The organism is Streptomyces sp. NPDC001502 (assembly GCF_042894785.1).
GTDB lineage: Bacteria > Actinomycetota > Actinomycetes > Streptomycetales > Streptomycetaceae > Streptomyces > Streptomyces kutzneri.
On the sequence record NZ_JBIAVW010000009.1, the window covers coordinates 1 to 55,094 of the forward strand.

A 55,094-nucleotide genomic window follows, 5' to 3' on the forward strand; every position below is an offset into this window, starting at 1 on the left:
CCGGCCCGACACGGAGGGACGATGGGACTGACGGGAAACCCCCATACCCATCCCTGATACCGATCGAGCAGCTCCCGACTACCCGAGCCCCCGCCCCGCCTCCCCGACCCCGCCCAGTCGGCCCCCGCCCCACCCCACCCCCCCGTCCCTTGACATAGTTAGTGATTGAGCAATAACTTTGTCTCATGGTCAGGATGAGCGCAGACGAGCGGCGTGAGAGCGTCATTCGCGCGGCGGTGCACGAGTTCGCGCGTGGGGGTTACTACGGGACCTCCACCGAGGCGATCGCCAAGCGGGTGGGTGTCTCGCAGCCGTACCTCTTCCGGCTCTTCCCCAGTAAGCAGGCCATCTTCCTGGCCGCCGCCGAGCGCTGCCTGAGGGAGACGCGCGACCTCTTCGCCACCGCCGCCGAAGGGCTGCAGGCGGAGGAGGCCACGCAGGCGATGGCGAACGCCTACACCCGGCTGATCGCCGAGGATCCCGACAAGCTGCAGATGCAGCTCCAGATGTACGTCACCGTCGCCGCCGCCGAGGCGGCCGGGGACCACGAGCTCGGCGAGCTCGTGCGCAAGGGCTGGATGGAGCTCTGGGACACGGTCCATGTGCCCTTCGGCGGGGACATCGGCGAGACCACGACCTTCATGGCGTACGGAATGCTGATCAACACTCTCGCCGCCATGGGCTTCCCGCCGGAGCACCGGGTCTGGGAGGGGCTCTATCCGACGGCGCGCGCCACGCGTCGTCTGGAGAAGTGAGGGCGCGCGAGATCTGCTCGCGCGCATTTTCATGATCATGAAAGTTAGTCAGCAATAACTAACAACTCGCAGGGGGAAATCGTGCAGACGCAAGACACCAAGCTCCGGGGGCCCGCCGTCTGGGCCCTCGTCCTCACCGGCGTGGCCAGCTTCATGGCCGCACTCGACAACCTGGTCGTCACCACCGCCCTCCCCGCCATCCGTGAGGATCTCGGCGGCAAGCTGGAGGACCTGGAGTGGACGGTGAACGCGTACACGCTCACCTTCGCCGTCCTCCTCATGTTCGGTGCCGCCCTCGGGGACCGCTTCGGCCGCCGCCGGCTGTTCATCGCGGGTCTCGCGGTCTTCACGGGCGCCTCCGCCGCGGCCGCTCTCTCGCCCGGCATCGACGCGCTCATCGCCGCCCGCGCCGTGCAGGGCGTCGGCGCGGCGATCATGATGCCGCTCACGCTCACCCTGCTCACCGCCGCCGTCCCGGCCGCCCGCCGCGGCATGGCCCTCGGGATCTACGGCGCCGTCACCGGCCTCGCCGTCGCCAGCGGCCCCCTCATCGGCGGCAGCCTCACCGAGCACATCTCCTGGCAGTGGATCTTTTGGCTCAACGTGCCGATAGGCCTCGCCCTGATCCCGCTCGCCCGCCTGCGCCTCGCCGAGTCCACCGCCCCCGGCGCTCGCCTCGACATCCCGGGCACCCTGCTCATCAGCGGCGGCCTCTTCGGCATCGTCTACGCCCTGGTCAACGCCAACTCCGAGGGCTGGACCAGCGCCCCCGTCCTGACCGGCCTGATCGTCGGCAGCGCGCTCGTCGGCGGCTTCATCCACCACGGCTTCAACAACGCCAACCCCATGCTCCCCATGCGGCTCTTCCGTGACCGCGGCTTCCTCGGGATCAACCTGGCCAGCCTGCTCATGTTCCTCGGCATGTTCGGCTCGATCTTCCTGCTCAGCCAGTTCCTCCAGGGCGTCGCCGGCTACTCGCCCACCGAGGCCGGTCTGCGCATGCTCCCCTGGACCGGAATGCCGATGATCGTCGCCCCGCTGGCCGGGATCCTCTCCGACCGCATCGGCGGCCGTCCCGTCGTCGCCGCCGGGCTCGCCTTCCAGGCCCTCGGTCTCGGCTGGTTCGCGGCGATCCTGAGCGCGGACGTCTCGTACGCCGCCCAGCTCCCGCCGCTGATCCTCAGCGGCATCGGTATGGCCCTCTACTTCGCCCCCGCGGCCAACGTCCTGATGTCCACCGTCACCCCGGCCGACCAGGGCAAGGCCTCCGGCACCAACAACGCGCTGCGCGAGGTCGGCGGAGCCCTCGGCGTCGCGGTCCTGGCCTCCGTCTTCTCCTCCCAGGGCGGCTACGAATCCCCGCAGGCCTTCACCGACGGCACCATCCCCGCCCTGTGGATCGGCGCCGGCGCGGTCGCCCTCGCCGCCGCCCTGGCCCTGCTGGTGCCCCGCAAGGCCAAGGCCGCCCCGGTGCCCGCGGGCCGGACCACCGCCGTCCCGGACAAGGTCCCCGCCGCCGGCTGACCCCGCCCACACCCGACCCAGACCGACAAGGAGCGCCCGCCATGCCCGACATCCCCTGGTCCACGCCCACCCAGGCAGCCCCCGACGCCGAGGTCTACGTCATGGCCTCCCGCTTCGAGACCGCCACGCTCGCCGGCGCCGTCAAGTTCTTCTTCAAGGCGCCCGGCATCATCCTCCAGATCCGCAAGGCCCCCGGTGCCCACGGCGTCGCCCTGCGCGCCCGCGTCTTCAGCCGGACCTTCCTCACCCTCTCCGCCTGGGAGGACCGGGACGCGCTCCACCGCTTCGCCCGCAGCGAGCCCCACCGCACCAGCTCCCGCGCCGCCAGCGCGTACATGAAGGAATCGGCCTTCACCTACTGGACCGTGCGGGCCGGTGAGCTCCCCCTCACCTGGGCCGACGCCGAACGCCGCCTCGCAGAGCAGAAGACGGGCTACTGACCCGGCCGGTACGGGGGACGAGCGAGTACGGTCCGTGGCCCCGCAGGGATGCGAGGGGCACGGACCGTACTCTTGTCCACGTGCAGGAACTCCACGATGCCCCCCTCGCCCCGCTGACCACCTTCCGTCTCGGTGGTCCCGCCGCCCGCCTGGTCACCGCGACCACCGACGCCGAGGTCGTCGCCACCGTGCGCGCCGCGGACGAGAGCGGCACCCCGCTCCTGGTCATCGGCGGCGGCAGCAACCTGGTCATCGGCGACCGGGGCTTCGACGGCACCGCCCTGCGCATCGCGACCACCGGATTCGACCTGGACGGGACGGGGCTGGAGCTCGCCGCGGGCGAGAACTGGAGCGACGCCGTCGCCCGCACCGTCGAGGCCGGCCTCGCCGGCGTCGAGTGCCTCGCGGGCATCCCCGGCTCGGCCGGCGCCACCCCGATCCAGAACGTCGGTGCGTACGGCCAGGAGGTCTGCGACACCATCACCGAGGTCGTCGCCTACGACCGCACCAGCGGCGAAACGGTCACCCTGAGCGCCGCCGAGTGCGCCTTCCGGTACCGCAACAGCACCTTCAAGGACCAGCCCGGCCGCTACATCGTCCTGCGCGTGCGCTTCGCCCTGGAGGACGCCGGCGGCCTGTCCGCGCCGATCAAGTACCCCGAGACCGCCCGCGCCCTCGGCGTCGAGGCAGGCGACCGGGTCCCCGCCGCCACCGCCCGCGAGACGGTGCTGCGGCTGCGCGCCGGCAAGGGCATGGTCCTCGACCCCGCCGACCACGACACCTGGTCGGCCGGCTCCTTCTTCCACAACCCGATCCTGACCGACGAGGCCTACGCCGCCTTCCTCGCCCGCGCCCAGGACCGCCTCGGCCCCGACACCGCCCCGCCCGCGTACCCCGCCGGCGACGGCCGTACGAAGACCAGCGCGGCCTGGCTGATCGACAAGGCCGGTTTCACCAAGGGCTACGGCACCGGCCCGGCGCGCATCTCCACCAAACACACCCTCGCCCTCACCAACCGCGGCGAGGCCACCACCGAGGACCTCCTCACCCTGGCCCGCGAGGTCGTCGCGGGCGTCCACGCGGCCTTCGGCGTCACCCTGGTCAACGAGCCGGTGACGGTCGGCGTCAGCATCTGAGGAGCCCCGGCCGCCCATGCTCTGTCCCCTGCACGGGGCCGGTACGGACCCCACCCGTCTCGTGGGGCGCACGCTCAGCCGAGTCGTCGCGTCCTGGCACATCAGCGACGGAGAACGCTCCGAGGCGCCCCTCGACGTCTGGCTGATCGACAGCATCGGCGACACCATCCGGATCACCACCGGATCCGACCAGTGCCTCATCGTCGAGTCCGCCACCCCGCACGCGGCGTACGACATGGGGGAGTGGGGCCGCATCGAGGTCGGTGAGGACCTCGGCGACCACCCCTTCCTGCGGCACCTCGGCGAGACCGTCGCCTCGGTCGCCGAGTTCGCCCTGCCCGAGCAGGGCCGCACCCACCTGGAGATCGGCTTCCTGGACGGCGGGCGGGTACGCGCCGACTGCTACGAGGGGGACCTGCGGCTCACCCGGTGAGCCAGTGGTCGATCCCCGCCAGCAGCTTGGCCTGCACCTCTTCGGGAGCCGCGCTGGCGCGCACCGACTGGCGGGCCAGCTCGGCGAGCTCCGCGTCCGTGAAGGCGTGGTGGCGGCGGGCGATCTCGTACTGGGCCGCGAGCCGGGACCCGAAGAGCAGCGGGTCGTCGGCGCCCAGCGCCATGGGGACCCCGGCCTCGAAGAGGGTGCGCAGCGGGACGTCCTCGGGCCGCTCGTAGACCCCGAGGGCGACGTTGGAGGCCGGGCAGACCTCGCAGGTGATCTGCCGGTCGGCGAGCCGCTTGAGCAGCCGGGGGTCCTCGGCGGCCCGCACCCCGTGCCCGATGCGGGAGGCGTGCAGATCGTCGAGGCAGTCGCGGACGGAGGACGGGCCGGTGAGCTCACCGCCGTGCGGTGCGGCGAGGAGGCCGCCCTCGCGGGCGATGGCGAAGGCCCGGTCGAAGTCGCGGGCCATGCCGCGGCGCTCGTCGTTGGAGAGACCGAAGCCGACGATGCCGCGGTCGGCGTAACGGACGGCGAGGCGGGCGAGGGTGCGGGCGTCGAGGGGGTGCTTCATGCGGTTGGCGGCGATGAGGACCCGCATGCCGAGGCCGGTCTCGCGGGAGGCCGCGTCGACGGCGTCGAGGATGATCTCGACGGCCGGGATCATCCCGCCGAGCAGGGGGGCGTAGGAGGTGGGATCCACCTGGATCTCCAGCCAGCCGCTGCCGTCCCGTACGTCCTCCTCCGCGGCCTCGCGGACCAGGCGCCGGATGTCGTCGGGCTCGCGCAGGCAGGAGCGGGCGGCGTCGTAGAGCCGCTGGAAGCGGAACCAGCCGCGCTCGTCGGTGGCGCGGAGCTTGGGCGGCTCCCCGGCCGTGAGGGCGTCGGGGAGGCGCACGCCGTACTTGTCGGCGAGCTCCAGCAGGGTCGATGGCCGCATCGACCCGGTGAAGTGCAGGTGGAGGTGGGCCTTGGGCAGAAGCGTGAGATCGCGTGCGTGCTCCATCTGGTGATCCTGCCGTACCGCTGCGCTCGGCGGGAGGGGGTTTTACCGATCGGGGGCTTGCGCGAACGCGTGAACGGGTGCGTCGCCGTTGCCGGGGGCGCTGCCCCCGGACCCCCGCGCCTCAAACTCCCCCAGCTACCGCTGGGAGGTGCCCCCTGGCGGGGCCGGGGGAGCCGGCGGGGCCGGAAACACCTGGGCGGCGGCACCCCAGGGGTGCCGCCGCCCAGGTCGCGCTGCGGGCCGCGTCAGGCCTTGGCCTCCGCCAGGAGCTTCTGGATGCGGGATACGCCCTCCACCAGGTCCTCGTCGCCCAGGGCGTAGGACAGGCGCAGGTAGCCGGGGGTGCCGAAGGCCTCGCCCGGGACGACCGCGACCTCGACCTCGTCCAGGATCAGGGCGGCGAGCTCGACGGAGCTCTGCGGGCGCTTGCCGCGGATCTCCTTGCCGATGAGCTCCTTGACCGACGGGTACGCGTAGAACGCGCCCTCGGGGGTCGGGCAGAAGACGCCGTCGATCTCGTTGAGCATCTTCACCATCGTCTGGCGGCGGCGGTCGAAGGCCTTGCGCATCTCCGCGACCGCGTCGAGGTTGCCCGAGACGGCGGCCAGCGCGGCGACCTGCGCCACGTTGGAGACGTTGGAGGTGGCGTGCGACTGCAGGTTGGTCGCCGCCTTGATGACGTCCTGCGGGGCGATGACCCAGCCCACGCGCCAGCCCGTCATCGCGTACGTCTTGGCGACGCCGTTGACGATGATGCACTTGTCGCGCAGGGCCGGGACCAGGACCGGCAGCGAGGTGAACTTCGCCTCGCCGTAGACGAGGTGCTCGTAGATCTCGTCCGTCAGCACCCACAGGCCGTGCTCGGCGGCCCACTCGCCGATCGCGCGGGCGTCGGCCTCGCTGTAGACCGAGCCGGTCGGGTTGGACGGGGAGACGAACAGGACGACCTTGGTGCGCTCGGTGCGCGCGGCCTCCAGCTGCTCGACGGAGACGCGGTAGCCGGTGGTCTCGTCGGCGACGACCTCGACCGGGACACCGCCGGCGAGACGGATGGACTCCGGGTAGGTGGTCCAGTACGGGGCCGGGACGATGACCTCGTCACCCGGGTCCAGGACGGCCGCGAAGGCCTCGTAGATCGCCTGCTTGCCGCCGTTGGTCACCAGGACCTGCGAGGCGTCCACCTCGTAGCCGGAGTCGCGCAGCGTCTTGGCGGCGATCGCGGCCTTCAGCTCGGGCAGACCGCCGGCCGGCGTGTAGCGGTGGTACTTGGGGTTGCGGCAGGCCTCGACCGCCGCCTCGACGATGTAGTCCGGGGTCGGGAAGTCGGGCTCGCCGGCACCGAAGCCGATCACCGGGCGCCCGGCGGCCTTGAGGGCCTTGGCCTTGGCGTCCACGGCGAGGGTGGCGGACTCGGAAATGGCGCCGATACGGGCGGACACCCGGCGCTCGGAGGAAGGCGTTGCAGAGGTCATGCGGGCAATCGTCCCAGACGGCAAAGAACCGCCGCACACCGTTTCAGTCAACGGACCGACGCATGTCAGCTCAGGCGCTGTTCGACGTCACGGCCCGGTTCACGTACACTCACCTGTCGTTGGACCTCGCCAGCCGCTGCAAAGCGTGAGCACTCCGTGCACTCGCTCGGATGCGGTAGGTTGGGGGACGCAAAGGGTCGTAGCTCAATTGGTAGAGCACTGGTCTCCAAAACCAGCGGTTGGGGGTTCGAGTCCCTCCGGCCCTGCTCCACACTCCATCTCGGACGTGTGTGCGCAGGTACGTACTTTGATGCAACGCCGTGCGGCGCAACCGGGCGCGGTACGGCCACGACCCGGATTCAGGTGAGAGACGTGACGGACGCCCTGGGCTCCATCGACATGCCTGACGCCGAGGACGAGACGCGCGAGAAGAAGGCCCGCAAGGGCGGCAAGCGCGGCAAGAAGGGCCCTCTGGGCCGGCTCGCGCTTTTCTACCGCCAGATTGTCGCGGAACTCCGCAAGGTTGTTTGGCCGACTCGCAACCAGCTCACGACGTACACCACCGTGGTGATTGTCTTCGTGGTCATCATGATCGGTCTGGTGACCGTGATTGACTTTGGGTTTGAAAAAGCCATCAAGTTCGTCTTCGGCTGATCCCCGCGGAGGGCGGCGCCTTGATGGTGTCGCCCGTTTTCGCATGTTCCACCACCTTTTGTATCCAGGAAGAAGCAGCCACCGTGTCTGACCCGAACCTGAACGCGAGCCACGACTCCGTCGAGTCCGTCGAGGACGAGCTCGACATCGTCGAGGCGGCGGACGCTGTGGAGCCCGACGAGGCCGAGCTCGCCGACGTCGAGGCGGGTGTCGCCGCCGAAGAGGCCGCGATGCACGTCGAGTCCGACGAGGACGACGAGGACGAGGACGACGCCGAGGTTGACGTCGAGATCGAGGTCGACGCCGAGCTCGAAGAGGCTGCTGACGACGCCGAGGCCGACGAGGAAGAGGCCGAAGAAGCCGCTCCGGTCGAGCCCGCCGAGCCCGTCGACCCCATCCAGGCCCTGCGCGAGGAGCTGCGCCTGCTCCCCGGCGAGTGGTACGTGATCCACACCTACGCCGGCTACGAGAAGCGCGTGAAGGCCAACCTGGAGCAGCGCGCCGTCTCGCTGAACGTCGAGGAGTTCATCTACCAGGCCGAGGTGCCCGAGGAAGAGATCGTCCAGATCAAGAACGGCGAGCGCAAGAACGTCCGGCAGAACAAGCTGCCCGGCTACGTTCTCGTCCGCATGGATCTGACGAACGAGTCCTGGGGTGTCGTCCGCAACACGCCTGGCGTCACCGGCTTCGTCGGCAACGCGTACGACCCGTACCCGCTGACCCTGGACGAGATCGTCAAGATGCTCGCCCCGGAGGCGCAGGAGAAGGCCGCCAAGGCCGCCGCGGAAGAGGCCGGTCTGCCCGCGCCCGCCGTCAAGCGCACCATCGAGGTCCTGGACTTCGAGGTCGGCGACTCGGTCACCGTCACCGACGGCCCGTTCGCGACGCTGCAGGCGACCATCAACGAGATCAACCCCGACTCGAAGAAGGTCAAGGGCCTCGTCGAGATCTTCGGCCGCGAGACCCCGGTCGAGCTCAGCTTCGACCAGATCCAGAAGAACTGATCTTCTGAGCGACAGCTTCCGGACAGGTCAGATCGCCCCGTGAAGGGCGGTCTGACCTGCTCGGTTTTTAGCCCCGCACCGATACCCGTTATCGTGGTGCGGTATGCCTCCATCCGGATGACCGGATCGGCGGCTGAAAACTCTCACTAGGACCCGGAGAGAGCAATGCCTCCCAAGAAGAAGAAGGTCACGGGGCTTATCAAGCTCCAGATCAAGGCCGGTGCGGCCAACCCGGCTCCGCCGGTCGGCCCCGCGCTCGGTCAGCACGGCGTCAACATCATGGAGTTCTGCAAGGCCTACAACGCCGCGACCGAGTCGCAGCGTGGCATGGTCGTGCCGGTGGAGATCACGGTCTACGACGACCGCTCCTTCACCTTCATCACCAAGACTCCGCCGGCCGCGCGCCTCATCCTGAAGCACGCGGGCATCGAGAAGGGCTCCGGCGAGCCCCACAAGACCAAGGTCGCCAAGCTCACGGCTGCCCAGGTCAAGGAGATCGCCGAGCTGAAGATGCCCGACCTGAACGCCAACGACATCGACGCCGCCGTCAAGATCATTGCCGGCACCGCGCGTTCGATGGGCGTCACCGTCGAAGGCTGATCCAGCCACCCCCAGCACCATCAGTGGTAGGGCCAAGCGCTGGTCCGCACCACGACTCCATGCCTGAAGCCAAAACACAGGAGCAGAAGTGAAGCGCAGCAAGACTCTCCGCGCTGCGGACGCCAAGGTCGACCGGGAGAAGCTGTACGCCCCGCTCGAGGCCGTCCGTCTCGCCAAGGAGACCTCCGCGACCAAGTTCGACAGCACCGTCGAGGTCGCCTTCCGCCTGGGTGTCGACCCGCGCAAGGCCGACCAGATGGTCCGTGGCACCGTGAACCTCCCGCACGGCACCGGCAAGACCGCCCGGGTCCTGGTCTTCGCGACCGGTGACCGTGCTGCGGCCGCGGAAGCCGCCGGCGCCGACATTGTCGGCGACGACGAGCTGATCAACGAGATCGCCAAGGGCAACCGCCTGAACGAGTTCGACGCCGTTGTGGCCACCCCGGACCTCATGGGCAAGGTCGGCCGCCTCGGCCGCGTGCTCGGTCCCCGTGGCCTGATGCCGAACCCGAAGACCGGCACCGTCACGATGGACGTCGCGAAGGCTGTCACCGAGATCAAGGGTGGCAAGATCGAGTTCCGCGTCGACAAGCACTCGAACCTGCACTTCATCATCGGCAAGGTCTCCTTCTCCGATGACAAGCTGGTCGAGAACTACGGCGCGGCCCTGGACGAGATCCTTCGTCTGAAGCCGTCCGCCGCGAAGGGCCGCTACATCAAGAAGGCCGCCCTCAGCACCACCATGGGCCCCGGCATCCAGCTGGACCCGAACCGCACCCGGAACCTCCTCGTCGAGGAAGACCCGGCTGCTGTCTGAGCCTGACGGCTCACCGAGTGGCTCAGCGGGCCCCTCGCCCCCTTCACAGGGTGGCGGGGGGCCCGCTTCCGTGTTCGGGGCCACATACCCCTTGATGGGGGCTTAAGGGGGCGCGACCCGACAGAGCGGGAACGTAGGGTCGGATCGAACAAGCGATTGATCGCAGGGCGCGGGGGCCTGACCGTCCCGCGTGCCGCCAGTCGTACGAATTCTCAGAACAAAGATCCACGCACGGATCCACGCATGGGGGAGAACCAGATGAAGAAGGCTGTCCGGACCCGGGCCGGTATCGCGGTGGCGGGCACCGCACTGCTCGTGGGCGGCCTCACGGCCTGCGGTGGCGACAAGGCCGACGCCGGCACCGGCAAGGCCGACGGGGGCAAGGGAGCCGAGGCGAAGGCGCATTCCTCCGTGGAGGCGGTGAAGGCGTCCTACCTGAAGACGGTGGCCGCCAAGTTCGCCAAGGCGGAGCTGTCCATGGTCGGGGCCGACGGCAAGACCCGCGGTCAGTCCGGGACCAAGGGCTGGTACCCGTCCAGCCACGACGTGATCCTCAAGAGCGAGAAGCCCGACACCCGCTCGATCATGATCGGCGACATGACGTACACCGGCCTGGCCCAGCCCCGGGACGGCAAGACCTGGATGAGCATGAACCTGGCCAAGGACGGCAAGCCAGGGGTCCGGCTCAACGACGACCCGGCCGAGTACCTCGCGATGCTGCTGGGCCAGGAGAAGCTCACGCACGTCGGCGCCGAGAAGACGGCCGACGGCATCGACGCCGAGCACTACAAGGGCAGCTTCACCACCGCGGACCTGCTCAAGGCGGACGAGTCCACCAAGGTCATGGAGGAGGCGAACCGCCAGTACCTCCACGAGGCCGTGCAGCACATCACCACCTTCGAGGTGGACCTGTGGATCGGAAAGGACGGCTACCCGGTCCGCGCGGACACCGTGAGCACGGACGGTGAGGGCACGAGGAAGACCACGGCGAAGTTCTCCGACTTCGCCGCCGCAGCCCCGGTCCAGGCCCCGCCGGCCGAGCAGGTCGTCTCCCTCGACGACCTGAACAAGGAGACCGACCGCAAGCTGAAGGAGGCCGACCAGAAGCTCCGGGACGCCGGACTGGGCGGCCTGGACCTCGACTCCTGAGGCGATTTGCCTCGGCTGCACCCCTTCACGTAGTCTTCTCCAGAAGCCAAAGACCGCTGGTCGTTGCCGTGCCCGCAAGGGTTCGGTGGCCGAAGGATCCGTTGAATGCGGACGACCCGCGTAGGTGACTGTGGAAGGTTCCCGGAATTCGTTCCGGTTGAGCCACGCCCTGGCGCCTATGCCGGGGCGTTTCTTATTTCAGCCCCTTCTGAGCGGTCCTCATCACCCGGAAGGAGGCGAACGCACCATGCCGACGCCCAACAAGGCTGCATCGGTAGCCGAGCTCAAGGACGCGTTCCAGAGCTCGAACGCCGCCGTGCTGACCGAGTACCGGGGTCTCACCGTCGCGCAGCTCAAGACGCTGCGTCGCTCCCTTGGTGAGAACGCCCAGTACGCCGTGGTGAAGAACACGCTGACCAAGATTGCGGCCAACCAGGCCGGGATCACCGCGCTGGACGAGCACTTCGCTGGTCCGACCGCGGTCGCCTTCATCACCGGTGACCCGGTGGAGTCGGCGAAGAGCCTGCGTGACTTCGCCAAGGACAACCCGAACCTCATCATCAAGGCGGGTGTCCTTGATGGTAAGGCGCTCACCGCCGATGAGATCAAGAAGCTTGCGGACCTTGAGTCCCGCGAGGTTCTGCTCAGCAAGCTGGCCGGCGCGTTCAAGGGCAAGCAGTCTCAGGCTGCCTCGCTCTTCCAGGCGCTGCCGTCGAAGTTCGTCCGCACCGCGGAAGCGCTTCGCGTCAAGCTCGCCGAGCAGGGCGGTGCCGAGTAATTCGGCTCGCGCACTGATCCACGCCGCCTAGTGCGTGGGTCGTAGCGGGCCGTTACGCCCGCCTCTATATACATCCGGCACCTGCCGATTTAGTGGAAGGATCGCCCATCATGGCGAAGCTCTCTCAGGACGACCTCCTCGCCCAGTTCGAGGAGATGACCCTCATCGAGCTCTCCGAGTTCGTCAAGGCCTTCGAGGAGAAGTTCGACGTCACCGCCGCCGCGGCCGTCGCCGCTGCCCCGGCCGCCGGTGGCCCGGTTGCCGACGCCCCCGAGGAGCAGGACGAGTTCGACGTCATCCTCACCGGTGCCGGCGACAAGAAGATCCAGGTCATCAAGGTCGTGCGTGAGCTGACCTCCCTGGGTCTGAAGGAGGCCAAGGACCTCGTGGACGGCGCTCCGAAGCCGGTCCTCGAGAAGGTCGCCAAGGAGGCCGCTGACAAGGCCGCCGAGTCCCTCAAGGCTGCCGGCGCGGCTGTCGAGGTCAAGTAACACCTCTGAGGCCCTCCAGGGCCTCAACCAAGGGCGATCACCCGTAAGGGTGGTCGCCCTTTGGCGTACCCGTAGTGCCTGACTTGCCCTGGTCTCGTTGGGGAGTAGGGTGATCATCGTTGCTCCGATGCAGGGTCCGAAGATGATCCGCTCGGAGCAGGGGGCCTTGACGAACGGGACGCGGCGCGCAATTCTCAGTCCCGTCGAGAGGTCGACCACCTGGATCCGAGATCCGAGGCATGGATCGACTACGAAGAGGGCAGTACTGATACGCGCTCTGTGCACGAGTACGGGCGCCGCAGCGTTGGACACAGTGTTGGTTGAACGACATGGGGAAGGCCTGTTGCCGGTTTCCGGAAACCTGGTCTGGACATCAGTGAGCCGAGTGGCTACACTGACCCTTTGCGCTGCCTGTTAGCTGTCCCCTGCCCGTCGCCAGGGACATGCCCACGCTTGAGCACACTTGATTGATCCACCCTGACCTGGCCTTTTCGGTTGGATTTGGGGGGCTTGTCTTCTGTGTCTGCTGGGACCGGTACGCGCGTAGTGAGTCCGAGCCCTCGGAAGGACCCCCTCTTGGCCGCCTCGCGCAACGCCTCGACCAATACGAACAACGGTGCCAGCACCGCCCCGCTGCGCATCTCCTTTGCAAAGATCAAGGAGCCCCTCGAGGTTCCGAACCTCCTGGCGCTGCAGACCGAGAGCTTTGACTGGCTTCTCGGCAATGCCGCCTGGAAGTCTCGCGTCGAGTCGGCGCTTGAGAGTGGACAGGACGTCCCCACCAAGTCCGGTCTGGAAGAGATCTTCGAGGAGATCTCGCCGATCGAGGACTTCTCCGGGTCGATGTCGCTGACCTTCCGCGACCACCGTTTCGAGCCGGCGAAGAACTCTGTCGACGAGTGCAAGGAGCGCGACTTCACGTACGCGGCTCCGCTGTTCGTTACTGCCGAGTTCACGAACAACGAGACCGGAGAGATCAAGTCTCAGACGGTCTTCATGGGCGATTTCCCGCTCATGACCAACAAGGGCACCTTCGTCATCAACGGCACCGAGCGTGTCGTCGTGTCGCAGCTTGTCCGCTCCCCCGGTGTCTACTTCGACTCCTCCATCGACAAGACGTCCGACAAGGACATCTTCTCCGCCAAGATCATCCCGTCCCGGGGTGCCTGGCTGGAGATGGAGATCGACAAGCGCGACATGGTCGGTGTCCGCATCGACCGCAAGCGCAAGCAGTCCGTCACCGTTCTCCTGAAGGCTCTCGGCTGGACCACCGAGCAGATCCTTGAGGAGTTCGGCGAGTACGAGTCCATGCGCGCCACCCTGGAGAAGGACCACACCCAGGGTCAGGACGACGCGCTGCTCGACATCTACCGCAAGCTGCGTCCGGGCGAACCGCCGACCCGCGAGGCTGCTCAGACGCTGCTCGAGAACCTCTACTTCAACCCGAAGCGCTACGACCTCGCCAAGGTCGGCCGCTACAAGGTGAACAAGAAGCTCGGCGCCGACGAGCCGCTCGACGCCGGTGTGCTCACCACCGACGACGTCATCGCGACGATCAAGTACCTGGTCAAGCTGCACGCCGGCGAGACCGAGACGACCGGCGAGTCCGGCCGTTCGATCGTGGTCGAGACCGATGACATCGACCACTTCGGCAACCGTCGTCTGCGTAACGTCGGCGAGCTCATCCAGAACCAGGTCCGCACGGGTCTGGCTCGTATGGAGCGCGTCGTCCGCGAGCGCATGACGACCCAGGACGTCGAGGCCATCACGCCGCAGACCCTGATCAACATCCGGCCGGTCGTCGCCTCCATCAAGGAGTTCTTCGGCACCAGCCAGCTGTCGCAGTTCATGGACCAGAACAACCCGCTCTCGGGCCTGACCCACAAGCGCCGTCTGTCGGCGCTGGGCCCCGGCGGTCTGTCCCGTGAGCGGGCCGGCTTCGAGGTCCGTGACGTTCACCCGTCGCACTACGGCCGCATGTGCCCGATCGAGACCCCTGAAGGCCCGAACATCGGTCTGATCGGCTCGCTCGCGTCCTACGGTCGCGTCAACGCGTTCGGTTTCGTCGAGACCCCGTACCGCAAGGTCATCGACGGTGTCGTCACCGACGAGGTCGACTACCTGACGGCCGACGAGGAAGACCGCTTCGTCATCGCCCAGGCCAACGCCGGCCTGTCCGAGGACATGCGCTTCACCGAGAACCGCGTGCTGGTGCGCCGTCGTGGTGGCGAGATCGACTACATCGCCGGCGACGACGTCGACTACATGGACGTCTCCCCGCGCCAGATGGTGTCCGTCGCGACCGCGATGATCCCCTTCCTGGAGCACGACGACGCCAACCGTGCCCTCATGGGCGCGAACATGATGCGCCAGGCCGTTCCGCTCATCAAGGCGGAGGCCCCGCTGGTGGGCACCGGCATGGAGTACCGCTGTGCGGTCGACGCCGGTGACTCGATCCGTGCGGAGAAGGACGGTGTCGTCCAGGAGGTCTCGGCCGACTACATCACCGTCGCCAACGACGACGGCACGTACACCACGTACCGCGTCGCCAAGTTCTCCCGCTCGAACCAGGGCACCTCGGTCAACCAGAAGGTCATCGTCAACGAGGGTGACCGGATCATCGAGTCCCAGGTCCTCGCCGACGGTCCCGCGACCGAAGAGGGCGAAATGGCCCTCGGCAAGAACCTGCTCGTCGCGTTCATGCCGTGGGAAGGTCACAACTACGAGGACGCGATCATCCTGTCGCAGCGCCTCGTGCAGGACGACGTCCTCTCCTCGATCCACATCGAGGAGCACGAGGTCGACGCCCGTGACACCAAGCTGGGCCCCGAGGAGATCACCCGGGACATCCCGAACGTCTCCGAGGAGGTCCTCGCCGACCTCGACGAGCGCGGCATCATCCGCATCGGTGCGGACGTCGTCGCCGGCGACATCCTGGTCGGCAAGGTCACGCCCAAGGGTGAGACCGAGCTGACCCCGGAGGAGCGCCTGCTCCGCGCGATCTTCGGTGAGAAGGCCCGCGAGGTGCGTGACACCTCGCTCAAGGTCCCTCACGGTGAGATCGGCAAGGTCATCGGTGTCCGCGTCTTCGACCGCGAGGAGGGCGACGAGCTTCCTCCGGGCGTGAACCAGCTGGTCCGCGTCTACGTCGCCCAGAAGCGCAAGATCACCGACGGTGACAAGCTCGCCGGCCGCCACGGCAACAAGGGTGTCATCTCCAAGATCCTTCCGATCGAGGACATGCCCTTCCTTGAGGACGGCACGCCGGTCGACATCATCCTGAACCCGCTGGGTGTCCCGTCCCGAATGAACCCGGGACAGGTCCTGGAGATCCACCTCGGCTGGCTCGCCAGCCGCGGCTGGGACGTCTCCGGGCTCGGCGAGGAGTGGGCCGAGCGTCTGAAGGTCATCGGGGCCGACCGTGTCGAGCCCGGTACCAACGTCGCCACCCCCGTGTTCGACGGTGCCCGCGAGGATGAGCTCGCCGGCCTCTTCGAGCACACCATCCCGAACCGCGACGGTGACCGCCTGGTCCTCCCGTCCGGTAAGGCGCGCCTGTTCGACGGCCGCTCCGGCGAGCCGTTCCCGGACCCGATCTCGATCGGGTACATGTACATCCTCAAGCTCCACCACCTGGTCGACGACAAGCTCCACGCTCGGTCGACCGGTCCGTACTCGATGATCACGCAGCAGCCGCTGGGTGGTAAGGCGCAGTTCGGTGGCCAGCGCTTCGGTGAGATGGAGGTGTGGGCGCTTGAGGCTTATGGCGCCGCTTACGCCCTCCAGGAGCTGCTGACCATCAAGTCCGACGACGTCACCGGCCGCGTGAAGGTCTACGAGGCCATCGTCAAGGGCGAGAACATCCCCGAGCCGGGCATTCCCGAGTCCTTCAAGGTGCTCATCAAGGAAATGCAGTCGCTCTGCCTCAACGTGGAGGTGCTGTCCTCGGACGGCATGTCCATCGAGATGCGCGACACCGACGAGGACGTCTTCCGCGCGGCGGAGGAGCTCGGTATCGACCTGTCCCGGCGCGAGCCGAGCAGCGTCGAAGAGGTCTGACGGGCCTGACGGGGGGCTCGCTCAAGAGCCCCCCGTCATCCCCGGGACCGTTCAGACCATGATTGAGACTCGACCCCGAAAGAGGGATTGACGCACAGTGCTCGACGTCAACTTCTTCGACGAGCTGCGGATCGGCCTTGCCACCGCGGACGACATCCGAACCTGGTCGCACGGCGAGGTCAAGAAGCCGGAGACCATCAACTACCGCACCCTCAAGCCCGAGAAGGACGGACTCTTCTGCGAGAAGATCTTCGGTCCTACCCGGGACTGGGAGTGCTACTGCGGTAAGTACAAGCGTGTCCGCTTCAAGGGCATCATCTGTGAGCGTTGTGGCGTCGAGGTCACGCGCGCCAAGGTGCGCCGTGAGCGGATGGGCCACATCGAGCTTGCCGCTCCCGTCACCCACATCTGGTACTTCAAGGGCGTCCCGTCGCGCCTCGGATACCTGCTGGACCTCGCGCCGAAGGACCTTGAGAAGGTCATCTACTTCGCCGCGTACATGATCACGTTCGTCGACGACGAGCGTCGCACCCGCGACCTCCCGTCGCTGGAGGCGCACGTCTCCGTCGAGCGCCAGCAGATCGAGAACCGCCGTGACGCGGACCTCGAAGGCCGGGCCAAGAAGCTCGAGACCGACCTGGGCGAGCTTGAGGCCGAGGGCGCGAAGGCCGACGTACGCCGCAAGGTGCGCGAAGGTGCCGAGCGCGAGATGAAGCAGCTCCGTGACCGCGCCCAGCGCGAGATCGACCGCCTCGACGAGGTGTGGGCCCGCTTCAAGAACCTCAAGGTCCAGGACCTGGAGGGCGACGAGCTCCTCTACCGCGAGCTGCGTGACCGCTTCGGCACGTACTTCGACGGCTGCATGGGCGCCGCCGCGCTGCAGAAGCGCCTGGAGTCCTTCGACCTCGAGGAGGAGGCCGAGCGCCTCCGCGAGATCATCCGTACCGGCAAGGGCCAGAAGAAGACCCGTGCGCTCAAGCGCCTCAAGGTCGTCTCCGCGTTCCTGCAGACCAGCAACAAGCCCAAGGGCATGGTTCTGGACTGCGTGCCGGTGATCCCGCCGGACCTGCGTCCGATGGTGCAGCTGGACGGTGGCCGCTTCGCGACCTCCGACCTGAACGACCTGTACCGCCGCGTGATCAACCGCAACAACCGTCTGAAGCGTCTCCTCGACCTCGGTGCCCCCGAGATCATCGTGAACAACGAGAAGCGCATGCTTCAGGAGGCCGTGGACGCCCTCTTCGACAACGGTCGTCGTGGTCGTCCGGTGACCGGTCCCGGTAACCGTCCCCTGAAGTCCCTCAGCGACATGCTGAAGGGCAAGCAGGGTCGATTCCGTCAGAACCTTCTCGGCAAGCGTGTGGACTACTCCGCGCGTTCCGTGATCGTCGTCGGTCCGCAGCTGAAGCTGCACCAGTGTGGTCTGCCCAAGGCCATGGCGCTGGAGCTCTTCAAGCCGTTCGTGATGAAGCGCCTGGTGGACCTGAACCACGCGCAGAACATCAAGAGCGCCAAGCGGATGGTCGAGCGCGGCCGCACGGTCGTCTACGACGTCCTCGAAGAGGTCATCGCCGAGCACCCGGTCCTGCTGAACCGTGCGCCCACGCTGCACCGCCTCGGCATCCAGGCCTTCGAGCCCCAGCTGGTCGAAGGCAAGGCCATCCAGATCCACCCGCTCGTCTGCACCGCGTTCAACGCGGACTTCGACGGTGACCAGATGGCCGTGCACCTGCCGCTCTCCGCGGAGGCGCAGGCCGAGGCCCGCATCCTGATGCTGTCCTCGAACAACATCCTCAAGCCGGCCGACGGCCGTCCGGTCACGATGCCGACCCAGGACATGGTCCTCGGTCTGTTCTTCCTGACCACCGACGGTGAGCTCCGTGACACCAAGGGCGAGGGCCGCGCGTTCGGCTCCACGGCCGAGGCGACCATGGCGTTCGACAACGGCGAGCTCGCGCTGCAGTCGTCCGTCGACATCCGCTTCCCGGTGGGCACCATCCCGCCGCGTGGCTGGGTGCCGCCGGTCGCCGAAGAGGGCGAGCAGGAGTTCCAGCCGGGCGACAGCTTCCGTCTGAAGACGACCCTGGGTCGCGCGCTCTTCAACGAGCTGCTGCCCGAGGACTACCCGTTCGTCGACTACTCGGTGGGCAAGAAGCAGCTCTCCGAGATCGTCAACGACCTGGCGGAGCGCTACCCCAAGGTCATCGTGGCGGCGACGCTCGACAACCTGAAGGCGGCCGGCTTCCACTGGGCGACCCGTTCGGGCGTCACCGTGGCCATCTCCGACGTCGTCGTGCCCGAGGCCAAGAAGGCCATCGTCGCGGGCTACGAGGCGATGGACGAGAAGGTCCAGAAGCAGTACGAGCGCGGTCTCATCACCAAGGACGAGCGCACGCAGGAGCTCATCGCGATCTGGACCAAGGCGACCAACGAGGTTGCCGAGGCGATGAACGCGAACTTCCCCAAGACGAACCCCATCTTCATGATGGTTGACTCGGGTGCCCGAGGAAACATGATGCAGATGCGACAGATCGCCGGTATGCGTGGTCTGGTGTCGAACGCGAAGAACGAGACCATCCCGCGTCCGATCAAGGCGTCCTTCCGTGAGGGCCTCACCGTTCTGGAGTACTTCATCTCCACGCACGGTGCCCGTAAGGGTCTGGCGGACACCGCCCTGCGTACCGCCGACTCGGGTTACCTGACCCGTCGTCTGGTGGACGTCTCGCAGGACGTGATCATCCGCGAGGAGGACTGTGGCACCGAGCGCGGTCTGAAGCTGAAGATCGCCGTCCGCGGCGAGGACGGCGTGCTGCGCAAGGCCGACGACGTCGAGACCTCGATCTACGCCCGCATGCTGGCCGAGGACGTCGTCATCGACGGCAAGGTCATCGCGCCGGCCAACGTCGACCTCGGTGACGTGCTCATCGACGCCCTGGTCGCCAACGGCGTCGAGGAGGTCAAGACCCGCTCGGTCCTGACCTGTGAGTCCGCGGTCGGCACCTGTGCCTTCTGCTACGGACGCTCGCTCGCCACCGGCAAGCTGGTCGACATCGGTGAGGCGGTCGGCATCATCGCCGCCCAGTCCATCGGTGAGCCCGGTACCCAGCTGACGATGCGTACCTTCCACACCGGTGGTGTGGCCGGTGACGACATCACGCAGGGTCTGCCGCGTGTCGTCGAGCTCTTCGAGGCCCGTACCCCGAAGGGTGTCGCCCCGATCTCCGAGGCCGCCGGCCGCGTGCGGATCGAGGAGACCGAGAAGACGAAGAAGATCGTCATCACGCCCGACGACGGCAGCGACGAGACGGCGTTCCCGATCTCGAAGCGCGCCAAGGTCATCGTGCACGAGGGCGACCACGTCGAGGTGGGCCAGAAGCTCACCATGGGTGCCACCAACCCGCACGACGTGCTGCGCATCCTCGGTCAGCGTGCCGTCCAGGTCCACCTGGTCGGCGAAGTCCAGAAGGTCTACAACTCGCAGGGCGTGTCGATCCACGACAAGCACATCGAGATCATCATCCGGCAGATGCTGCGCCGCGTGACGATCATCGAGTCCGGCGACGCGGAGCTCCTGCCGGGCGAGCTGGTCGAGCGGTCGAAGTTCGAGACCGAGAACCGTCGTGTGGTCACCGAGGGCGGTCACCCCGCCTCCGGCCGTCCGCAGCTGATGGGTATCACCAAGGCCTCGCTCGCGACCGAGTCGTGGCTGTCGGCGGCGTCCTTCCAGGAGACGACCAGGGTTCTGACGGACGCGGCGATCAACGCCAAGTCCGACTCCCTGATCGGCCTCAAGGAGAACGTCATCATCGGTAAGCTCATCCCGGCCGGTACGGGCCTCGCCCGCTACCGCAACATCCGGGTGGAGCCCACCGAAGAGGCCAAGGCCGCGATGTACTCGGCCGTCGGTTACGACGACATCGACTACTCGCCCTTCGGCTCCGGCTCCGGCCAGGCTGTCCCGCTGGAGGACTACGACTACGGCCCGTACAACGGCTAAGAGCTCGTAAGAAGAAGCCCCCCGCTGCTCCGAGAGGAGCGGCGGGGGGCTTCTTCGTTGCCCGTGGGGGCCGCGGGGACACCCGGGCCGCCCCCGGGTGGGGGCGGTCAGCGGCGCCGGCGGCGCAGGGTGGTGACCTGGACTGCCGTGAGGGCCAGCAGGGCCAGGGCGGCGCCTGCGAGGCCCGGGGCGAGGCCCTTCGGGGTGAAGGTGCAGGAGACCTCGGTCGTGCCGGGCGGGAGGTCCACGGCCAGCAGGCCGTGGAAGGGCTTCAGGGGGGCCGAGCACTGCCAGCCCGGGACGGCCGTCGTGGCGATGACGGCCGTGCCGCCGGCGGCGGTGGGGAGGGTGGCCCCGATGGTGTGGCCGCCCGGGCGGACCGTGGTGGCGCCGGTGGCGGTGAGGTGGCGGACGGCCGCGTCGAGCGCCGCGCGGTCCAGGCAGCCGAGCGGGTACGCGCCCGCGTCCGCGTCCTTCGTACGGGTCTGCAGGGTGACGTCGACCAGGCCCGAGGCGGGGACGGTGCCCAGCGGGGTCACGCCGGTCATCCGGTCCTCCAGGAGCCGCAGGGGGCCGCCGCCGGCGCGGACCGTGCCGTAGGGGGCGGGGGAGTGCCAGTAGGCCTCGGAGCCGGGGGTGCACCGGGCGGTGTACGTCTGCTCGGTGGCGCTCCCGCCGCGGGTGACCGGCGGGACCTGGTAGACGGTGGCGCCCAGGACGTTCTCCTGGCGGGCGTAGACGCTGTCCGCCGGGTTGGGGGAGGCGTACGGCGCGGTGCGGACGGTGACCAGTGGGGGCGCGGGGAACTTCGAGGCCGTCCAGCTGTCGGGGGCGGTCCCCGGGCGGACCCGCGCGCCGACCGAGAAGATCGCGTCGAGGACCGGGTTGTCGGCGCCGAAGAAGGTCCGGCCGTCGTTCTTGAAGCCGTATCCCAGGGGCTCCAGGGCCTTGTAGGTGGCCTCGGGGAGGTAGCTGCTGTAGTACTGCGGACCCTCCGCCCGCAGCGCCAGGGCGTCGTTGTACGCGCTCTGGGGCGCGCCCGAGTCGGTCCGGTAGGCGGGCCAGCCCGCCACACCGCGGACGGCTTCGAAGTGGTTGCCGATCGACCGGTTCGAAGTGACGACCGGCTTGGCCCAGCGTTCGCGGGCCCGGCGGGCGTCCGCGTTGGCGGCGGCCACCGTGGACTCGGCGAACACGACGCCGATCATCAGGGCGGCGGCCACCGGGATCAGGAACCGGCGCTTCTCGCCGAGCCGCAGCAGGACCAGGGCCAGCAGGGAGACCGCACCGCCGCCGAGGACGGCCGGCCAGGTCCAGCCGCCGAAGTCGTCGGTGCGCCGCAGTACGCAGGTGGCCGCCACCAGGAGGGCAGCCACCAGGGCCAGGTGCAGCGGGCGCGGCCGGTTGGCCAGCGCCAGCCAGGCCACGACCACGACCATCCCGCTGAAGACGAAGGCCTCGCGGTACGGGTTGCCGTTCGGCACCGCCAGCCCGTGCCACAGGTACTGCGTGGGCGGGAACTGGAAGGAGGCGACCACCAGCAGGGTCGCCGCCGCCCACACCAGGCGGGTCCGCCGGGCGACGGCGCTGTTGAGGACGAAGGCGCCGGCCAGGATCAGTCCGAGCGAGGCGACGTAGAGGCGCGGGCGGCCGCCCCACAGGTGCGTGGCCGGGAGCATGCCCGAGAGGAAGAGCTCGATCCGTACGGGGGTGAAGGCGGCCGCCCCGGTGGGCTGCGCGGCCCCGCTGGACAGGAAGGACGGCAGGAGCAGCGGCAGGGTCAGCAGGATGCCGGTACCGGTGGCCGTCGCGGCCCGCCACAGCGCGCGCAGCCGCTGCCGGCCCGTCATGTCGCGGGTGGCCATGCGGATGGCGAGCAGGACGCAGGCGGCCATCGTGGCCATCATCGCGGTGTAGAAGTTCCCGAACCAGGCGAGCGCGACCAGCAGGGCCACGCCCGGCCAGCGGCGCTCCTCCAGGCACCACTCGACGGCGATGCCGAGCATCGGGAGCGCGACCAGGCCCCAGAGCCACATGGGGATGTACGAGGCGTCGCTCAGCGCCCAGCCGCACAGTCCGTACGTGGCTCCGAGCACGCCCCGCTGCCACCACGGGCCGGGGTGCAGCTTGCCGAGGTACACCGTCATCACGGCGGCGGCGGTGCCCATCGTGATCGGGGTGATCGCGAAGACGGCGAGGTCGACGTGGGCGCGGGGGACGAGGACGGCCAGCCAGGAGAACGGGTTGCCGAGATAGGTGTGGAAGTCGGCGAGGAACTGCTGTCCGAAGCCGCCGCGCCAGGTGAAGAGGACGTCGCCGGCGGCCTGCCCGTGGACCAGGTCCCACAGCGCCCGGTGGAAGGGCACGTACTGGTTGGCCTGGTCGTTCAGGGCCCGGCCGGTGTTCCCGAAGGGGTAGGTGCCGCGCGCCACCCAGGCGGCGCAGAAGGCGCCGGAGGTGATCAGGAAGGCCAGCAGGGGGCCGCGGAAACGGGTGATCCGGCGGATGGCCGGTCTGCGCGGGGCGGGTCTGCGGGGGGTCGTGGGACGGGCGTCGACTGTGGTCGGCTCGGGTGCCACGGTCCCCAATGTCCTGCTCCCTGCTGATCGACTCGCTGGCGTTCCGCGCCCGGTCAAGCTGTCAGTTTAGGGCGCCGGGGCGGGCACAGGGCCGATCGGGCCGCTCCCCGCTTGCGCGCGGCGGGTTTTCGTGCTGGGCATTTGTTTTGACCTACCTCTGTGAGGTAGGTACGCTCTGACCTTGTGCCTGGGGTGTGCCCTGGCCCCCGCGTGTGCGTAAGACCCCGCGGAGAGCCGAGAAGAACACACCGCAATCTGCGCCCGACTCACTTCGGTGAAAGCGTGCAGTGTTCGACACACCCGACCGCGTGGGTCGGGGAGGTTCCAGGTTAGTTTCACTACACGGCACACAGAAACCGGAGAAGTAGTGCCTACGATCCAGCAGCTGGTCCGTAAGGGCCGGCAGGACAAGGTCGAGAAGACAAAGACCCCCGCGCTTGAGGCTTCGCCCCAGCGTCGCGGCGTCTGCACGCGTGTGTTCACGACCACCCCGAAGAAGCCGAACTCGGCGCTCCGTAAGGTCGCGCGTGTGCGTCTGACCTCCGGCATCGAGGTCACCGCTTACATTCCGGGTGAGGGACACAACCTGCAGGAGCACTCGATCGTGCTCGTGCGTGGTGGCCGTGTGAAGGACCTGCCGGGTGTTCGTTACAAGATCATCCGCGGTGCGCTTGACACCCAGGCTGTCAAGAACCGCAAGCAGGCCCGCAGCCGCTACGGCGCCAAGAAGGAGAAGTAAGAATGCCTCGTAAGGGCCCCGCCCCGAAGCGCCCGGTCATCATCGACCCGGTCTACGCATCTCCTCTGGTGACGTCGCTCATCAACAAGATCCTCCTGAACGGCAAGCGCTCCACCGCCGAGCGCATCGTTTACGGCGCCATGGAAGGCCTCCGCGAGAAGACCGGCAACGACCCGGTCATCACGCTGAAGCGCGCGCTGGAGAACGTCAAGCCGTCCCTTGAGGTCAAGTCCCGCCGTGTCGGTGGCGCGACCTACCAGGTCCCCGTCGAGGTCAAGCCGGGTCGCCAGTCGACCCTGGCCCTCCGCTGGCTCGTGGGTTACTCCCGCGCCCGTCGTGAGAAGACCATGACCGAGCGCCTCATGAACGAGCTGCTCGACGCCTCCAACGGTCTTGGCGCTGCCGTCAAGAAGCGCGAGGACACGCACAAGATGGCCGAGTCCAACAAGGCCTTCGCGCACTACCGCTGGTAGTCCCACCCCACATCGAGACCGAGAGAAGACCGAAGCCTTATGGCTACCACTTCGCTTGACCTGGCCAAGGTCCGCAACATCGGGATCATGGCCCACATCGACGCGGGCAAGACGACCACCACCGAGCGCATCCTGTTCTACACCGGTGTGTCGTACAAGATCGGTGAGGTCCACGACGGCGCCGCCACGATGGACTGGATGGAGCAGGAGCAGGAGCGTGGTATCACCATCACGTCTGCCGCGACGACCTGCCACTGGCCCCTCGAAGACGTTGACCACACGATCAACATCATCGACACCCCGGGTCACGTCGACTTCACGGTCGAGGTGGAGCGTTCGCTCCGCGTCCTCGACGGCGCCGTCACCGTCTTCGACGGTGTGGCCGGCGTCGAGCCGCAGTCCGAGACCGTTTGGCGTCAGGCGGACCGCTACGGCGTGCCGCGTATCTGCTTCGTCAACAAGCTCGACCGCACCGGCGCCGAGTTCCACCGCTGTGTCGACATGATCAAGGACCGCCTCGGTGCGGTTCCGATCGTCATGCAGCTCCCCATCGGTGCCGAGATGGACTTCCAGGGCGTTGTCGACCTGGTCACCATGAAGGCGTTCGTCTGGTCCGCCGAGGCGACCAAGGGCGAGATGTACGACATCGTCGACATCCCGGCCACGCACACCGAGGCTGCTGAAGAGTGGCGCGGCAAGCTGGTCGAGACCGTCGCCGAGAACGACGACGAGATCATGGAGCTGTTCCTGGAGGGCAACGAGCCCTCCGTCGAGCAGCTGCACGCCGCCGTCCGCCGGATCATCCTGAACTCCGGCAAGGGCAAGGGCGAGCCCACGATCACCGCGGTGTTCTGTGGCACGGCGTTCAAGAACAAGGGCGTTCAGCCCCTGCTCGACGCCGTCGTCCGCTACCTGCCGTCGCCGCTGGACATCGAGGCCATCGAGGGCCACGACGTCCGCGACGCCGAGGTCGTCGTGAAGCGCAAGCCGTCCGACGAGGAGCCCCTCGCCGCGCTCGCGTTCAAGATCATGAGCGACCCGCACCTCGGCAAGCTCACCTTCGTCCGGGTTTACTCGGGCCGCCTGGAGGCCGGCACTGCGGTGCTGAACTCCGTCAAGGGCAAGAAGGAGCGCATCGGCAAGATCTACCGCATGCACGCCAACAAGCGTGAAGAGATCGCCGCGGTGGGCGCCGGTGACATCGTCGCCGTCATGGGCCTGAAGCAGACCACCACCGGTGAGACGCTGTGTGACGACAAGGCACCCGTGATCCTGGAGTCCATGGACTTCCCGGCTCCGGTCATCCAGGTCGCCATCGAGCCCAAGTCCAAGGGTGACCAGGAGAAGCTGGGTGTCGCCATCCAGCGTCTCGCGGAGGAGGACCCCTCCTTCCACGTTCACTCGGACGAGGAGACGGGCCAGACCATCCTCGGCGGTATGGGCGAGCTGCACCTTGAGGTGCTGGTCGACCGTATGAAGCGCGAGTTCAAGGTCGAGGCCAACGTCGGCAAGCCGCAGGTCGCGTACCGCGAGACGATCCGCAAGGCCGTCGAGCGTCACGACTACACGCACAAGAAGCAGACCGGTGGTACCGGTCAGTTCGCCAAGGTGCAGATCGCGATCGAGCCCATCACCGAGACCGACGGTCCGGCGTACGAGTTCGTGAACAAGGTCACCGGCGGACGCGTCCCGAAGGAGTACATCCCTTCGGTCGACGCCGGTGCGCAGGAGGCCATGCAGTTCGGCATCCTGGCCGGCTACGAGATGACTGGCGTTCGCGTCACGCTTCTCGACGGTGGCTACCACGAGGTCGACTCCTCGGAGCTCGCCTTCAAGATCGCCGGTTCGCAGGCCTTCAAGGAGGCCGCGCGCAAGGCTTCTCCCGTGCTCCTTGAGCCGATGATGGCCGTAGAGGTCACCACGCCCGAGGACTACATGGGTGACGTCATCGGTGACATCAACTCCCGCCGTGGCCAGATCCAGGCCATGGAGGAGCGTCACGGTGCTCGCGTCGTGAAGGGCCTCGTGCCCCTTTCGGAGATGTTCGGCTACGTCGGAGACCTCCGCAGCAAGACCTCGGGTCGCGCCAGCTACTCGATGCAGTTCGACTCCTACGCCGAGGTTCCCCGGAACGTCGCTGAGGAGATCATCGCGAAGGCCAAGGGCGAGTAACTCTTCCGAGTACACGCTTTAGGCTTGTCACCGGAGCCTCTGGGGCAACAGGAGTAACCCTCCGTTGCCCCGAGGTACCGGCTTTCCAGCAAAGATCACCTGGCGCCGATGAGTAAGGCGTACAGAACCACTCTCCAGGAGGACCCCGTGGCGAAGGCGAAGTTCGAGCGGACTAAGCCGCACGTCAACATCGGCACCATCGGTCACATTGACCACGGTAAGACGACCCTCACGGCCGCCATTACCAAGGTGCTGCACGACGCGTACCCGGACCTGAACGAGGCCTCGGCCTTCGACCAGATCGACAAGGCTCCTGAGGAGCGCCAGCGCGGTATCACCATCTCGATCGCGCACGTCGAGTACCAGACCGAGGCGCGTCACTACGCCCACGTCGACTGCCCGGGTCACGCCGACTACATCAAGAACATGATCACCGGTGCCGCGCAGATGGACGGCGCGATCCTCGTGGTCGCCGCCACCGACGGCCCGATGCCGCAGACCAAGGAGCACGTGCTCCTGGCCCGCCAGGTCGGCGTCCCCTACATCGTCGTCGCCCTGAACAAGGCCGACATGGTGGACGACGAGGAGATCCTGGAGCTCGTCGAGCTCGAGGTCCGTGAGCTCCTCTCCGAGTACGAGTTCCCGGGCGACGACCTGCCGGTCGTCCGCGTCTCCGCGCTGAAGGCGCTTGAGGGCGACAAGGAGTGGGGCGAGAAGCTCCTCGGCCTCATGTCCGCCGTCGACGAGGCCATCCCGACCCCGCCGCGTGACACCGAGAAGCCGTTCCTCATGCCCGTCGAGGACGTCTTCACGATCACCGGTCGCGGTACCGTCGTCACCGGCCGTATCGAGCGTGGTGTCCTGAAGGTCAACGAGACCGTCGACATCATCGGTATCAAGGAGACCAAGACCACCACCACGGTCACCGGTATCGAGATGTTCCGCAAGCTCCTCGACGAGGGCCAGGCCGGTGAGAACGTCGGTCTGCTCCTCCGTGGCATCAAGCGCGAGGACGTCGAGCGCGGCCAGGTCATCATCAAGCCCGGTTCGGTCACCCCGCACACCGAGTTCGAGGCCCAGGCCTACATCCTGTCGAAGGACGAGGGTGGCCGTCACACCCCGTTCTTCAACAACTACCGTCCGCAGTTCTACTTCCGTACCACGGACGTCACGGGTGTCGTCACCCTGCCGGCCGGCACGGAGATGGTCATGCCGGGCGACAACACCGAAATGACGGTCTCGCTGATTCAGCCGGTCGCCATGGAGGAGGGCCTGAAGTTCGCCATCCGTGAGGGTGGTCGTACCGTGGGCGCCGGCCAGGTCATCAAGATCACGAAGTAATTTCGTGCTCTGACCTGGTAGCCCGCTCGTCGGGCACCAAGTTGCACTGAAGGGCCCCGGCCCATCGCCTCGGCGGTGGGACGGGGCCCTTCGGCATGTCCGGTCCTGCCCGCGTGGGCAGGGCGGCGGGTACGGACGAGGGCCGCACCCCGGACGGGGTACGGCCCTCGACTGCGTACGGCGGCGGGTCAGTTCACGCGCAGGGACTCGGTGAACTCGACGCAGGCGGCGTGGTCGGGCAGCAGACCGGTCGCGAGGGCGTCGGCCAGCGAGGGGGCGGCCTCGTCGCGGGCGGACAGCAGCGGGACGTCGGCCGGCCACTCGATGCCCAGGTCGGGGTCGAGCGGGTGCACCGAGTGCTCGCCGGTCGGGTTGTACGTCTCCGAGCAGAGGTACGACAGCGTCGCGTCGTCGCTCAGCGCGCAGAAGCCGTGGCCGAGGCCCTCGGGGATGTAGACCGCGCGGCGGTCCACGTCGTCGAGGCGGACACCTTCCCACTGGCCGAAGGTGGGGGAGCCGACCCGCAGGTCGACGATGACGTCGAGCACGGCGCCGCGTACGCAGGTCACGTACTTGGCCTGGCCGCGCGGTACGTCGGCGAAGTGGATGCCGCGGACCACGCCCGCGGAGGAGACCGAGAGATTCGCCTGCGCCAGGTTCAGCGGGTGCCCGACGACCTCGGCCAGCCGGTCGAAGCGGTACCACTCGGTGAACAGGCCGCGCGGGTCGCCGTGCAGCTGCGGGGTGACCTCGAAGGCGCCGGATATGGAGAGTTCGCGGAACTTCATCGGGCGTCCTCCTCGGCGAGCAGCATCAGCAGGTAGTCGCCGTAGCCGCTCTTGGTCAGCGGCTCGGCGAGCGCGCGCAGCTGCGCGGAGTCGATCAGGCCGGCCCGCCAGGCCGCCTCCTCGATGCATCCGATCTTGAAGCCCTGGCGCTCCTCTATCACGCGGACGAACTCGGAGGCCTGCACCATCGAGACGAAGGTGCCGGTGTCCAGCCACGCCGTACCGCGGTCGAGGATGGTGACATTGAGCTCGCCGGCCTGGAGGTACGCGTCGTTGACGGCGGTGATCTCCAGCTCGCCGCGGGCGCTGGGCTTCAGGCCGCGGGCTATCTCGACGACCTGGTTGTCGTAGAAGTACAGACCCGGCACCGCGTAGCGGGACTTCGGCTTCTCCGGCTTCTCCTCGATGGAGATGGCCTGGCCGTTCTCGTCGAACTCGACCACGCCGTAGGCGGTGGGGTCGGCGACCGGGTACGCGAACACGCGGCCGCCCTTGGCGTCCGTGTGCTGGGCGAGGCGGGTGCCGAGGCCACTGCCGTGGAAGATGTTGTCGCCGAGGATCAGGGCGACGGACTCGTCACCGATGAAGTCGGCGCCGAGGACGAACGCCTGGGCGATGCCCTCCGGGCGCTCCTGGACGGCGTACTCCAGCCGCAGGCCGAACTGCGAGCCGTCGCCGAGCAGCCGCTCGAACTGCTCGCGGTCGTCCGGGGTGGTGATGATCAGGATCTCGCTGATACCCGCCATCACGAGGGTGGAGAGGGGGTAGTAGATCATCGGCTTGTCGAAGACGGGCAGCAGCTGCTTCGAGACTGCCCGGGTCAGCGGCCAGAGTCGAGATCCGGTGCCACCGGCCAAGAGGATTCCACGCATGGGGAGAACCCTATGCGAGAGGGCGTGGGGGAGCAGAGTTCCGCACATGTGACGTTGGGCGGACCGCTAGACTCTTCGTATTATGCGCATCCTCGTGACCGGCGGCGCCGGCTTCATCGGTTCAGAATTCGTCCGCCAGCAGCTCGCTGCAGATGCCACGGCGCAGATCACTGTCTTCGACAAGCTGACGTACTCGGGCGTCGAGGCCAACCTTGCCCCGGTCGCCGACCACCCCGGATACACCTTCGTCAAGGGCGACATCTGCGACGCGGACGCCGTCGACCGGGTCATGCCCGGCCACGATGTCGTCGTGCACTTCGCGGCCGAGTCCCACGTGGACCGCTCGATCGCCGGCGCGGGCCCGTTCGTGATGACCAACGTCGTCGGCACCCAGGTGCTGCTCGACTCCGCGCGCAAGCACGGCGTCGGCCGCTTCGTCCACATCTCCACCGACGAGGTCTACGGCTCGATCACCGAGGGCTCCTGGACGGAGGAGTGGCCGCTGGTGCCCAACTCCCCGTACTCCGCCTCGAAGGCCTCCTCCGACCTGCTCGCGCTGGCCTACGCCCGCACGCACGGCATGGACGTCGTGGTCACGCGCTGCTCCAACAACTACGGGCACTACCAGTTCCCGGAGAAGGTCATCCCGCTGTTCGTCTCGAACCTGATGGACGGCAAGAAGGTCCCGCTGTACGGCAACGGCGGCAACGTCCGCGACTGGCTGCACGTCTCCGACCACTGCCGCGGCATCGACCTGGCCATGCGCAAGGGCCGGGCCGGCGAGGTCTACAACATCGGCGGCGGCACCGAGCTCACCAACAAGGAGCTCACCGGTGTCCTGCTGGAGGCCGCCGGCCTCGGCTGGGACATGGTCGAGCACGTCGAGGACCGCAAGGGCCACGATCTGCGCTACTCCATCGACATCAGCAAGATCGGCGCCGAGCTGGGCTACGCCCCGCAGGTCACCTTCGAGGACGGCATCAAGGCCACCATCGAGTGGTACCGCGAGAACCGTGCCTGGTGGGAGCCGCTGAAGGCGAAGGCGGCGCTGCAGAAGTGACCGCGACCCCGGGAGCCGGCCGCTGGCTCGTCACCGGCGCCGCCGGAATGCTCGGCCAGGACGTCCTGGCCGTCCTGAAGGACGCCGGCATCGAAGCCACGGGCGCGGGCCGCGCCGACCTCGACATCACCGACCCGGCAGCCGTCCGGGCCGCCGTCGAGGGTGCCGCGGTCGTCGTGAACTGCGCGGCCTGGACCGATGTGGACGGCGCCGAGACCGCCGAGGAAGCCGCCACCGCCGTCAACGGCACCGGCGTACGCGTCCTCGCGGCGGCGTGCGCCGACGCCGGTGCGCGCCTGCTGCACGTCTCCACCGACTACGTACTGCCCGGCAATGCCGCGCAGCCGTACCGCGAGGACGCCGAGACCGGTCCGGTCAACGCCTACGGGCGCTCCAAGCTGGTCGGGGAACAGGCCGTCGCCGAGCTGCTTCCGCAGGACGGCTACATCGTGCGGACCGCGTGGCTGTACGGCGAGCACGGGGCGAACTTCGTCGCCACCATGCTGAAGCTGGCCGCCCAGCGGGACACCCTCGACGTGGTCGACGACCAGCACGGCCAGCCCACTTGGTCCTACGCGCTGGCCCGTCGCCTGGTCGACCTCGGCCTTGCCGCGCTGGCGGGCAAGGCCCCGGGCGGGGTCTACCACGGCACCGCGAGCGGCCGTACGACCTGGATGGGGCTGGCGCGCGAGGCGTACCGGCTGAGCGGGCTCGACCCCGAGCGGATCCGGCCGACGACCTCCGAGGCGTTTGTACGCCCCGCCGTGCGACCGGCCTTCAGTGTCCTTGCTCACGACGGCTGGTCGGCCGCCGGGCTGGAACCGCTGCCCGACTGGCGGGCGCAGCTCGCCGAGGCGATCACCCGCCCGGCCTTCGCTGATCTGCTGAGACTGCCCTCCACGAAGTGAGCCGGAGGGGCTGATCGCCTCCACACGCGCGTCGTCGACGGGGCCCGGGATGCAACCTCTCGGGCCCCGTTTGCGTCATGTGCCGTGCCATATGCTTCTCCTATAAAGATGTTGGCCCCTTCGCGCGAAAGGCGCCGTCCGCTGTGCGACTCTCCGTTCTGACCTCCATCACCGGTCTTCTGGTGCTGGGGTACATCCTCGAGCTGCTGCGCCGCCAGCAACTGCGGGAGAAGTACGCGGCGATATGGCTCGCCATCGGATTGCTGGCCGCCCCGCTCGGGTTCGTCCCCGACCTGCTGGACCCGGTGGCCAGGAGCCTCGGCGTGGCATCCGGCGTCAGCCTGGTGTTCTTCATCGGGTTCGTCCTGGTCCTGCTGGTGAGTCTGCACCTCAGCTGGGAGACCAGCCGGCTGGAGGCGGAGACCCGCACCCTGGCGGAGGACGTCGCGCTGATCCGCGCGCACCTCGTCCAGCAGGGCGGTTACCCCAGTACGTCGCCGCGCGCGGAGGATTCCGGCGCCATCGAGGCACAGGTGAACTCGTGAACGACGGTCGTCGCGTTCTGATCATTCTTCCCGCCTGGAACGAGGAGGACGGTCTGCCCTCCGTCCTGCGCGAGATCCAGCAGCAACTGCCGTACGTGGACACCCTCGTGGTCGACGACGGTTCGGCGGACAACACCGCCGAGGTGGCCCGGGCGGCCGGCTCGGCCGTCGCCCAGCTGCCCTTCAACCTCGGTGTCGGCGGCGCGATGCGGCTCGGCTACCGCTACGCGCAGCAGCACGGCTACGACGTGGCGATCCAGGTGGACGCCGACGGCCAGCACGACCCGGCGTACGTGCCGGCGCTGCTGGAGCGCCTCGCCGTCGGCGACGCCGACCTGGTCATAGGCGCCCGGTTCGCCGGCGACGGCGACTACACGGTGCGCGGCCCGCGCAAGTGGGCGATGTCGCTGCTGTCCGTGGTGCTGTCGCGGATCACCCGGACCAAGCTCACCGACACCACCTCGGGCTTCCGTGCCTGCAACCGGCCGCTCATAGAGTTCTTCGCCCGCTGGTACCCCGTGGAGTACCTCGGGGACACCATCGAGTCCATGGTGGGCGCGGCCCGCTCCGGCTTCACGGTGCGCCAGATCCCCGTGGCGATGCGCGAACGGACCACCGGCCGGCCGAGCGCCTCGCCGTTCAGGGCGATGGTCTACCTCACCCGGGCCGGCCTCGTGCTGCTGCTCGCGATGATCCGCCGGATGCCCGGCGAGCTCAGGACGTTCACGCCCGGCACCCCCGCGTACACCGCTTTCCAGCAGCGCACCGCCGAGCTGGTGGCCCGCGAGCTGACCAAGGCCTAGGCGGAGAACATGTCGCGTTTCGAGATCCTCCTGCCGTACTACGGCGACGTCGTGCTGATGCAGGACGCCGTCCGCAGCGTCCTGGCCCAGGACGGCGACGACTGGCGCCTCACCGTCGTCGACGACGGTTGCGAGCCGGGCGTCCCCGAGTGGTTCGAGCAGCTCGCGGACCCCCGGGTCCGCTACCTGCGCAACGAGCGCAACCTCGGTGTGACCGGCAACTTCAACCGCTGCGTCGAGCTCGCCGAGTACGAGTACCTGGTGCTCATGGGCTGCGACGACCTCATGCAGCCGAACTACCTCCAGGTCGTGCGGGCGGCTGCCGACCGTGAGCCGACCGCGGCGATGATCCAGCCGGGCGTCCAGGTGATCGGCACCGACGGCCTGCCCTACGACACCCTGGGCGACCGGACCAAGCGCAAGCTGTACGCCCCCAAGGGCCCGGGCCGGGCCCTGCTCGGCGGCGAGGAGCTGGCCACCAGCCTGCTGCGCGGGAACTGGCTGTACTTCCCGTCGATCTGCTGGCGCACCGAGGCGATCAAGCGCTTCGGGTTCCGGGCCGACCTCGGAGTGATCCAGGACCTCGCGCTGGTCGTGGACCTGCTGGTGGCGGGGGAGAGCCTGGCCACCACGCCGGAGGTCTGCTTCAGCTACCGCCGGCACGCCGAGAGCGAGTCCTCGGCCAAGGCCTACACCGGACACCGCTTCGAGGAGGCCAAGCGCTTCTTCGTGGAGACCGCCGACCGCCTCGACCGGCACGGCTGGCCGCGCGCCGCCAAGACGTCCCGGCTGCACCTCTCCTCCCGGCTGCACGCACTCACTCTGCTGCCCGGCGCCGCCAAGAAGGCCGGCAGGCCCGGTGTCAGCGCCATGCTCCGCCACGCCACGCGCTGAGCGTGCGGCCGATGAAAGCTACTGGATGAACCCGATAGCGAAACTGCTCAAGGCACTGCCCCCCGGGACCGCCATGGTCGCGGGGGGCACCGCTGTGCTCGGCGCCGCCTCCTACATCCACCTCGCGGTGGCCGGACACAGCCTCTCCGAGGCCGAGAAGGCCGGCGTCTCGGTGCTGTGGACCCTGGTGATGTCCGTCGGGATCGGCCTGTTCTTCCCGATCGAGCAGGAGCTCACCCGGATCGTCGCCGCCCGCGTGGTCCGCGGTGAGGGCGCCGCGCCGGTGCTCAGGAAGGCGGGACTGCTGACCGGGGGCATCCTCGGCGCGGTCCTCGGCGCGCTCGCCGTCTTCGCCCGGCCGATCGCCGACCGGCTGTTCCACGGTGACCTCCAGATGGTCGCCGTGCTCGGCGGCGCCTTCGCCGGGATGGCCCTGTGCTACCTCACCCGGGGCATCCTGGCCGGCACCGGCCGGTTCACCGCGTACGGCTCCCAGCTCGCGGTCGACGGCGGCCTGCGGATCGTGCTGGCCTTCGCCTGCGCCGCCGCCGGGCTGCACTCGGCGCTCGCCTTCAGCCTGATCCTCGTCGTGGCGCCGTTCATCGCCCTGCTGGTCACGCTGGCCCCGACGCTGCGCGCGGCGCGGCCCGGCGGTGTGTTCCCCACCCGGGAGCTGGTCCGCGGCCTCGGGCCGCTGACCGCGTCCACCCTGCTGGCGCAGGTGGTGGTCAACGCGGCGGTGATGAGCACCCAGCTGCTGGAGCCGACCCGCATCGCCTTGATCTCGGCCCTGCTCAGCGCCCTGGTGCTGGCCCGGGTGCCGTTGTTCGTCTTCGGCTCGCTGCAGGCCTCGCTGCTCTCCGGCCTGTCCACCGTGGTGGCCGCCGGCGACCACCAGGGCTTCGCCCGGATGCTGCGCAAGGCCTGCCTGGTGGTGCTCGGCCTCGGCGCGGTCGGCGGCGTGCCCGCCGTGCTGCTCGGACCCTGGCTGATCGAGGTCCTGTTCCGCGCCCAGACCGGTCAGCTCGGCCACGTCGACTTCCTCTGGTTCGCCGTCGGGACGACCTGCTACATGCTGGCGATGGTGCTCGGCCAGGCCCAGATGGTGCTGCACAAGCACCGCGCCCAGCTGGTCTGCTGGGTGTTCGGCACCGCGGTCCTGCTCGGGATCACCCTGCTCCCCGGCGACATCGCGCTGCGCGTGGGCCTCGCCTACGCGGTCGGCTCGCTCGCCACCGCCGCCGCGATGCTGCTGACCCTGCGCGGCGCGGTGCCGCGCCGTAGCGCCGCACCGGTCCCCGGCGGGCAACTCGCCGAGGTCTGAGAGCCGCCGGCGACCGGCACCTCCCACAGTACGATTTCATGATCCGGCGGCGTGGCCAGTCGCCCGATCGGTGGCCGAGAGGCCCCGCACGGTGCGGGGCCTCTCGGCCTTGGCGGACACATACGGATGCACACGGGGTGGGGCATGGGCAGGAACGACGAGGACGCGCGCAGCGGGGGCATATCCGACGAGGAGCTGGCGGCGTTCCTGGAACGGGCCTCCTCGGGCACCGGGGAGGCGCCGCGGGAGCCCTCGGCACGGGCCCGGATGGTGACCGAGCGGCTGCGTGACCAGCAGGATCCGCCGGGCTGGCGCACCGGCCCGGCCCCGCGGGGGATGCGGGGCGGGCGGGGCCGGGCCGGGCGGCGGATCAAGGCCGCCCTGGCCGTCGTCTTCATCGCCGGGCTCGCGCTGGTCGCGCTACGGCCCGAGCTGGTGATCGACCGGGTCACGGGCAAGACCGCCGACCGGGAGGCCGCGAAGGCGCCGCTGGCCGCGGAGACGGCCCGGCCGACCGCGCCGCCGCCCCCGGCGGCCCCCGACCTGCCGACGCTGAAGGAGCCCTTCCGCGGGTCTCCGGCCCTCCAGTGGGCCGACGGCGCCGCCGGGATCGAGGTCCCCGGGGCCACCGCCGTGGGCTGGATGCCGAAGGAGAAGGTCGCGGACGCGCTGCAGCAGGTCAAGCAGTTCCTCGTCGCGGCCAACCTGGACCCGGCGACGCTGCGCGGCGAACGGCCCGCCGCAGCCCTGGCGCTCCTGGATCCCCGGCAGCCGGACGGCCCGCAGCGGCTGGAGCAGTACCTGGCGAAGCCCACGGCGCAGGACAGCCCGCTGACGCTCTTCACCCGCTTCGATCCGGCCGAGGTCAAGCCCGTCGGCGATGTGGTCAAGGTGCGCGGCAGCATGCGCGTGGAGGAGGGGGAACCCGGGGAGGTGCGCGTGGTGACGGACTACACCTTCGTCCACCCGACGACGAAGGGGGGCACGAGCGTGCAGCGCACGATCGTGCGCCGGCAGATCACCCTGTCCCTGCTCGACCCGGCGCGCTGGACGGCCTCAGGGGACCGGCTCCAGCTGAACGAGCACCACGCGGAATGGTCCAACGTGCAGTGCGAGGTGGCCGACGGCTACCTGCACCCGCAGTTCCCGCAGGACGCGCCGACCGGCCAAACACCCACCGGGCCCGCCACGGACCCGTACGACCGCAGCAAGGACATCAAGGGCGCAGGGTGCGGGACCTTCACCCGCTCCTGACCGGGGGAGAGGTCCTGCCGCGCCGTGTGCGCGGTGCAGTTTGACCACTCAGCGTGGCGGGGTATTCTCTTCGGCCCGATTGGCCAGGTACGTGCCTCGTATGGCAGACTACTCAAGTTGCTCGGCTGAGTGCCGATGCTGCGCGCCTCCCGCCGGGAGGACCGGAAGCGAGTCCCACAGTACTCGTCGTCCTTAATCTGCCTTTCGGGGCAGCAATGGGGACGGACGTACGGGAATCTTCTGGGAAGTGTCAGCACGGTGCACACCAGGCACTCGGTGGGTGTTTCTCCCCCGAATCGCGGTCACTGGGACCGTACCCCCTTGGACGAGGGAATTTCCGTATGGGAATTTTCTGTAGAGGGAGTGCGACACGCCCGACCGCGTGGGTCGGAGGAGAGGCCGCGGGATCCGTCCCGCAGCCGACCGGGAGCCAGAGCGTTTCCACATACAGACAGGACTACGGAGTAGCCATGGCGGGACAGAAGATCCGCATCCGGCTCAAGGCCTACGACCACGAGGTCATCGATTCCTCGGCGAAGAAGATCGTCGAGACGGTGACGCGCACTGGTGCGTCGGTCGCGGGCCCGGTGCCGCTGCCCACTGAGAAGAACGTGTACTGCGTCATCAAGTCGCCGCACAAGTACAAGGACTCGCGCGAGCACTTCGAGATGCGCACGCACAAGCGCCTGATCGACATCCTCGACCCGACTCCCAAGACCGTTGACTCGCTGATGCGCCTGGACCTTCCGGCCGGCGTTGACATCGAGATCAAGCTCTGAGAGGCGTCGAGAAGATGGCAAAGCAGATCAAGGGCGTCCTGGGCGAGAAGCTCGGCATGACCCAGGTCTGGGACGAGAACAACCGTGTCGTCCCGGTGACCGTGGTCAAGGCCGGACCCTGCGTCGTTACCCAGGTCCGTACGAACGACATCGACGGCTACGAGTCGGTCCAGATCGCCTTCGGCGAGATCGACCCGCGCAAGGTGAACAAGCCCCTCAAGGGCCACTTCGCCAAGGCCGACGTGACCCCCCGCCGCCACCTGGTGGAGCTCCGCACCTCCGACGCCAGCGAGTACACGCTCGGCCAGGAGATCACTGCTGAGGTGTTCGAGTCCGGCGTCAAGGTTGACGTCACGGGCAACAGCAAGGGCAAGGGCTTCGCCGGTGTCATGAAGCGGCACAACTTCCGGGGCCTCGGCGCCGGTCACGGTGTGCAGCGCAAGCACCGCTCCCCCGGTTCGATCGGTGGCTGCGCCACCCCTGGGCGTGTCTTCAAGGGCATGCGCATGGCCGGTCGTATGGGTAACGAGCGCGTCACCACCCAGAACCTGACCATCCACGCGGTTGACGCGGAGAAGGGTCTGCTGCTCATCAAGGGCGCGGTCCCCGGTCCGAACGGCGGCCTCGTCCTGGTCCGTACCGCGGCCAAGGGGGCTTGAGGTAATGAGCACCATTGACATCCTTTCGCCGGCAGGCGACAAGGCCGGTACCGTCGAGCTCCCCGCGGAGATCTTCGACGCGAAGACCAGCGTTCCGCTGATCCACCAGGTCGTTGTCGCTCAGCTGGCTGCTGCCCGTCAGGGCACGCACAAGACCAAGCGTCGTGGCGAAGTCCGTGGTGGTGGCCGCAAGCCGTACCGCCAGAAGGGCACCGGCCGCGCTCGCCAGGGTTCCACCCGCGCTCCGCAGTTCGTCGGCGGTGGCGTTGTCCACGGCCCGCAGCCGCGTGACTACTCGCAGCGGACCCCGAAGAAGATGAAGGCCGCCGCCCTCCGCGGTGCCCTCTCGGACCGTGCGCGTCACTCCCGCATCCACGTCATCACCGGCGTGGTCGAGGGTGCCGCCTCCACGAAGGCCGCCAAGACGCTGTTCGGCAAGATCTCGGAGCGCAAGAACCTGCTCCTGGTCGTCGACCGCGCCGACGAGGCCGCGTGGCTGTCCGCCCGCAACCTGCCCCAGGTTCACATCCTGGAGCCGGGCCAGCTGAACACGTACGACGTGATCGTCTCTGACGACGTGGTCTTCACTCAGGCCGCTTTCGAGTCCTTCGTGTCTGGCCCCAAGGCCGATGAGACCGAAGGGAGCGACGCCTGATGTCTGAGGCGACCGTTACCAGCAAGACCTTCACTGACCCGCGCGACCTGCTGATCAAGCCGGTTGTCTCGGAGAAGAGCTACGCGCTGCTGGACGAGAACAAGTACACGTTCATCGTCGCGCCCGGCTCCAACAAGACCCAGATCAAGCAGGCCGTGGAAGCGGTCTTCGGGGTCAAGGTCACCGGGGTCAACACGATCAACCGTCAGGGTAAGCGCAAGCGCACCAAGACCGGTTTCGGCAAGCGCGCTGACACCAAGCGCGCCATCGTGACCCTCGCTGAGGGCGACCGAATCGACATCTTCGGCGGCCAGGCCTCCTAACGGAGGTCTAGTCGTCCGGAATCGGACGAGGACTGAGAAATGGGTATCCGCAAGTACAAGCCGACGACCCCGGGCCGTCGTGGCTCCAGCGTCGCCGACTTTGTCGAGATCACGCGGTCCACGCCGGAGAAGTCGCTGGTTCGCCCCCTGCACAGCAAGGGCGGCCGTAACAACACCGGTCGGATCACCGTTCGCCACCAGGGTGGTGGACACAAGCGCGCCTACCGCGTGATCGACTTCCGTCGTCACGACAAGGACGGCGTGCCGGCCAAGGTCGCGCACATCGAGTACGACCCCAACCGCACCGCGCGCATCGCGCTCCTGCACTACGCGGACGGCGAGAAGCGCTACATCATCGCGCCGAAGGCTCTGAAGCAGGGCGACCGGATTGAGAACGGCCCCACGGCCGACATCAAGCCCGGTAACAACCTGGCCCTCCGCAACATCCCGGTCGGTACCACGATCCACGCGATCGAGCTCCGTCCCGGTGGCGGCGCCAAGTTCGCGCGCTCCGCTGGTGCCTCCGTGCAGCTGCTGGCGAAGGAGGGCACGATGGCCCACCTTCGTATGCCGTCCGGTGAGATCCGTCTCGTCGACGCGCGCTGCCGCGCCACGGTCGGCGAGGTCGGCAACGCCGAGCAGTCGAACATCAACTGGGGCAAGGCCGGCCGCATGCGCTGGAAGGGCGTTCGCCCGTCCGTCCGCGGTGTCGCGATGAACCCGGTTGACCACCCGCACGGTGGTGGTGAGGGCAAGACCAGTGGTGGTCGCCACCCGGTCTCCCCGTGGGGTCAGAAGGAGGGTCGTACTCGCTCGCCGAAGAAGGCTTCGAGCAAGTACATCGTCCGCCGCCGCAAGACGAACAAGAAGCGCTAGGAGCGGGTTTAGATGCCGCGCAGTCTCAAGAAGGGGCCCTTCGTCGACGACCACCTCGTAAAGAAGGTGGACGTCCAGAACGAAGCCGGCACCAAGAACGTCATCAAGACCTGGTCCCGTCGCTCGATGATCATCCCCAGCATGCTGGGTCACACCATCGCGGTGCACAACGGCAAGACCCACGTCCCGGTGTTCGTCACCGAGTCGATGGTCGGCCACAAGCTCGGCGAGTTCTCGCCGACTCGCACCTTCCGCGGCCACGTCAAGGACGACCGGAAGTCGAAGCGCCGCTAAAGGCGGGGTGGTTATGACTATGACTTACACCGAAGGGACAACCATGGAAGCCAGGGCCCAGGCGCGGTACATCCGCGTCACGCCCATGAAGGCCCGCCGAGTGGTGGACCTTATCCGTGGCATGGATGCCACGGAGGCTCAGGCGGTCCTGCGTTTCGCCCCGCAGGCCGCGAGCGTGCCGGTTGGCAAGGTGCTTGACAGCGCCATCGCCAACGCCGCACACAACTACAACCACCCGGACGCCTCCACGCTGGTCATCAGCGAGGCGTACGTGGACGAGGGCCCGACCCTGAAGCGGTTCCGTCCGCGTGCGCAGGGCCGTGCCTACCGGATCCGCAAGCGGACCAGCCACATCACCGTGGTCGTCAGCAGCAAGGAAGGTTCCCGGTAATGGGCCAGAAGGTAAACCCGCACGGGTTCCGGCTCGGCATCACCACCGACTTCAAGTCGCGTTGGTACGCCGACAAGCTGTACAAGGACTACGTCAAGGAAGACGTCGCCATCCGTCGGATGATGACGTCCGGCATGGAGCGCGCCGGCATCTCGAAGGTTGAGATCGAGCGCACCCGTGACCGCGTGCGTGTGGACATCCACACCGCTCGTCCGGGCATCGTCATCGGCCGCCGTGGCGCCGAGGCCGACCGCATCCGCGGTGACCTCGAGAAGCTCACGGGCAAGCAGGTCCAGCTGAACATCCTCGAGGTCAAGAACCCCGAGCTTGACGCTCAGCTGGTTGCCCAGGCCGTTGCCGAGCAGCTCTCCTCCCGCGTCTCCTTCCGTCGCGCCATGCGTAAGAGCATGCAGGGCACGATGAAGGCCGGCGCCAAGGGCATCAAGATCCAGTGTGGCGGCCGTCTCGGCGGCGCCGAGATGTCCCGCTCCGAGTTCTACCGCGAAGGCCGTGTGCCGCTGCACACCCTCCGCGCGAACGTGGACTACGGCTTCTTCGAGGCCAAGACCACCTTCGGCCGTATCGGTGTGAAGGTCTGGATCTACAAGGGCGACGTCAAGAACATCGCCGAGGTTCGCGCCGAGAACGCTGCGGCCCGTGCGGGTAACCGCCCGGCCCGTGGCGCGCAGGGCGCTGGCGACCGTCCCGCCGGCCGTGGTGGCCGTGGTGGCGAGCGCGGCGGCCGTGGTGGCCGCAAGCCGCAGCAGGCTGCTGGTGCCGAGGCCCCCAAGGCCGACGCTCCCGCCGCCGCTCCGGCCGAGAGCACCGGAACGGAGGCCTGACCGACATGCTGATCCCTCGTAGGGTCAAGCACCGCAAGCAGCACCACCCGAAGCGCAGCGGTATGGCCAAGGGCGGTACTGAGGTCACGTTCGGCGAGTACGGCATCCAGGCGCTGACCCCGGCTTACGTGACGAACCGCCAGATCGAGGCGGCTCGTATTGCGATGACCCGCCACATCAAGCGTGGCGGCAAGGTCTGGATCAACATCTACCCGGACCGCCCGCTGACGAAGAAGCCGGCCGAAACCCGCATGGGTTCCGGTAAGGGTTCTCCCGAGTGGTGGATCGCCAACGTGCACCCGGGTCGGGTCATGTTCGAGCTGTCCTACCCGAACGAGAAGATTGCTCGTGAGGCGCTCACCCGCGCTGCTCACAAGCTTCCGATGAAGTGCCGGATTGTTCGGCGCGAGGCAGGTGAGTCGTGATGGCGACGGGAACCAAGGCGTCCGAGCTGCGTGAGCTCGGCAACGAGGAGCTCGTTGGCAAGCTGCGCGAGGCCAAGGAGGAGCTGTTCAAGCTCCGCTTCCAGGCGGCCACGGGTCAGCTGGAGAACAACGGCCGGCTCAAGTCCGTCCGTAAGGACATCGCTCGCATCTACACCCTGATGCACGAGCGTGAGCTCGGTATCGAGACGGTGGAGAGCGCCTGATGAGCGAGAACAACGTGACTGAGAAGACCGAGCGCGGTTTCCGCAAGACCCGTGAGGGTCTGGTCGTCAGCGACAAGATGGACAAGACCGTCGTCGTCGCCGTCGAGGACCGCGTCAAGCACGCCCTGTACGGCAAGGTCATCCGCCGTACGAACAAGCTCAAGGCGCACGACGAGCAGAACGCTGCCGGCGTCGGCGACCGCGTCCTCATCATGGAGACGCGTCCGCTGTCGGCGAGCAAGCGCTGGCGCATCGTCGAGATCCTCGAGAAGGCCAAGTAAGGCAATTCGCGCAAGCGAATTCCAAACAGACACAGTCTGAGGGGTTTCCCTCAGATTCGTTCCGCCAGGCTCGGTGGGGGCGACGCTCTCCGGAGTGAAGCCCCCGCCGGGAACCGGCAGACAAACAGGAGATACACGTGATCCAGCAGGAGTCGCGACTGCGTATCGCCGACAACACTGGTGCAAAGGAAATCCTTTGCATCCGTGTTCTCGGTGGTTCCGGTCGCCGCTACGCGGGCATCGGTGACGTCATCGTCGCCACCGTCAAGGACGCGATCCCCGGTGGCAACGTGAAGAAGGGTGACGTCGTCAAGGCGGTCATCGTTCGCACCGTCAAGGAGCGTCGCCGCCAGGACGGCTCGTACATCCGCTTCGACGAGAACGCCGCTGTCATTCTGAAGAACGACGGCGACCCTCGCGGCACCCGTATCTTCGGCCCGGTGGGCCGTGAGCTGCGCGAGAAGAAGTTCATGAAGATCATCTCGCTCGCGCCGGAGGTGCTGTAAGCATGAAGATCAAGAAGGGCGACCTGGTTCAGGTCATCACCGGTAAGGACAAGGGCAAGCAGGGCAAGGTCATCGTCGCCTTCCCCGCCGACAACCGTGTCCTCGTCGAGGGTGTCAACCGGGTCAAGAAGCACACCAAGGCTGCGCAGAACCAGGCCGGTGGCATTGTGATCACCGAGGCCCCGGTCCACGTCAGCAACGTTCAGCTGGTTGTGGAGAAGGACGGCAAGAAGGTCGTCACCCGCGTCGGCTACCGCTTCGACGACGAGGGCAACAAGATCCGCGTTGCCAAGCGGACGGGTGAGGACATCTGATGGCTACCACTCCGCGTCTCAAGACGAAGTACCGCGAGGACATCACCGGCAAGCTGCGTGAGGAGTTCTCCTACGAGAACGTCATGCAGATTCCCGGCCTCGTGAAGATCGTGGTCAACATGGGTGTGGGCGACGCCGCCCGCGACTCCAAGCTGATCGACGGCGCCATCAAGGACCTGACGACGATCACCGGTCAGAAGCCGGCCGTCACGAAGGCCCGCAAGTCCATCGCGCAGTTCAAGCTGCGCGAGGGTCAGCCGATCGGCTGCCACGTCACCCTCCGTGGTGACCGCATGTGGGAGTTCCTGGACCGTACGCTGTCGCTCGCGCTGCCGCGTATCCGTGACTTCCGTGGTCTGTCGCCGAAGCAGTTCGACGGCCGTGGTAACTACACCTTCGGTCTCACGGAGCAGGTCATGTTCCACGAGATCGACCAGGACAAGATCGACCGTACCCGGGGTATGGACATCACCGTGGTCACCACGGCGACCAACGACGCTGAGGGCCGCGCGCTCCTTCGTCACCTCGGCTTCCCCTTCAAGGAGGCGTAAGCGAGATGGCGAAGAAGGCTCTCATCGCGAAGGCTGCCCGTAAGCCCAAGTTCGGTGTGCGTGCGTACACCCGCTGCCAGCGCTGCGGTCGCCCCCACTCCGTGTACCGCAAGTTCGGCCTGTGCCGCGTGTGCCTTCGTGAGATGGCTCACCGTGGCGAGCTGCCGGGCGTGACCAAGAGCTCCTGGTAATTCCCTTCCGTCCGTAAGGACTTGGGAAGTACCAGAGACTCTCGGTAAGCATCTGGTCGGTGGGTGCCCAGCACCGCATGCCGTAGGCTTGTGGGGTTGGGCGTCCACCGCCCTATCGACTTACTACGCCGTAGGTCCCCGCACCGCACCCGTCCCGCCACTGAGTGGGGAGAGGGATGGCGCATACAGGAAACCCCGGCGAGAGAGGCCGAAGGCCACTTCATGACCATGACTGACCCGATCGCAGACATGCTGACCCGTCTGCGTAACGCTAACTCGGCGTACCACGACACCGTCGTGATGCCGCACAGCAAGATCAAGTCGCACATCGCAGAGATCCTCAAGCAGGAGGGTTTCATCACCGGCTGGAAGGTCGAGGACGCCGAGGTCGGCAAGAACCTCGTCCTCGAGCTGAAGTTCGGGCCGAACCGTGAGCGCTCCATCGCGGGCATCAAGCGGATCTCGAAGCCCGGTCTGCGCGTGTACGCGAAGTCCACCAACCTGCCGAAGGTGCTCGGCGGCCTGGGCGTGGCGATCATCTCCACGTCGCACGGTCTGCTCACCGGCCAGCAGGCAGGCAAGAAGGGCGTAGGTGGGGAAGTCCTCGCCTACGTCTGGTAGTCGGGAACGGAGGAAAAGCAATGTCGCGAATCGGCAAGCTCCCCATCCAGGTTCCCGCCGGTGTGGACGTCACCATCGATGGCAGCACGGTCGCGGTGAAGGGCCCCAAGGGTTCCCTCTCCCACACCGTTAAGGCTCCCATCGCCGTCGTGAAGGGCGAGGACGGCGTTCTGAACGTCACCCGTCCGAACGACGAGCGTCAGAACAAGGCCCTGCACGGCCTGTCCCGCACGCTGGTGGCGAACATGATCACCGGTGTGACCACGGGATACGTCAAGGCTCTCGAGATCAGCGGTGTCGGTTACCGTGTCCTGGCGAAGGGCTCCAACCTGGAGTTCCAGCTGGGTTACAGCCACCCGATCCTGGTGGAGGCGCCCGAGGGCATCTCCTTCAAGGTCGAGTCGCCGACCAAGTTCTCGGTCGAGGGCATCGACAAGCAGAAGGTCGGCGAGGTCGCCGCCAACATCCGCAAGCTGCGGAAGCCCGACCCGTACAAGGCCAAGGGTGTCAAGTACGCCGGCGAAGTCATCCGCCGCAAGGTCGGAAAGGCTGGTAAGTAGCCATGGCATACGGTGTGAAGATCGCCAAGGGCGACGCGTACAAGCGCGCTGCCAAGGCTCGCCGCCACATCCGCATTCGCAAGAACGTGTCGGGTACGGCGGAGCGTCCGCGCCTCGTCGTGACGCGTTCGAACCGCAACATCGTTGCTCAGGTCATCGACGACCTCCAGGGTCACACCCTGGCGTCCGCGTCGACCCTGGACACCTCGATCCGCGGTGGCGAAGGCGACAAGAGCGCCCAGGCCCAGGCCGTCGGCGCGCTCGTGGCCGAGCGTGCGAAGGCTGCCGGCGTCGAGACCGTTGTCTTTGACCGCGGTGGCAACCGATACGCCGGGCGCATTGCCGCTCTGGCTGACGCCGCCCGCGAAGCCGGGCTGAAGTTCTAAGCCCCGGTTCCGGGACTCACGGACGTAACAGAGAGAGGTAATCCAATGGCTGGACCCCAGCGCCGCGGAAGCGGTGCCGGTGGCGGCGAGCGGCGGGACCGGAAGGGTCGCGACGGTGGCCCTGCCGCCGAGAAGACCGCTTACGTTGAGCGCGTTGTCGCGATCAACCGCGTCGCCAAGGTTGTCAAGGGTGGTCGCCGCTTCAGCTTCACCGCGCTGGTCGTGGTGGGCGACGGTGACGGCACTGTAGGTGTCGGTTACGGCAAGGCCAAGGAAGTTCCCGCGGCCATCGCCAAGGGTGTCGAGGAAGCGAAGAAGAACTTCTTCAAGGTTCCGCGCATCCAGGGCACCATCCCTCACCCGATCCAGGGCGAGAAGGCTGCGGGCGTCGTCCTGCTGAAGCCTGCTTCCCCCGGTACCGGTGTTATCGCCGGTGGCCCGGTGCGCGCCGTTCTGGAGTGCGCCGGCGTTCACGACATCCTGTCGAAGTCCCTGGGCTCCGACAACGCGATCAACATCGTGCACGCGACCGTGGCGGCCCTCCAGGGCCTGCAGCGTCCCGAGGAGATCGCGGCTCGCCGTGGTCTGCCCCTCGAGGACGTCGCCCCCGCGGCTCTGCTTCGTGCACGTGCCGGGGCGGGTGCGTAATGGCTCGCCTCAAGATCACGCAGACGAAGTCGTACATCGGCAGCAAGCAGAACCACCGCGACACTCTGCGTTCGCTCGGGCTCAAGCGCCTGAACGACGTGGTCGTCAAGGAGGACCGCCCCGAGTTCCGCGGAATGGTGCACACCGTCCGCCACCTCGTGACGGTTGAGGAGGTTGACTAACATGGCTGAGAACAGCCCGCTGAAGGCCCACAACCTCCGTCCCGCCCCCGGCGCCAAGACCGCGAAGACCCGTGTCGGTCGTGGTGAGGCGTCGAAGGGTAAGACGGCCGGTCGTGGTACGAAGGGCCAGAAGGCCCGTTACCAGATCCCGCAGCGCTTCGAGGGTGGGCAGATGCCCCTCCACATGCGCCTGCCGAAGCTCAAGGGCTTCAAGAACCCGTTCCGCACCGAGTTCCAGGTCGTGAACCTGGACAAGCTCGGCGCTCTCTACCCCGAGGGTGGAGAGGTCACGGTGGCCGACCTGGTCGCCAAGGGCGCGGTTCGCAAGAACAGCCTCGTCAAGGTCCTGGGCCAGGGCGAGATCTCCGTGGCGCTGCAGGTTTCGGTTGACGCCGTCTCCGCCTCCGCCAAGGAGAAGATTGCCGCTGCCGGCGGCACCGTCACCGAGCTCGTCTAAGACGATTTCAGTGGCTGAATAGCTCGAAACCCGACCGGGGATGCCTCACATATGGGGCATCCCCGGTCGGTCGTTCCACGGAAGGCACACTCGCCGGTAAGGTGGCGTGCACCTTTGCTTTGTCGTATTCGTCGATCCCTCAGACCGTCACCTCTGACGCAGTAGCGCGGGGGTCGCAGGAGGCACCGTGCTCACCGCGTTCGCCCGGGCGTTCAAGACGCCCGACCTGCGCAAGAAGCTGCTCTTCACGCTCGGCATCATCGTGCTGTTCCGGCTCGGGTCCCACGTCCCGGTACCCGGCGTGAGCTACAAGAACGTTCAGATCTGTGTGGAGCAGGCAGGCAGCAGCAATGGGCTGTTCGGCCTGGTCAACATGTTCAGCGGCGGTGCGCTGCTGCAGATCACGATCTTCGCGCTCGGCATCATGCCCTACATCACGGCGAGCATCATTCTGCAGCTGCTGACCGTGGTCATCCCGAAGCTGGAGACCCTCAAAAAAGAGGGACAGTCCGGCACGGCGAAGATCACTCAGTACACGCGCTATCTGACGGTCGCGCTCGCGATCCTGCAGGGCACGGGCCTCGTCGCCACGGCCCGCACCGGTGCCCTGTTCCAGGGCTGCCAGGCCGCCAGCCAGATCGTTCCCGACCGCTCGATCTTCACCACGGTCGTCATGGTGATCACCATGACCGCCGGTACCTGCGTCGTCATGTGGCTCGGTGAGCTCATCACCGACCGCGGCATCGGCAACGGTATGTCGATCCTCATGTTCATCTCGATCGCCGCCGGCTTCATCGGAGCCCTCTGGCAGATCAAGCTCCAGGGCAAGATCGCGGACGGCTGGGTCGAGTTCGGCGTCGTCATCCTGGTCGGCCTCGCGATGGTGTGCCTGGTGGTCTTCGTCGAGCAGGCGCAGCGCCGGATCCCGGTCCAGTACGCGAAGCGCATGATCGGCCGCCGTGCGTACGGCGGTACCTCGACCTACATCCCGCTCAAGGTGAACCAGGCGGGCATCATCCCCGTCATCTTCGCCTCGTCGCTGCTCTACATTCCGGCACTGGTCGTGCAGTTCAGCGGGTCCCAGGCCGGCTGGGCCACCTGGATCCAGAAGCACTTCGTCAAGGGCGACCACCCGTACTACATCGCGGCCTACTTCCTCCTGATCGTTTTCTTCGCGTTCTTCTACGTGGCGATCTCGTTCAACCCCGAGGAAGTTGCAGACAACATGAAGAAGTATGGTGGGTTCATCCCGGGCATCCGCGCCGGTCGGCCCACCGCCGAGTACCTCAGCTACGTACTCAACCGGATCACCTGGCCGGGGTCGCTGTACCTGGGTCTCATCGCTCTTGTGCCGACGATGGCGTTGGCCGGCTTCGGAGCGAACCAGAACTTCCCGTTCGGCGGGACGAGCATCCTGATCATCGTGGGTGTGGGTCTGGAAACCGTGAAGCAGATCGAGAGCCAGCTCCAGCAGCGTAATTACGAAGGGTTCCTCCGCTGATGCGAATCGTCCTCGTTGGACCGCCCGGTGCGGGCAAGGGAACGCAGGCCGCGTTCCTTGCCAAGAACCTGTCGATTCCGCACATCTCCACGGGCGACCTGTTCCGGGCCAACATCAGCCAGGGCACCGAACTGGGCAAGCAGGCGAAGGCGTACATGGACGCCGGCGACCTGGTTCCCGACGAGGTGACCATCGGCATGGCGAAGGACCGTATGGAGCAGCCGGACGCCGTGAACGGCTTCCTGCTGGACGGTTTCCCGCGCAACGTCTCGCAGGCCGAGGCGCTCGACGTGATGCTCCAGGCCGAGGGCATGAAGCTCGACGCCGTCCTCGACCTGGAGGTCGAGGAGGAGGAGGTCGTCAAGCGGATCGCCGGCCGGCGGATCTGCCGCAACGACTCCTCGCACGTCTTCCACGTGACGTACGCCCCGGCCAAGGCCGAGGGCGTCTGCGACACCTGCGGCGGCGAGCTGTACCAGCGCGGCGACGACTCCGAGGCCACGGTCCGTAACCGGCTGGAGGTCTACCACACGCAGACCGAGCCGATCATCGACTACTACAAGGCCCAGGGCCTGCTGGTGACCATCCCGGCCCTCGGTGAGGTCGCGGACGTCACGAAGCGCGCGATGGACGCCCTCAAGAAGTAGTAACCCTTTGTGCGCAGGTACGGCCGCGGTGTCCCCAGGACATCGCGGCCGTACTGTTGAGAAGACCTGAACAACGCAGATCCGAAGGTGGAAGGCATTTCCCATGGTCCAGATCAAGACCCCCGAGCAGATCGCGAAGATGCGCGAGGCAGGGCTGGTCGTCGCGGCGATCCACGCTGCGACCCGTGAGGCGGCCGTACCCGGCGCCACGACGCGGGATCTGGACATGGTGGCCCGCAAGGTCATCGAGGACGCCGGGGCCAAGTCGAACTTCCTCGGCTACGGCGGCTTCCCCGCGACCATCTGCACCTCGGTGAACGAGGTCGTCGTCCACGGCATCCCCGACGACAAGACCGTCCTCAAGGACGGCGACATCATCTCGATCGACGCCGGCGCGATCGTGGACGGCTGGCACGGCGACGCCGCGTACACCGCCTTCGTCGGCACCGGGCACGCCCCTGAGCTCGTGGAGCTGTCCCGGGTGACCGAGGAGTCCATGTGGGCCGGCATCGCCGCCATGAAGCTCGGCAACCGCCTCGTGGACATCTCGAAGGCGATCGAGACGTACATCAAGCGCCAGCCCCGTCCCTCCACCGGTGAGCACAGCCTCGGCAAGTTCGGGATCATCGAGGACTACGGCGGCCACGGCATCGGGTCCGAGATGCACATGGACCCCCACCTGCTGAACTACGTCTCGCGCAAGCGGGGCAAGGGGATCAAGCTGGTCCCGGGCCTCTGCCTGGCGATCGAGCCCATGGTCTCCCTGGGCACCGCCCAGACGGAGGTCCTTTCGGACGACTGGACGGTCATCACCACGGACGGCACCTGGTCCTCGCACTGGGAGCACTCCATCGCGCTGACGGAGGCCGGGCCCATCGTCCTGACCAGCCCGGACTGCGGAAAGGCGAAGCTGGCGGAGTACGGAGTCACCACGGCTCCAGACCCCCTCGGTTAATGATCTAGACTCTGGGGCAAACTTTCCGGATTCGTCTTTCTGGGTGCCCTGACGTAGACTGACTCGTCGGCTCTCGTGCACTTCCATGCCTGCATGGCGCACGGAGCTGATCAAGGTAGCCGATTCGAAAGGCGAAGCGTGGCCAAGAAGCAAGGTGCCATCGAAATCGAGGGCACCGTGATCGAGTCCCTCCCGAACGCGATGTTCAAGGTGGAACTCCAGAACGGTCACAAGGTCCTCGCGCACATCAGCGGCAAGATGCGCATGCACTACATCCGCATCCTCCCCGATGACCGGGTCGTTGTGGAGCTTTCTCCGTACGACCTGACGCGTGGCCGGATCGTCTACCGATACAAGTAGATCTTGCTCTCACTCCTGCCTGGGCATCCGTCCCGGTGCGGGTGGTGGCACTGACCCGGAGAACCTCACCAACATGAAGGTCAAGCCGAGCGTCAAGAAGATCTGCGACAAGTGCAAGGTGATCCGCCGTCACGGCCGGGTCATGGTCATCTGCGACAACCTGCGCCACAAGCAGCGCCAGGGCTGACGCACGCCGACCGACCTGCCTTCCGCAGTTCTTCGCGCGACGTAAGAAAACGTACATACGCAGAACCCGCCCAGCCCTGCACGGGGCCGGCGGCACCTCCGGCGGGGGCCGGGGACCCGGACGTACCATCACCCCACTTCGGGGTGGTCGGCGGTCGGGGTCGGTTCTGCTGAAGACCCCCGAACACACAGGAGCCATTGAATGGCACGCGTTTCCGGTGTTGACATCCCGCGCGAAAAGCGCGTGGAGATCGCACTCACCTACGTCTTCGGTATCGGGCGCACCCGGTCCAAGGAGATCCTCGCCTCCACCGGCGTGAACCCGAACACCCGCGTTCGTGACCTGGCCGAAGAGGACCTCGTCAAGATCCGCGAGTACGTGGACGCCAACCTCCGTACCGAGGGTGACCTCCGCCGCGAGATCCAGGGCGACATCCGCCGCAAGATCGAGATCCAGTGCTACCAGGGTATCCGCCACCGTCGCGGCCTCCCGGTGCACGGTCAGCGCACCAGCACCAACGCGCGTACCCGCAAGGGCCCGCGTCGCGCGATCGCCGGTAAGAAGAAGCCGGGCAAGAAGTAGTCCTGTTCAGCGGTCTTGCGCTGTAGGACCGACCACCTCCCGTAGGAGATTTAGATGCCCCCCAAGGGTCGTCAGGGCGCTGCCAAGAAGGTGCGCCGCAAGGAAAAGAAGAACGTCGCTCACGGGCACGCCCACATCAAGAGCACGTTCAACAACACCATCGTTTCGATCACCGACCCCTCGGGCAACGTGATCTCCTGGGCCTCCGCCGGCCACGTCGGCTTCAAGGGCTCGCGCAAGTCCACCCCCTTCGCCGCGCAGATGGCCGCCGAGTCGGCCGCCCGCCGCGCGCAGGAGCACGGCATGCGCAAGGTTGACGTCTTCGTCAAGGGTCCGGGCTCCGGCCGCGAGACCGCGATCCGCTCCCTCCAGGCCACCGGCCTTGAGGTCGGCTCGATCCAGGACGTCACCCCCACCCCGCACAACGGCTGCCGCCCGCCGAAGCGCCGCCGCGTCTGATCCGGGGCGGCGTTCGACCCCGCTTGCGCGGGGATGATCCGCGCCGCCGCGTCTGACGCAGTGGACGCACCTGTGCGTCTTTGAGTGTCCGGGCGGTACGAACCCCTTCGGGGGGACGTGCCGCCCGTACCCTTGCTGTACCTGGTAGTACCCGTCGGGCGTCAAATAGTGGGCGTCCACGAATGAAGGAACACAGACATGCTTATCGCTCAGCGTCCTTCGCTGACCGAAGAGGTCGTCGACGAGTACCGCTCGCGGTTCGTGATCGAGCCGCTGGAGCCGGGCTTCGGTTACACCCTCGGCAACTCCCTGCGCCGTACCCTCCTGTCCTCCATCCCGGGTGCCGCTGTCACCAGCATCCGCGTGGACGGCGTCCTGCACGAGTTCACCACCGTGCCGGGCGTCAAGGAAGACGTCACCGACATCATCCTCAACATCAAGCAGCTGGTCGTCTCCTCGGAGCACGACGAGCCGGTCGTGATGTACCTGCGCAAGCAGGGTCCCGGCCTGGTCACCGCTGCCGACATCGCGCCCCCGGCCGGTGTCGAGGTGCACAACCCGGACCTGGTCCTCGCCACGCTCAACGGCAAGGGCAAGCTGGAGATGGAGCTGACCGTCGAGCGCGGTCGCGGCTACGTCTCCGCCGTCCAGAACAAGCAGCTGGGCCAGGAGATCGGCCGTATCCCGATCGACTCCATCTACAGCCCGGTCCTCAAGGTCACCTACAAGGTCGAGGCGACCCGAGTCGAGCAGCGCACCGACTTCGACAAGCTGATCGTCGACGTCGAGACCAAGCAGGCCATGCGCCCGCGTGACGCCATGGCGTCCGCCGGTAAGACCCTGGTCGAGCTGTTCGGTCTGGCGCGCGAGCTCAACATCGACGCCGAGGGCATCGACATGGGCCCCTCGCCGACGGACGCGGCCCTGGCCGCCGACCTGGCGCTGCCGATCGAGGAGCTTGAGCTCACGGTCCGCTCGTACAACTGCCTCAAGCGCGAGGGCATCCACTCCGTGGGTGAGCTCGTCGCCCGCTCCGAGGCCGACCTGCTCGACATCCGCAACTTCGGTGCGAAGTCGATCGACGAGGTCAAGGCGAAGCTGGCCGGCATGGGCCTGGCCCTCAAGGACAGCCCGCCCGGATTCGACCCGACCGCCGCCGCCGACGCCTTCGGCGCCGACGACGACGCGGACGCCGGTTTCGTCGAGACCGAGCAGTACTGATTCACCCCCGCCGCCGGCGGCTGAGGCCTTTGGCCTGGGTCGCCGGCCGGGTTTGAACCGAAAACTTTCCCGCGGCATCCGCCTCGGGGGAACTGACACCGGTACCTGACACGGCCGGTGCAGATATGAAGGAGTTACACCATGCCGCGTCCCGCAAAGGGTGCCCGTCTGGGCGGTTCCGCCGCGCACGAGAAGCACCTCCTCGCGAACCTCGCGAAGTCGCTCTTCGAGCACGGCCGCATCACCACCACCGAGGCCAAGGCCCGCCGCCTGCGTCCCTACGCCGAGCGTCTGGTCACCAAGGCCAAGAAGGGCGACATCCACAACCGTCGCCTGGTGCTGCAGACGATCACGGACAAGAGCATCGTGCACACGCTGTTCACCGAGATCGCCCCGCGCTACGAGAACCGCCCCGGTGGTTACACGCGCATCACCAAGATCGGCAACCGTCGTGGCGACAACGCCCCGATGGCCGTGATCGAGCTGGTCGAGGCCCTCACGGTCGCCCAGCAGGCCACCGGTGAGGCCGAGGCCGCCACCAAGCGCGCGGTCAAGGAGGCGGAGGCTGTCGAGACCCCCGCCGAGGAGACCAAGGAGGCCTGATCCCCCGGGATCACGCTTGCTTGAACGGCTCTGAACGGGCCCGCCCCCTTCCGGGGCGGGCCCGTTCTGCTTTTGCCTGGCGGTATCGGCTTTCTGAGAGGATCGGTCACGTGAGTGACGAGGTGGAGCCCGGGCACGTCCGGGTGCGGCTGGACCTGAGCTACGACGGCAAGGACTTCTCCGGCTGGGCGAAGCAGCGCGTGCTGCGGACCGTCCAGGGCGAGCTGGAGTCGGCCCTGCAGACCGTGATGCGGCTGTCGGAGCCGGTCGAGCTGACCGTGGCCGGGCGGACCGACGCGGGCGTGCACGCCCGCGGGCAGGTCGCCCAGTTCGACCTCGCCGAGGAGGTGTGGGCCGAGCACCACGACAAGCTGCTGCGCCGCCTCGCGGGCCGCCTCCCGCACGACGTACGGGTGTGGAAGGTGGCCGAGGCCCCCGAGGGCTTCAACGCGCGTTTCTCGGCCGTCTGGCGCCGCTACGCCTATCGCGTCGGCGACCACCAGGGCGGCGTCGACCCGCTGCGCCGCGGGCACGTGCTCTGGCACCAGTGGCCGCTCGACGTGGACGCCATGAACGAGGCCGCGGCCCCGCTGCTCGGCGAGCACGACTTCGCCGCGTACTGCAAGAAGCGCGAGGGCGCCACGACCATCCGTACCCTCCAGCAGCTCGGCTGGGAGCGCGCCGAGGACGGGATCATCACCGCGACCGTCCGCGCCGACGCCTTCTGCCACAACATGGTCCGCTCGCTGGTGGGAGCCCTGCTGCACGTCGGCGACGGGCACCGGCCCACCGACTGGCCCGGCAAGGTGCTGGCAGCCGGCGTACGGGACTCCTCGGTGCACGTGGTCAAGCCGCACGGGCTGACCCTGGAGGAGGTCGGCTACCCGGCGGACGAGCTGCTGGCCGCCCGCAGCAAGGAAGCGCGCAACGTGCGGACCCTGCCGGGCGCCGGCTGCTGCTGACAGCCCCGCACGCGTCCGGCTAATCCGTTTGGGCGGATCGGCGCCGGACCGGGACAATGCCCGGCATGGGACATCTCGAAGCCAGCCACCTGGAGTACTACCTTCCCGACGGGCGGGTACTGCTCCCTGACGTCTCCTTCCGCGTGGGGGAGGGGTCGGTCGCCGCGCTCGTCGGGGCGAACGGGGCCGGCAAGACCACCCTGCTGAAGATGATCTCCGGCGAGCTCCAGCCGCACGGCGGCGGGATCACCGTCTCCGGCGGTCTCGGCGTGATGTCGCAGTTCGTGGGCTCGGTGCGGGACGAGACGACCGTACGGGACCTGCTGGTCTCGGTGGCCCAGCCGCGCATCCGGGAGGCCGCCAAGGCGGTGGACCGCGCCGAGCAGCTGATCCTGACGGTGGACGACGAGGCCGCCCAGATGGCCTACGCGCAGGCGCTGAGCGACTGGGCGGACGTCCAGGGGTACGAGGCGGAGACGCTGTGGGACGTCTGCACCATGGCCGCGCTGGCGATTCCGTACGACTCCGCGCAGTTCCGCGAGGTGCGCACGCTGTCGGGCGGTGAGCAGAAGCGCCTCGTGCTGGAGGCGCTGCTGCGCGGGCCCGACGAGGTGCTGCTCCTCGACGAGCCGGACAACTATCTGGACGTCCCCGGCAAGCGCTGGCTGGAGGAGCAGCTGAAGGCCACCCGCAAGACGGTGCTCTTCGTCTCCCACGACCGGGAGCTGCTGACGCAGGCCGCCGAGAAGATCATCAGCCTGGAGGCGAGCCCGACGGGCTCCGACGTCTGGGTGCACGGCGCCGGCTTCGCCACGTACCACGACGCCCGCAAGGAGCGCTTCGCGCGCTTCGAGGAGCTCAAGCGGCGCTGGGACGAGGAGCACGCGCGGCTGAAGGCACTGGTGCTGCGGCTGCGCAACCAGGCCGCGAGCAGCCCCGACATGGCCTCGCGGTACCGGGCGATGCAGACCCGCTTCCAGAAGTTCGAGGAGGCCGGCCCGCCGCCTGAGCCGCCGCGGGAGCAGGACATCCGGATGCGGCTCAAGGGCGGGCGTACGGGCGTGCGCGCCCTGACCGTGGAGAACCTGGAGCTGACCGGCCTGATGAAGCCCTTCTCCCTGGAGGTCTTCTACGGGGAGCGGGTCGCGGTCCTCGGCTCGAACGGCTCGGGCAAGTCGCACTTCCTGCGCCTGATGGCCGGTGAGGACGTCAAGCACACGGGCACGTGGAAGCTGGGCGCCCGGGTGGTTCCCGGCCACTTCGCACAGACCCACGCCCACCCGGAGCTCTTCGGGCGGACCCTCGTCGACATCCTGTGGACGGAGGCGGCGAAGCCCCTGGGACAGGCGATGGGCGCCCTGCGCCGGTACGAGCTGGAGCGT

Annotated in this window: 62 protein-coding genes and 1 tRNA gene (1 of these 63 running past the window's edge); 58 read left to right on the forward strand and 5 right to left on the reverse strand. The window is 67.8% G+C overall.

The genetic code is table 11. From position 1 onward, the window contains the following. Positions 1-185 precede the first annotated feature (185 nt). The 5 genes from ACFY0D_RS17155 to ACFY0D_RS17175 all read left to right on the forward strand — a co-directional run bounded on the left by ACFY0D_RS17155 (position 186) and on the right by ACFY0D_RS17175 (position 4,288). Entirely contained in the window at positions 186-755 is a 570-nt protein-coding gene (locus ACFY0D_RS17155) for a TetR/AcrR family transcriptional regulator (protein ID WP_390799101.1), read from the forward strand. Positions 756-836: 81 nt separating this feature from the next. After that, positions 837-2,279 (forward strand): MFS transporter, encoded by a 1,443-nt coding sequence (locus tag ACFY0D_RS17160; protein WP_390799102.1) that lies wholly within the window; start codon positions 837-839, stop codon positions 2,277-2,279. Between the two features lie 41 nt (positions 2,280-2,320). Beyond that, positions 2,321-2,719 (forward strand): DUF3291 domain-containing protein, encoded by a 399-nt coding sequence (locus ACFY0D_RS17165; protein ID WP_390799103.1) that lies wholly within the window; start codon positions 2,321-2,323, stop codon positions 2,717-2,719. Beyond that, entirely contained in the window at positions 2,716-3,855 is a 1,140-nt protein-coding gene (locus ACFY0D_RS17170; protein WP_390799338.1) for a UDP-N-acetylmuramate dehydrogenase, read from the forward strand. Before ACFY0D_RS17165 ends, ACFY0D_RS17170 begins: the two co-directional genes overlap by 4 nt. Before the next feature lie 16 nt (positions 3,856-3,871). Continuing rightward, positions 3,872-4,288, forward strand: a complete 417-nt coding sequence (locus ACFY0D_RS17175; protein WP_030011236.1) for a hypothetical protein — start codon at positions 3,872-3,874, stop codon at positions 4,286-4,288. On the opposite strand, the gene ACFY0D_RS17180 is transcribed toward ACFY0D_RS17175, so the two are convergent. Together ACFY0D_RS17180 and ACFY0D_RS17185 are read right to left on the reverse strand one after the other, a co-directional pair. Then, a complete protein-coding gene (locus ACFY0D_RS17180; protein ID WP_390799104.1) occupies positions 4,278-5,297 on the reverse strand; it encodes an adenosine deaminase in 1,020 nt (339 codons plus the stop codon). The two genes, ACFY0D_RS17175 and ACFY0D_RS17180, sit on opposite strands and share 11 nt — an antisense overlap. A 245-nt stretch (positions 5,298-5,542) precedes the next feature. Continuing rightward, positions 5,543-6,769, reverse strand: a complete 1,227-nt coding sequence (locus tag ACFY0D_RS17185; RefSeq protein WP_266603862.1) for a pyridoxal phosphate-dependent aminotransferase — start codon at positions 6,767-6,769, stop codon at positions 5,543-5,545. A 193-nt stretch (positions 6,770-6,962) separates the two neighbouring features. Between ACFY0D_RS17185 and ACFY0D_RS17190 the strand changes: the two genes are divergently transcribed. The 10 genes from ACFY0D_RS17190 to ACFY0D_RS17235 all read left to right on the forward strand — a co-directional run bounded on the left by ACFY0D_RS17190 (position 6,963) and on the right by ACFY0D_RS17235 (position 20,318). Further along, positions 6,963-7,035: transfer RNA gene (locus ACFY0D_RS17190), tRNA-Trp, on the forward strand. 106 nt (positions 7,036-7,141) lie between these two features. Continuing rightward, on the forward strand, positions 7,142-7,423 hold the full coding sequence (gene secE / locus ACFY0D_RS17195; protein ID WP_030388883.1) for a preprotein translocase subunit SecE: 282 nt from the start codon (positions 7,142-7,144) through the stop codon (positions 7,421-7,423). Between the two features lie 83 nt (positions 7,424-7,506). Next, a complete protein-coding gene (nusG, locus tag ACFY0D_RS17200) occupies positions 7,507-8,427 on the forward strand; it encodes a transcription termination/antitermination protein NusG (RefSeq protein ID WP_390799105.1) in 921 nt (306 codons plus the stop codon). A 165-nt stretch (positions 8,428-8,592) separates the two neighbouring features. After that, positions 8,593-9,027 carry a 50S ribosomal protein L11 gene (gene rplK, locus ACFY0D_RS17205; RefSeq protein WP_030008445.1) on the forward strand — a complete coding sequence of 145 codons (435 nt, stop codon included), beginning with the start codon at positions 8,593-8,595 and terminating at the stop codon, positions 9,025-9,027. Positions 9,028-9,115: 88 nt separating this feature from the next. Next, positions 9,116-9,844, forward strand: a complete 729-nt coding sequence (gene rplA, locus ACFY0D_RS17210) for a 50S ribosomal protein L1 (protein ID WP_030008446.1) — start codon at positions 9,116-9,118, stop codon at positions 9,842-9,844. A gap of 243 nt (positions 9,845-10,087) precedes the next feature. Further along, positions 10,088-10,993 carry a hypothetical protein gene (locus tag ACFY0D_RS17215; RefSeq protein ID WP_390799106.1) on the forward strand — a complete coding sequence of 302 codons (906 nt, stop codon included), beginning with the start codon at positions 10,088-10,090 and terminating at the stop codon, positions 10,991-10,993. A gap of 247 nt (positions 10,994-11,240) precedes the next feature. Next, positions 11,241-11,771, forward strand: coding sequence for a 50S ribosomal protein L10 (gene rplJ / locus ACFY0D_RS17220; protein ID WP_030008449.1), 531 nt, complete (start codon positions 11,241-11,243; stop codon positions 11,769-11,771). Between the two features lie 110 nt (positions 11,772-11,881). Then, positions 11,882-12,262 carry a 50S ribosomal protein L7/L12 gene (gene rplL, locus ACFY0D_RS17225; protein WP_030725973.1) on the forward strand — a complete coding sequence of 127 codons (381 nt, stop codon included), beginning with the start codon at positions 11,882-11,884 and terminating at the stop codon, positions 12,260-12,262. A 576-nt stretch (positions 12,263-12,838) separates the two neighbouring features. Further along, positions 12,839-16,321, forward strand: coding sequence for a DNA-directed RNA polymerase subunit beta (rpoB, locus tag ACFY0D_RS17230; protein ID WP_030008451.1), 3,483 nt, complete (start codon positions 12,839-12,841; stop codon positions 16,319-16,321). 97 nt (positions 16,322-16,418) lie between these two features. Then, positions 16,419-20,318, forward strand: coding sequence for a DNA-directed RNA polymerase subunit beta' (locus ACFY0D_RS17235; RefSeq protein WP_030388876.1), 3,900 nt, complete (start codon positions 16,419-16,421; stop codon positions 20,316-20,318). A 107-nt stretch (positions 20,319-20,425) separates the two neighbouring features. Here the strand turns inward: ACFY0D_RS17235 and ACFY0D_RS17240 are convergent, their stop codons facing one another. Next, positions 20,426-22,897 carry a YfhO family protein gene (locus ACFY0D_RS17240; protein ID WP_390799107.1) on the reverse strand — a complete coding sequence of 824 codons (2,472 nt, stop codon included), beginning with the start codon at positions 22,895-22,897 and terminating at the stop codon, positions 20,426-20,428. A 367-nt stretch (positions 22,898-23,264) separates the two neighbouring features. On the opposite strand from ACFY0D_RS17240, the gene rpsL reads away from it, so the two are divergent. From rpsL to tuf, 4 genes are all read left to right on the forward strand, one after another. After that, positions 23,265-23,636: a 30S ribosomal protein S12 gene (gene rpsL / locus ACFY0D_RS17245; protein WP_007265893.1), complete on the forward strand. Its 372-nt coding sequence runs from the start codon at positions 23,265-23,267 to the stop codon at positions 23,634-23,636. Between the two features lie 2 nt (positions 23,637-23,638). Then, positions 23,639-24,109 (forward strand): 30S ribosomal protein S7, encoded by a 471-nt coding sequence (gene rpsG, locus ACFY0D_RS17250; RefSeq protein ID WP_007265894.1) that lies wholly within the window; start codon positions 23,639-23,641, stop codon positions 24,107-24,109. Positions 24,110-24,148: 39 nt separating this feature from the next. After that, a complete protein-coding gene (gene fusA, locus ACFY0D_RS17255) occupies positions 24,149-26,281 on the forward strand; it encodes an elongation factor G (protein ID WP_390799108.1) in 2,133 nt (710 codons plus the stop codon). 147 nt (positions 26,282-26,428) lie between these two features. Continuing rightward, entirely contained in the window at positions 26,429-27,622 is a 1,194-nt protein-coding gene (tuf, locus tag ACFY0D_RS17260; RefSeq protein ID WP_327383762.1) for an elongation factor Tu, read from the forward strand. Between the two features lie 188 nt (positions 27,623-27,810). Here the strand turns inward: tuf and rfbC are convergent, their stop codons facing one another. Both rfbC and rfbA read right to left on the reverse strand, forming a co-directional pair. Then, positions 27,811-28,410, reverse strand: coding sequence for a dTDP-4-dehydrorhamnose 3,5-epimerase (gene rfbC, locus ACFY0D_RS17265; RefSeq protein ID WP_390799109.1), 600 nt, complete (start codon positions 28,408-28,410; stop codon positions 27,811-27,813). Beyond that, positions 28,407-29,282, reverse strand: a complete 876-nt coding sequence (rfbA, locus tag ACFY0D_RS17270; protein ID WP_052876416.1) for a glucose-1-phosphate thymidylyltransferase RfbA — start codon at positions 29,280-29,282, stop codon at positions 28,407-28,409. The genes rfbC and rfbA overlap by 4 nt, the downstream gene beginning before the upstream one ends. Positions 29,283-29,364: 82 nt before the next feature. Here rfbA and rfbB point away from each other — a divergent pair, with 82 nt between their 5' ends. The 39 genes from rfbB to ACFY0D_RS17465 form a co-directional block, all read left to right on the forward strand. After that, the gene (gene rfbB / locus ACFY0D_RS17275) at positions 29,365-30,342 is read left to right on the forward strand and encodes a dTDP-glucose 4,6-dehydratase (protein WP_390799110.1); all 978 of its coding nucleotides are present in this window, start codon (positions 29,365-29,367) and stop codon (positions 30,340-30,342) included. After that, positions 30,339-31,250, forward strand: coding sequence for a dTDP-4-dehydrorhamnose reductase (rfbD, locus tag ACFY0D_RS17280; RefSeq protein ID WP_390799111.1), 912 nt, complete (start codon positions 30,339-30,341; stop codon positions 31,248-31,250). Before rfbB ends, rfbD begins: the two co-directional genes overlap by 4 nt. 143 nt (positions 31,251-31,393) lie before the next feature. Further along, complete coding sequence (locus ACFY0D_RS17285; protein ID WP_301367897.1) at positions 31,394-31,795, forward strand: DUF2304 domain-containing protein; 402 nt, start codon at positions 31,394-31,396, stop codon at positions 31,793-31,795. Beyond that, the gene (locus tag ACFY0D_RS17290) at positions 31,792-32,598 is read left to right on the forward strand and encodes a glycosyltransferase family 2 protein (RefSeq protein ID WP_390799112.1); all 807 of its coding nucleotides are present in this window, start codon (positions 31,792-31,794) and stop codon (positions 32,596-32,598) included. The genes ACFY0D_RS17285 and ACFY0D_RS17290 overlap by 4 nt, the downstream gene beginning before the upstream one ends. Before the next feature lie 9 nt (positions 32,599-32,607). After that, positions 32,608-33,492: a glycosyltransferase family 2 protein gene (locus tag ACFY0D_RS17295; RefSeq protein ID WP_390799113.1), complete on the forward strand. Its 885-nt coding sequence runs from the start codon at positions 32,608-32,610 to the stop codon at positions 33,490-33,492. 25 nt (positions 33,493-33,517) lie between these two features. Further along, positions 33,518-34,816: a lipopolysaccharide biosynthesis protein gene (locus ACFY0D_RS17300; protein ID WP_390799114.1), complete on the forward strand. Its 1,299-nt coding sequence runs from the start codon at positions 33,518-33,520 to the stop codon at positions 34,814-34,816. A gap of 144 nt (positions 34,817-34,960) precedes the next feature. Further along, complete coding sequence (locus tag ACFY0D_RS17305; protein WP_390799115.1) at positions 34,961-36,070, forward strand: hypothetical protein; 1,110 nt, start codon at positions 34,961-34,963, stop codon at positions 36,068-36,070. A gap of 470 nt (positions 36,071-36,540) precedes the next feature. Next, a complete protein-coding gene (gene rpsJ / locus ACFY0D_RS17310) occupies positions 36,541-36,849 on the forward strand; it encodes a 30S ribosomal protein S10 (protein WP_003948644.1) in 309 nt (102 codons plus the stop codon). Positions 36,850-36,863: 14 nt separating this feature from the next. Then, on the forward strand, positions 36,864-37,508 hold the full coding sequence (rplC, locus tag ACFY0D_RS17315) for a 50S ribosomal protein L3 (protein WP_007265899.1): 645 nt from the start codon (positions 36,864-36,866) through the stop codon (positions 37,506-37,508). Positions 37,509-37,512: 4 nt separating this feature from the next. After that, positions 37,513-38,163 carry a 50S ribosomal protein L4 gene (rplD, locus tag ACFY0D_RS17320; protein ID WP_030725940.1) on the forward strand — a complete coding sequence of 217 codons (651 nt, stop codon included), beginning with the start codon at positions 37,513-37,515 and terminating at the stop codon, positions 38,161-38,163. After that, positions 38,163-38,486 (forward strand): 50S ribosomal protein L23, encoded by a 324-nt coding sequence (gene rplW / locus ACFY0D_RS17325; RefSeq protein ID WP_030154694.1) that lies wholly within the window; start codon positions 38,163-38,165, stop codon positions 38,484-38,486. The genes rplD and rplW overlap by 1 nt, the downstream gene beginning before the upstream one ends. 39 nt (positions 38,487-38,525) lie before the next feature. Beyond that, entirely contained in the window at positions 38,526-39,362 is an 837-nt protein-coding gene (rplB, locus tag ACFY0D_RS17330; protein ID WP_008739715.1) for a 50S ribosomal protein L2, read from the forward strand. Between the two features lie 12 nt (positions 39,363-39,374). Beyond that, positions 39,375-39,656 carry a 30S ribosomal protein S19 gene (gene rpsS / locus ACFY0D_RS17335; protein WP_008739713.1) on the forward strand — a complete coding sequence of 94 codons (282 nt, stop codon included), beginning with the start codon at positions 39,375-39,377 and terminating at the stop codon, positions 39,654-39,656. Positions 39,657-39,699: 43 nt separating this feature from the next. Continuing rightward, positions 39,700-40,047: a 50S ribosomal protein L22 gene (rplV, locus tag ACFY0D_RS17340; RefSeq protein WP_007265904.1), complete on the forward strand. Its 348-nt coding sequence runs from the start codon at positions 39,700-39,702 to the stop codon at positions 40,045-40,047. Beyond that, positions 40,047-40,889 carry a 30S ribosomal protein S3 gene (rpsC, locus tag ACFY0D_RS17345; protein ID WP_008739710.1) on the forward strand — a complete coding sequence of 281 codons (843 nt, stop codon included), beginning with the start codon at positions 40,047-40,049 and terminating at the stop codon, positions 40,887-40,889. The genes rplV and rpsC overlap by 1 nt, the downstream gene beginning before the upstream one ends. A 5-nt stretch (positions 40,890-40,894) precedes the next feature. Next, positions 40,895-41,314: a 50S ribosomal protein L16 gene (gene rplP / locus ACFY0D_RS17350; RefSeq protein WP_008739704.1), complete on the forward strand. Its 420-nt coding sequence runs from the start codon at positions 40,895-40,897 to the stop codon at positions 41,312-41,314. After that, the gene (gene rpmC, locus ACFY0D_RS17355; RefSeq protein ID WP_008739703.1) at positions 41,314-41,538 is read left to right on the forward strand and encodes a 50S ribosomal protein L29; all 225 of its coding nucleotides are present in this window, start codon (positions 41,314-41,316) and stop codon (positions 41,536-41,538) included. Before rplP ends, rpmC begins: the two co-directional genes overlap by 1 nt. Continuing rightward, the gene (rpsQ, locus tag ACFY0D_RS17360; protein ID WP_030008467.1) at positions 41,538-41,819 is read left to right on the forward strand and encodes a 30S ribosomal protein S17; all 282 of its coding nucleotides are present in this window, start codon (positions 41,538-41,540) and stop codon (positions 41,817-41,819) included. Before rpmC ends, rpsQ begins: the two co-directional genes overlap by 1 nt. Before the next feature lie 137 nt (positions 41,820-41,956). Beyond that, positions 41,957-42,325: a 50S ribosomal protein L14 gene (rplN, locus tag ACFY0D_RS17365; protein ID WP_008739701.1), complete on the forward strand. Its 369-nt coding sequence runs from the start codon at positions 41,957-41,959 to the stop codon at positions 42,323-42,325. A gap of 2 nt (positions 42,326-42,327) precedes the next feature. Next, complete coding sequence (rplX, locus tag ACFY0D_RS17370; protein WP_030008468.1) at positions 42,328-42,639, forward strand: 50S ribosomal protein L24; 312 nt, start codon at positions 42,328-42,330, stop codon at positions 42,637-42,639. Continuing rightward, the gene (gene rplE, locus ACFY0D_RS17375) at positions 42,639-43,190 is read left to right on the forward strand and encodes a 50S ribosomal protein L5 (RefSeq protein WP_037792008.1); all 552 of its coding nucleotides are present in this window, start codon (positions 42,639-42,641) and stop codon (positions 43,188-43,190) included. The genes rplX and rplE overlap by 1 nt, the downstream gene beginning before the upstream one ends. A 5-nt stretch (positions 43,191-43,195) precedes the next feature. After that, complete coding sequence (locus tag ACFY0D_RS17380) at positions 43,196-43,381, forward strand: type Z 30S ribosomal protein S14 (protein ID WP_003956452.1); 186 nt, start codon at positions 43,196-43,198, stop codon at positions 43,379-43,381. A gap of 222 nt (positions 43,382-43,603) precedes the next feature. Next, positions 43,604-44,002 carry a 30S ribosomal protein S8 gene (rpsH, locus tag ACFY0D_RS17385; protein WP_007265911.1) on the forward strand — a complete coding sequence of 133 codons (399 nt, stop codon included), beginning with the start codon at positions 43,604-43,606 and terminating at the stop codon, positions 44,000-44,002. A 20-nt stretch (positions 44,003-44,022) separates the two neighbouring features. Next, a complete protein-coding gene (gene rplF / locus ACFY0D_RS17390) occupies positions 44,023-44,562 on the forward strand; it encodes a 50S ribosomal protein L6 (RefSeq protein WP_030388858.1) in 540 nt (179 codons plus the stop codon). A 2-nt stretch (positions 44,563-44,564) separates the two neighbouring features. Next, the gene (gene rplR, locus ACFY0D_RS17395; RefSeq protein WP_008739696.1) at positions 44,565-44,948 is read left to right on the forward strand and encodes a 50S ribosomal protein L18; all 384 of its coding nucleotides are present in this window, start codon (positions 44,565-44,567) and stop codon (positions 44,946-44,948) included. A gap of 45 nt (positions 44,949-44,993) precedes the next feature. After that, positions 44,994-45,596, forward strand: coding sequence for a 30S ribosomal protein S5 (gene rpsE, locus ACFY0D_RS17400; RefSeq protein ID WP_030388857.1), 603 nt, complete (start codon positions 44,994-44,996; stop codon positions 45,594-45,596). Continuing rightward, a complete protein-coding gene (rpmD, locus tag ACFY0D_RS17405) occupies positions 45,596-45,778 on the forward strand; it encodes a 50S ribosomal protein L30 (RefSeq protein WP_005313525.1) in 183 nt (60 codons plus the stop codon). Before rpsE ends, rpmD begins: the two co-directional genes overlap by 1 nt. Before the next feature lies 1 nt (position 45,779). Then, positions 45,780-46,235 carry a 50S ribosomal protein L15 gene (gene rplO / locus ACFY0D_RS17410; protein WP_030008473.1) on the forward strand — a complete coding sequence of 152 codons (456 nt, stop codon included), beginning with the start codon at positions 45,780-45,782 and terminating at the stop codon, positions 46,233-46,235. 187 nt (positions 46,236-46,422) lie between these two features. Further along, positions 46,423-47,736 carry a preprotein translocase subunit SecY gene (gene secY / locus ACFY0D_RS17415; RefSeq protein ID WP_390799116.1) on the forward strand — a complete coding sequence of 438 codons (1,314 nt, stop codon included), beginning with the start codon at positions 46,423-46,425 and terminating at the stop codon, positions 47,734-47,736. Continuing rightward, entirely contained in the window at positions 47,736-48,383 is a 648-nt protein-coding gene (locus tag ACFY0D_RS17420; protein ID WP_390799117.1) for an adenylate kinase, read from the forward strand. Before secY ends, ACFY0D_RS17420 begins: the two co-directional genes overlap by 1 nt. A 103-nt stretch (positions 48,384-48,486) precedes the next feature. Next, positions 48,487-49,338, forward strand: a complete 852-nt coding sequence (gene map, locus ACFY0D_RS17425) for a type I methionyl aminopeptidase (RefSeq protein WP_390799118.1) — start codon at positions 48,487-48,489, stop codon at positions 49,336-49,338. 138 nt (positions 49,339-49,476) lie between these two features. Beyond that, positions 49,477-49,698, forward strand: a complete 222-nt coding sequence (infA, locus tag ACFY0D_RS17430; protein ID WP_003956442.1) for a translation initiation factor IF-1 — start codon at positions 49,477-49,479, stop codon at positions 49,696-49,698. Between the two features lie 73 nt (positions 49,699-49,771). Next, the gene (gene rpmJ / locus ACFY0D_RS17435; protein WP_003956441.1) at positions 49,772-49,885 is read left to right on the forward strand and encodes a 50S ribosomal protein L36; all 114 of its coding nucleotides are present in this window, start codon (positions 49,772-49,774) and stop codon (positions 49,883-49,885) included. Positions 49,886-50,086: 201 nt separating this feature from the next. Continuing rightward, positions 50,087-50,467, forward strand: coding sequence for a 30S ribosomal protein S13 (rpsM, locus tag ACFY0D_RS17440; RefSeq protein WP_007265919.1), 381 nt, complete (start codon positions 50,087-50,089; stop codon positions 50,465-50,467). Between the two features lie 54 nt (positions 50,468-50,521). Then, positions 50,522-50,926: a 30S ribosomal protein S11 gene (gene rpsK, locus ACFY0D_RS17445; protein ID WP_003956432.1), complete on the forward strand. Its 405-nt coding sequence runs from the start codon at positions 50,522-50,524 to the stop codon at positions 50,924-50,926. Between the two features lie 198 nt (positions 50,927-51,124). Further along, positions 51,125-52,147: a DNA-directed RNA polymerase subunit alpha gene (locus ACFY0D_RS17450; protein ID WP_008739666.1), complete on the forward strand. Its 1,023-nt coding sequence runs from the start codon at positions 51,125-51,127 to the stop codon at positions 52,145-52,147. Between the two features lie 141 nt (positions 52,148-52,288). Then, positions 52,289-52,750: a 50S ribosomal protein L17 gene (gene rplQ / locus ACFY0D_RS17455; RefSeq protein WP_030008477.1), complete on the forward strand. Its 462-nt coding sequence runs from the start codon at positions 52,289-52,291 to the stop codon at positions 52,748-52,750. Between the two features lie 110 nt (positions 52,751-52,860). Beyond that, positions 52,861-53,712 carry a tRNA pseudouridine(38-40) synthase TruA gene (truA, locus tag ACFY0D_RS17460; protein ID WP_390799119.1) on the forward strand — a complete coding sequence of 284 codons (852 nt, stop codon included), beginning with the start codon at positions 52,861-52,863 and terminating at the stop codon, positions 53,710-53,712. Positions 53,713-53,768: 56 nt separating this feature from the next. Beyond that, on the forward strand, positions 53,769-55,094 hold the 5' portion of the coding sequence (locus ACFY0D_RS17465; RefSeq protein WP_390799120.1) for an ABC-F family ATP-binding cassette domain-containing protein. 303 nt of this gene lie beyond the right edge of the window; 1,326 of the gene's 1,629 nt are visible here — the first part of the coding sequence; the start codon lies at positions 53,769-53,771; the stop codon falls past the right edge of the window.

Coding starts and splice junctions, on each gene's coding strand:
- rplX (WP_030008468.1), top strand. CDS start 42,328: ATGAAGATCAAGAAGGGCGACCTGGTTCAGGTCATCACCGGTAAGGAC.
- rpmC (WP_008739703.1), top strand. CDS start 41,314: ATGGCGACGGGAACCAAGGCGTCCGAGCTGCGTGAGCTCGGCAACGAG.
- rpmD (WP_005313525.1), top strand. CDS start 45,596: ATGGCTCGCCTCAAGATCACGCAGACGAAGTCGTACATCGGCAGCAAG.
- rplR (WP_008739696.1), top strand. CDS start 44,565: ATGGCATACGGTGTGAAGATCGCCAAGGGCGACGCGTACAAGCGCGCT.
- rfbB (WP_390799110.1), top strand. CDS start 29,365: ATGCGCATCCTCGTGACCGGCGGCGCCGGCTTCATCGGTTCAGAATTC.
- fusA (WP_390799108.1), top strand. CDS start 24,149: ATGGCTACCACTTCGCTTGACCTGGCCAAGGTCCGCAACATCGGGATC.
- ACFY0D_RS17420 (WP_390799117.1), top strand. CDS start 47,736: ATGCGAATCGTCCTCGTTGGACCGCCCGGTGCGGGCAAGGGAACGCAG.
- rplK (WP_030008445.1), top strand. CDS start 8,593: ATGCCTCCCAAGAAGAAGAAGGTCACGGGGCTTATCAAGCTCCAGATC.
- rplO (WP_030008473.1), top strand. CDS start 45,780: ATGGCTGAGAACAGCCCGCTGAAGGCCCACAACCTCCGTCCCGCCCCC.
- rplL (WP_030725973.1), top strand. CDS start 11,882: ATGGCGAAGCTCTCTCAGGACGACCTCCTCGCCCAGTTCGAGGAGATG.
- ACFY0D_RS17305 (WP_390799115.1), top strand. CDS start 34,961: ATGGGCAGGAACGACGAGGACGCGCGCAGCGGGGGCATATCCGACGAG.
- rpsC (WP_008739710.1), top strand. CDS start 40,047: ATGGGCCAGAAGGTAAACCCGCACGGGTTCCGGCTCGGCATCACCACC.
- ACFY0D_RS17155 (WP_390799101.1), top strand. CDS start 186: ATGGTCAGGATGAGCGCAGACGAGCGGCGTGAGAGCGTCATTCGCGCG.
- rplW (WP_030154694.1), top strand. CDS start 38,163: ATGTCTGAGGCGACCGTTACCAGCAAGACCTTCACTGACCCGCGCGAC.
- rpsK (WP_003956432.1), top strand. CDS start 50,522: ATGCCCCCCAAGGGTCGTCAGGGCGCTGCCAAGAAGGTGCGCCGCAAG.
- rplP (WP_008739704.1), top strand. CDS start 40,895: ATGCTGATCCCTCGTAGGGTCAAGCACCGCAAGCAGCACCACCCGAAG.
- rfbC (WP_390799109.1), bottom strand. CDS start 28,410: ATGAAGTTCCGCGAACTCTCCATATCCGGCGCCTTCGAGGTCACCCCG.
- rpsE (WP_030388857.1), top strand. CDS start 44,994: ATGGCTGGACCCCAGCGCCGCGGAAGCGGTGCCGGTGGCGGCGAGCGG.
- ACFY0D_RS17295 (WP_390799113.1), top strand. CDS start 32,608: ATGTCGCGTTTCGAGATCCTCCTGCCGTACTACGGCGACGTCGTGCTG.
- rpsH (WP_007265911.1), top strand. CDS start 43,604: ATGACCATGACTGACCCGATCGCAGACATGCTGACCCGTCTGCGTAAC.
- map (WP_390799118.1), top strand. CDS start 48,487: ATGGTCCAGATCAAGACCCCCGAGCAGATCGCGAAGATGCGCGAGGCA.
- rplF (WP_030388858.1), top strand. CDS start 44,023: ATGTCGCGAATCGGCAAGCTCCCCATCCAGGTTCCCGCCGGTGTGGAC.
- ACFY0D_RS17180 (WP_390799104.1), bottom strand. CDS start 5,297: ATGGAGCACGCACGCGATCTCACGCTTCTGCCCAAGGCCCACCTCCAC.
- rplV (WP_007265904.1), top strand. CDS start 39,700: ATGGAAGCCAGGGCCCAGGCGCGGTACATCCGCGTCACGCCCATGAAG.
- rfbA (WP_052876416.1), bottom strand. CDS start 29,282: ATGCGTGGAATCCTCTTGGCCGGTGGCACCGGATCTCGACTCTGGCCG.
- ACFY0D_RS17300 (WP_390799114.1), top strand. CDS start 33,518: ATGAACCCGATAGCGAAACTGCTCAAGGCACTGCCCCCCGGGACCGCC.
- rplC (WP_007265899.1), top strand. CDS start 36,864: ATGGCAAAGCAGATCAAGGGCGTCCTGGGCGAGAAGCTCGGCATGACC.
- rplE (WP_037792008.1), top strand. CDS start 42,639: ATGGCTACCACTCCGCGTCTCAAGACGAAGTACCGCGAGGACATCACC.
- rpsQ (WP_030008467.1), top strand. CDS start 41,538: ATGAGCGAGAACAACGTGACTGAGAAGACCGAGCGCGGTTTCCGCAAG.
- rpsG (WP_007265894.1), top strand. CDS start 23,639: ATGCCTCGTAAGGGCCCCGCCCCGAAGCGCCCGGTCATCATCGACCCG.
- rplJ (WP_030008449.1), top strand. CDS start 11,241: ATGCCGACGCCCAACAAGGCTGCATCGGTAGCCGAGCTCAAGGACGCG.
- ACFY0D_RS17185 (WP_266603862.1), bottom strand. CDS start 6,769: ATGACCTCTGCAACGCCTTCCTCCGAGCGCCGGGTGTCCGCCCGTATC.
- rpsS (WP_008739713.1), top strand. CDS start 39,375: ATGCCGCGCAGTCTCAAGAAGGGGCCCTTCGTCGACGACCACCTCGTA.
- rplB (WP_008739715.1), top strand. CDS start 38,526: ATGGGTATCCGCAAGTACAAGCCGACGACCCCGGGCCGTCGTGGCTCC.
- rpmJ (WP_003956441.1), top strand. CDS start 49,772: ATGAAGGTCAAGCCGAGCGTCAAGAAGATCTGCGACAAGTGCAAGGTG.
- rpsJ (WP_003948644.1), top strand. CDS start 36,541: ATGGCGGGACAGAAGATCCGCATCCGGCTCAAGGCCTACGACCACGAG.
- rplD (WP_030725940.1), top strand. CDS start 37,513: ATGAGCACCATTGACATCCTTTCGCCGGCAGGCGACAAGGCCGGTACC.
- ACFY0D_RS17165 (WP_390799103.1), top strand. CDS start 2,321: ATGCCCGACATCCCCTGGTCCACGCCCACCCAGGCAGCCCCCGACGCC.
- ACFY0D_RS17215 (WP_390799106.1), top strand. CDS start 10,088: ATGGGGGAGAACCAGATGAAGAAGGCTGTCCGGACCCGGGCCGGTATC.
- ACFY0D_RS17175 (WP_030011236.1), top strand. CDS start 3,872: ATGCTCTGTCCCCTGCACGGGGCCGGTACGGACCCCACCCGTCTCGTG.
- rpsM (WP_007265919.1), top strand. CDS start 50,087: ATGGCACGCGTTTCCGGTGTTGACATCCCGCGCGAAAAGCGCGTGGAG.
- rplQ (WP_030008477.1), top strand. CDS start 52,289: ATGCCGCGTCCCGCAAAGGGTGCCCGTCTGGGCGGTTCCGCCGCGCAC.
- ACFY0D_RS17380 (WP_003956452.1), top strand. CDS start 43,196: ATGGCGAAGAAGGCTCTCATCGCGAAGGCTGCCCGTAAGCCCAAGTTC.
- ACFY0D_RS17450 (WP_008739666.1), top strand. CDS start 51,125: ATGCTTATCGCTCAGCGTCCTTCGCTGACCGAAGAGGTCGTCGACGAG.